Genomic DNA, 57345 nt, shown 5'->3' with positions numbered 1-57345 from the left:
TGGCCGGCGACGCGACCGCCGCGGCCGAACTCGGCACGGAGGGCGAGCGCCGCGCGACGGAGGCGGTCGAGGCGATCGTCGCGATCGGCGACCTCCTCGACGACCTCGACGGGCTCGTCGCGGGCCTCGACGACCGGATGGACGGGGTCGCGGAGACGACGGACGTGATCGCCGACATCGCCGAACAGACGAACATCCTCGCGCTCAACGCCTCGATCGAGGCGTCCCGCGCCGGGGGCGACGGCGACGGGTTCGCCGTCGTCGCCGACGAGGTGAAGGGGCTCGCCGAGGAGACGCGCGAGTCGACGACCGAGATCGAGGCGACGGTCGGCGAGGTCACGGACGACGTGTCGGCGGTGGCGGGTGAGATGGACCGAACGATGACCGAGTTAGACGAGACGACCGCCGCGGTCCGGGCCGCGGGCGACGCGATAGAGGAACTGACGGGCACGGTCGAGGACGTCGACGTGGCGATGGCGGACATCGCCCGCGCGACCGACGAGGGCGCCGAGGGGATCGAGTCGGTCGCCGCGCGCGTCGAGGCCGTACACACCTCCGCCACCGACGCCGCGAGCCGCGCTCGGTCGCTCGCCGAGACCGCGGACGCGACCGCCGAGACCGTCGGCGACATGGCGACGACGGCGACCTCCCTCGCGGAGCGGACCGGGTCGCTCACCGACCGGCTCGACCAGTTCGAGACGCGGACCGACGCGGAGTCGGCGGCGAGGCAGACGGGGAGGCCGGCGGCGAGCGCCGACGCGCCAGCGGACCGCGTCGCCGGCGAGACGGAGGTGAGCGCCGATGATTGAGCCGTCGACGGTGCGGTTCGTCTCGGCGGGCGTCTACGCGCTCTCCGCCGTGGTGCTCTTCGCGCTCGCGGCGCGCAAGCCCGCGGAACTGCGTCGGTACTGCTACCCGTTCGTCGCGGTCGTCGCGGTGTCGGGTCTCGGCGTGGGGATGTGGGCGGCCGGCATCGGGACGATAGCCGTCGGCAGCGGCACGCTGGACGGCGGACAGTTGGTGACCGACTACGCGGCGTACCCGTTCTTGTTCGGCTTCGCGGCCCTCGTCGCCGGGGCGAGTCGGCGCTACATCGCGGGCGTGATGGGGCTCACCGTGGTGATGCGGCTCGGGTACGACTTCGCCGAGGTGTTCGAGGGGTCGCTCGCGCTGGCGGGCACCGGCGCCATCCTCGTCGGGTACGTGGTCCTGCTCGGGCTGTTCTTCGGCCCCATCGCGGGCGCGGCGTCGCGCCAGCCGCCGGACAGGGCGCTGTTTTACGCGAAGACGCGGAATCTCTCGCTTTTCGCGTTCGGCGTGTTGATCGCGTGGGCGATGATACAGATTGCCGGGCTGCTCGATCAGTTCACCGCGACGGTGACGCTGGAGTACCTCGATCTCCTCCTTCGGGTCGGCTTCGCGGGCTTCGTCTTCGCGAACGTCGAGACGCTGCTCGTCGACGGCGACTCCTCGACCGGATCGGCCGGGGACGAAGCGGGGGAAGAAACGAGACAGGGAGCGGCCGAGCCGGGAGCCGAGCCGACGGCGGCCGACTGACGGGGGGTTCGCGGCGCGGGGCGACTGACGGCGCAGTTCGCGGTGCGGGCCGGCCGCATCGCGAGCCGAGATGCGCGTGCAGTTTTTCCGGCACGTTTCGATCGTCCGTGTCCGATTTTCCAGATCGATAGCATCGTAACAAGGTATATATACTCGCGTGGCATTAACTAGCATGCATGTCTAGTAGTGCACCCAGCGCGGACGACGACGTGTTTGACGAGTTCCTGTCCGACCGCGGCCACGAAACAGAGATCGTACGCTGGGACCGATCCTATAACAAACTTCAGTGTCCCGAGTGTGGTGCGCTACACCCGGAGGGAACCGCGCAGTGTGGCGTCTGCGACTGGCGCCCGACCTGACGCCAACGGCGTCTCGCAGGCGGTGAGCGGTTTTCTTTCGATAGCGTTCGGCGGCAGTATTATGTGGAATCAATCGATAGTACGAACCATGCCGACCTGTCAGAACTGCGGTTCGTTCGTCACGACCGACTACGTTCGGGTGTTCACCCCGAACGAGGTGGACCGACCGCGGGTCTGCCCCGCCTGTGAGGACCTCGTCCGTGACGGCGCCGACGTGCGGGAGGCGCGGGCGACGCGGAGCAACTGAGCGACCCCTCTCAGGCCCGTACAGAGCGTTCCCTCCGGAAAGCCCCGAGCCACGTCGTTTAAGGAGAACCGGGGTCAGTAACACACAATGACCGATCCCACGGTGACGCGACTGTTCGGCGGTCCCGGCAGCGGGAAGACCACGGCTCTGTTGGACCGCGTCGAGGGGATCCTCGACGACGAGAGCGCCGACGTTCGCGACGTACTCGTCGTCTCGTACACACGCGCGGCCGCAGCCGAGATCCGCGAGCGGCTCGCCGAGCGGCTCGACATCTCCCCGCGAAGCCTCCAGGGGAACGTCAGCACCATGCACGCGAAGGCGTACGAGCTGTTGGACCTTTCTCGCGGCGACGTGGTGGGCGAAGACGACAAGGAGGAATTCTGTGAGGAGTACGGCATCGAGTTCGAAGACCAACACGGCGGCGCCGGGCGGCGGACGGCTCGCTCGACGACGATCGGCAACAAGATAATCGCCACCTCGCAGTGGCTCCAGCGCACCGAGCGCGACGTGGCCGACTGGTACGACGTGCCCTTCCAGTGGAACGTCGAGGAGGTCCGGCTCCCGCCCGAGGAGGACCCGAACGCCCAGCAGGGGAACAAGTACACGCCGACGTGGCCCTCCGACGACGACCGCATCGACATCCCCGAGACGATTCGCGCGTGGCGGTCTTATAAAGGGGACCACGATCTGGTCGGCTTCGCGGACATGCTCGAACGGGTCGCCCAGCGCTCGCTGGTGCCGAACGTCGATTACCTGATCATCGACGAGTTCCAGGACATCACGACGCTGCAGTACAACGTCTTCGAGGAGTGGCGCCCGCACATGGAGAAGGTGCTCATCGCCGGCGACGACGACCAGGTCGTCTACGCGTGGCAGGGCGCCGACCCCGACCTCCTCCTCGACACCGACGTCGACGAGGACGTGGTCCTCCCGAACTCCTACCGGCTCCCCTCCGAGATCCTCAACGTCGTCAACGCCGAGATCCGTCACATCGACAAGCGACAGGAGAAGGACCTCCACCCCCGCAAGGAGGGCGGCACCGTCGAGGCGATAGAGTCGCCCTCGATGCTCGAACTCGTCCGGAACGTCCGGTACACGGTCGAAGACGACGAGGGCAGCGTGATGTGTCTGTTCCGCGCGCGCTACCAGATGTTCGACTTCATCGACGAGTTCATCGACCACGGCATCCCGTTCACGATGCTGACCGACGGGCGGATGTGGACCGACCGCGTCCAGGACTACGTCAGCGCGATCGAGAAGGCCGACGCGGGCGACCCCGTGAACGGGCTCGAAGCCCGGCGGCTCGCCGACATGCTACAGGACTCGGCGTTCGGCACCCACGAGCGCGACGAGTTCTACGACTTCCTCGACGACCGCGAGGAGGCCGCCGACAGCGACGACGTCACCCAGATTTCGGTGACGAGCGACGAGCTCGACGAGTACATCCCGTTCATGCCCGACGCGAGCAGCGCGGACGACATGGTCAGGAAGGTGACGAGCTTCCAGCGCAAGTCGATGGGCGCGTACTTCGGCGGCGACTACGAGGGGATGGACCCGACCCGCGTCCGCGTCGGCACCATCCACTCCGCGAAGGGCCGCGAGGCCGACCACGTGTTCGTGGCGACTGACTTGACGGAGAAGGTGGTCGAGCAGATGGCCGCCTCTATCGATGACCCGACCGACGTCGACGGCGTCGACGAGTTCACGAAGACCACCAGCCCGGTTCCCGTCCTCACCGACAACGAGCGCCGCGTGTTCTACGTCGGCATGTCTCGTGCCCGCGAGCGGCTCGTGATCATGGAGAGCCTCATCAGCGGGGCGCCGACGCTCCCGATCAGCGTGCTGCTCTTCAACGAGATCCGCGACGAGCCCGCACAGGATCTCGTCGAAGAAGTGCAGGCGGAGTTGGCGGTTCCCGAACCGGAGCCGTGAGCCGCGGGCGCGACGACGAGTCGCACGGGCGACCCCCGCTGCGCACCGACCTCACGCCGATCGTCGACGCCGTCGCGGCCGCGGACGCCGACGCCTTCGTCGCGGTCGGCGACCGGTTCGACGACGACCTCCGATATCTCACGCGGTTCGCCGGGTCGGACCGAGCGGCCGCGCTGGTGATAGCAGCGACCGACGACGCCGCGGGTCGCGCCGTGCTCTGTGTCGCGCCGTCGCTCCGTGCGCGAGCCGAACGAAAGTTCGTGAGCGGCGCGCGCGATGGGAACGACGGTGACGGCGAGTTCCACGACGGCGTCGCTCGCGAGCTCCGGACGGTACAGGCGAGCGAACACGCCGGCGAGCGCGCCGCGGCGGTCGTCGGCGACCACGCCGACCGAGAGGGAGGCGAAGGCGGCGATCGCCCGATTCTCGTCCCCGCGTCCATCCCGCACGACGCCGCGGTGTACCTCGAACGCGCCGGCAACGCGCTCGCGTCGACCGACGCGGTCGCGACCGCCCGATCCCGGAAGACCGACGCCGAGATCGACCGGCTCCGGCGGGTCCAGCGCGCGGCGGCCGCGGGGATGGCGCGCGCCGAGACGGTGTTGGCCGAGAGCGAGGTCACGGGGGAAGGGCCCGACGGAGGCGCAGGCGGGGAGCGCGGACCCGCCCTCACGTGGGAGAGCGGCCCCCTCACGACCGAGCGACTTCGCCGCGAGGTGAACGCAGTGCTCGGCGCTCACGGCGTCACGGACGCGGAAAACAGTGTGGTCACGGCGGGCAGCGCGCTCGCGGATCGCCGGCTGCCGGGCGACGAGGCGATTCGGGCCGGTGAGACGGTGGTCGTGAGCGTCTCGCCCCGCGGACCCGACGGCTACTACGGCGACCTGACGCGGACGTTCGTCGTCGACGGCGACGGCGGCTGGGAGCGACGGGCGTACGTCGCCGTCGAGTCGGCGCGCGAGGCGGCGATAGCGGAGATCGAACCGGACGTGCCGGGGAAGACCGTTCGCGGGGAGGCGACCGCCGAGCTCGCGGCCTACGGCTTCGATCCGAACGCGGACGCCGGCGGTCCGGCGTTCGGTCGCGGCACCGGCCGCGGCGTCGGCGTGAGCCGTCGCGAGTCGCCAGCGCTGTCGGGCGCGGGGACGCTGCGGTCGGGGACCGTCGTGACGGTCGGAGCCGAGGTCTCCGATCCGGGCGCGGGCGCGGTGCGACTGACCGACCTCGTCGTCGTCACCGACGAGGGGTGCGAGGTGCTGGCGACGTATCCGTTCGGCATCGTTCCGGAGAGCCGCGGGTGAGAGAAACCGCGTCGGTTACTTCTCGACCGAGTCGCCCTCGGAGCCGGCGTCGTCGTCGCCGCTCCGGAGTTGTCGCGGGAGCAGCCCCGAGAGCAACCCGCGGAGGATCCGGCCCGGATCGAGGAAGTACTGCGGCAGGACGACCATGGCGACGGCGACGACGAGGAGGCCGGCGCCGAGCGCGACCTCGCCGGCGGCCAGCCGGATGACCGCGTAGTTCGCGAGCGGCAGCGCGAACACGAGCGACGCCGCCAGTCCGATCATATCCATCACGCCGAGAGCCATTGTGCTGCGATTGGCGTCTGAGAATAAAAGGCGTGCGACGGCCGGTGAATCCGGCGCCTCAACACCGAACCGATATGTGTCGCGCGCGCTCAGATCCGGTATGTTCACCGGCATCGTCGAGGACACCGGAACCGTCCGCGAACGGACCGAGACCGAGGGCGGGATCCGGCTGCGGATCGCCGTCGACGGGTTCGACGACCTCCATCACGGGCAGTCGATAAGCGTGAGCGGCGTCTGTCTCACGGTCGAGGCGTACGTCGCCGAGGGCGACGCCAGCGACGGCGACTGGTTCGAAGTGTTCCTCGCGAGCGAGACGGTCGAGAAGACGTACCTCGGCGAGGTTGCCGAGGGCGACCCCGTCAACGTCGAGCGCGCGATGCCCGCGGACGGGCGGTTCGACGGCCACGTCGTGCAGGGCCACGTCGACACCGTCGCCGAGGTGACGGCGATAGAGCGCGTCGGCGAGGACTGGCGGTTCACCTTCTCGATCCCCGAGGGACACGGCGACTATCTCGTTGATAAGGGGTCGGTGACGCTCGACGGCATCTCGCTGACGGTCGCCGAGAAGCGCGAGGCCGCGTTCGACGTGGCGATCATTCCGACGACGTACGATCTGACGACGCTGTCGGCGAAGTCGGTCGGCGACCCGGTCCACCTCGAAGTGGACGTGATCGCGAAGTACGTCGAGAACATGGTCGACGGGTACTGAGAGCCGGGGACGACGGGGTGCTTTTAAGCGTCTTTCGCGCCCTGTACCGTCTCGCGGACCGCGTCGACGCCCTCTGCGTGGAGGAGGTCGCCGACGACGATCACGTCGCTGTGGCGGGCCATCTCGTTCGCCGACTCGTAGCCGTGGATGCCACCGCCGTAAAACAGCGTGGCCTCGTCGAGCGCGTCGTGCGCGGCGGCGACTTTCTCGGTGTCGCCGAAGGTGCCGGAGTACTCGACGTACACTATCTCCTGACCGAACATCCGTTCGGCGACCTTCGCGTAGGCCGCCACGTCGTCGGCGCTGAGGTCGCAGTCGGCCTCGGTCAGCTGCGCGACGGACGCCTCGGGGTTTAAGACGATGTACGCCTCGGTGTGCGTTCGGCTCCAGTCGAGATCGTCGATGCGGACCCACTCTTTGTGTGCGCCGGTGATCCAGAACGGGCCGCCGGCGTTGAACACGGTCGGGATCAGGTAGCCGTCGAGGGCGGGCGAGTCGATGACGACGCCGGGGTTCGACGGCTCTTGGTAGAGCGGCACGTCGTACTCGGCGGCGGCGTCGATGACGCGGGTCATCTTCTCCGCGGTGACATCGAGGGTCCCGCCGATCTCGATCGCGTCGGTCCCGGTCCGGCAGACGTCCTCGAAGGTGTCGTCCCCGTACAGATCTTTGTCCGGGTCTACCTTCAGCACGTGGTCCCAGTCGTCCCACGGGTTGTTCATCGGAATCGACTCCACCGGGCTAAAGTAAAAAGGTGCGGAACCTGTCTCGCCGGCGCTCGGCGTTGCGAGCCGAGGGTATCGACGGCGCTACGTCCTCGTGGGGCGCGGTACACGGCGGCTACATGAGGTCGTCGAGCGCGTCGTTCCGGAACGCCTCCGCGGGGTCCGTCCGCTCCGCCGGCTCGTCACGGACCGCCTGCCGCGCGCGTTCGAGGAACTCCTCGACGCGCCGCGAGCGCTCGATGCCGCCGAGGAGGACCAACGCCGCCACCCGGTCGGAGTCGAGGGGGAAATCGCCGCCGCGGACCTGCATCGAGCCGGTCTCCTCTTGGAGCCACTTTCGCGCCTTCTCCGCGCCCTTCCGGGAGATCCGGTCGGGGTCGCCCGCGATGGCGACGAGGCCGGCGTCGGCCTCGGTCGCGTTCGGCAGCGACAACCCGGTCATCACCGCGCTTCGGACGGCGCTCATCACGGTTGTGACGTTCGCTTCCGCCTCCTCGGCGGCGGGCGCAGACGCGAAGCCGACCGCGGCCATGCCGCCGGCGCGCAGCGTGTTTATCACCTCGCTGGTGTCGACGACCGACTCTGCGACCCCTTCGACCGACTCGCCGGCGGCGAGGAGCAGGCCGATCCGCTTGGCCATCGAGGCGTTGATCGACGCGAATCCGCCTTCGACTGATTCACCCGAGGAGCGCCACGCGTCGTTGTCGAGCAGGATCGTCGCGTCGGCCTCGCGGACGAGCGTCTTGAGGGAGCGTCCGGCGTTGACCTGGTACATCGCGCCCTCGTCGCGGCCGGGGAGGACGCCGAGCGCGTACACCGGCACGTCGTACACTCGGCTCAGTTCGCGGACGAGGACCGGCGCGCCGCCGGATCCGGTGCCGCCGCCAAGCCCCGCGACAACGAACAGCGCCTCCGCGTCGGCGTTCACCTTCGGCGCGAGCGCGTCCATCACCTCGACAACGTCTTCGTCCATCACTTCGGCGCCGAGTTCGTTATCGCCGCCGACGCCGTGGCCGTTCACTCGCGACTGGCCGACGAGGACGGTGTCGAGCGGGAGGGGGTCAAGATCCGCCGACGCCGTGTTCACCGCGAGCGCGTCGATCACCGCTCCGTAGCCGGCGTCGGCGTCGAATTCGGCGAGGGCCGTCGTAAGCTTCCCGCCCGCCTGGCCGACGCCGAGGAGGACCGCTTTCATGATCGTAAGGTAACTAATCCCGTGCTAATACGTTTTCCCCCGGAGGTTTAACCGGAGAGCCGCGGCCACTCGGCCGCGTGACCAACGAGACCCGCGAACGGGAAGGGCTGTTCAGAGCCGACACCGAGGCGGCGGAGTCGGCGGGAAGCGAGAGACACCGAGCCGAAGCCACAGAGATGTCCGACCGCGCGCCGGTCGGAACGGCGACCGCCACGGGGGCGACGGCGGACCTGTCGGCTACGGACCGGACGGAGCGGGCCGACCACGCAGGGCAGGATACGCCGGCGACAGACCGAAACGCCGAGAGAGCGGAGCGAGAGGGAGACGAGGCCGCACTCCGGAGCGACGGGGCTGATAACACCCGAACGCCGAATTGCGACGAGCGTCGAGCGCTCGGTGCCGACCCGGAGGACGCGCGCAGTGGCGACTCGGCCGCCGAGCCCACCGACGGCCGCCTCGCGGAGCGGCTGCGGGCGGTCGAGCGCGCGATCACGGGAACCGACGACGCGGTCGCCGACCTCGGCGACGAGGCGGCCGCGGCCGCGGAGCGAGACGCGCTGTCGGAGCGGCTCGACGATCTCGAATCGCGCGTCACGGAGCTGGAGGCGGCGACGCAGGCCATCAGGGGGTACGTCGGCTCGATCCGGTCGGTGAACCAGGCGGTCGAACGCCGCGCCGACCTCGCGCTCGCTGAGGCGCGAAAGGGCAGAGACGACGCGGCTGACGGGCGGGCGGCTGACAGAGAGACGGAGCGCCACGACGCACGGACACGCAGCGCGGCGGCCGGAGACGAGGCGAGCGACGGGACGCTGCCCGACGAGGATGCGCTGGACGCCGCCCTCCCTGCAGGTCGGAGCGGCGAGGGGGAGTCGGGCGTGCCGGCCGCTTCGACCCCCGCAACCGGCAACGCCGACGACGCGGGCGACGGGACGACCGACGACTCGTGGCGCCCGGCCGCCTTGGAGCGCCTCCGTGAGTCGTTTTGACGGCAGCGCCGCGAAGGGAGGGGAGCCGTGATCCGCGTCGTCCTCACCGTCCTCGTCGCCGTCGCGCTCCTCGCGACGGCGATGCCGGCCTTAGAGGACGCGCAGACCGCCACGGCCACAGCGCGGCTCGATACCGAGACGGACCGCATCGAGCGCGCCGTTGGCGGGCTCGTCTCCGGATCGACGAGCGTCTCGGACCCCTCGCTCGCGGCGCGAACGACGGTTACCGTCCGCGCGCCGGCCGGCATCGCGGCCCCGCAGATCGACCGGCTCGCGCTCGTCGAGCCGGCGCGGTCGGACGCCGACGCCGGCGCCGCGCTCCGCTACCGAATCGACGGTGGAAGGCGCCGAACCCTGTCGATCGCACCCGAGTCGGCCGTCGCGACCGTTGAGGTCGTCGACGGACCGATCGCGCTCCGAACGCGGGGAGAGAGCCGGCTCGAACTCCGCCTCGTCGACGACGGCGAGCCGACGGTCCGGGTCACGCGAATCGGGTGAGGGTTTATCAGCGATACCGCAGCCACGCCCGCCATGAGCTTCGATCTCTCATCGCTGTCAGGGCTCGACGGCGGCGGGACGCCGCTCTCCTCGCTCCCGTGGGTCGACGGCGAGACGGGCGACTGTCGGTGCGAACTGTCGTTCGACGAGCCGGTGGGAACGGGCGTGGGCGACCGAGTCGTCCTGACGGTCGACGCCGACGGCTGCCCCGGCCACGGCGACTTGGCCGCGAGTCCGGAGTGTCTCGCGACGGTCGTGGAGGCGTTAACAGAGCGGGACGCCGACGTGATCCGGACGCACCACGCCGGCCGCGAGCGGTCGTACACGGGCCGTGCGGCGGCCTGTCTGCTCGCCGCAGGACGGTTCCGGGAGCGGGTCGCGTTCCACGAGACGCGGCTGGCGGAGCGGGTCGCTCGGGAGCCCCTCGCGGCCGCACGAGAGGCCAGCGGTCGCGAGGGGCCGCCGAAGCGGATCGCAGCGGAGACCGGACTCGAAGCGGTTGTCGCGGACGCAGACGGCGTCGAAGCGTTGCTCCGTGCACACACCGGGCCGGCGATGGCGGCAACGCGCGTCGCGACAGCACCGCCGCCGAACGCGACGCTCGTCGATCGGTGGGATCTCGAAACGGGGGCCACCGTGCGGCTCTACGACGGGACTGAGACGCTCCGAACGTACCACCTCACGCCGCCGTCGGCGCGGCTCGACGACGCGGCCATCGAACGGCTGGCCGCCGCGAAGGACCGCCTCCTCAACGACCCGGCTGGCGGCGACAGGGCACCGGGACGGGCGGTCCGAGCGGTCGCGACGACCGACGACCCGGTTTCGATGCTCGTCGACGTGCTCAGGCGACACACTCGCGGATACGGGGTATTCGAGCACGTGTTCGCCGACGAGCGCGTGAGCGACGCGATCGTCTCCGCGCCCGTCGCGGAGAACCCGCTCCGGGTGGTCGCCGACGGGGAGCGGTGTCGAACCAACGTCAGGCTGCCGCCCGAGGGCGCCGCGACGTTGGCGTCTCGGCTCCGGCGAACGAGCGGCCGCGGGTTCTCCCGAGCGAGTCCGACGCTCGATGCGACGATCGAGACCGATTCCGGGCGGGTCCGGGTCGCCGCGACGACGGACCCCGCCAGCGACGGGCTGTCCTTCACCTTCCGTCGCGGCGACCCGGACGCGTGGACGTTAGCGCGGCTCGTCGACGTCGAAACGATCACGCCGGCGGCCGCAGGCCTCCTCTCTGTGGCGGTCGAACGGGGCGTGACCGGGCTCGTCGCCGGCGGGCGTGGCGCGGGAAAGACGACCGCGCTCGGGGCGCTCCTCTGGGAGCTGCCGCCCGAGGCGCGGTCGATCCTGATCGAAGACACCCCCGAACTCCCGGCTGACGCGGTGACTGCGGCCGGGAGAGACACGCAGCGGCTTCGGGTCGGAGACGGGGCCGAGCCGTCTCCGAGCGAGGCGGTCCGAACCGCGCTCCGGCTCGGCGGCGGAGCGATCGTCGTCGGTGAGGTACGCGGCGAGGAGGCAGCCGCGTTGTACGAAGCGATGCGCGTCGGCGCGGCCGGCGAGTCGGTGCTCGGGACGATCCACGGCGAGAGTCCCGAGGCTGTCCGTGAGCGGGTCGTCACCGACCTCGGGGTCTCCGCGTCGTCGTTTGCCGCGACCGACTTGGTGGTCGTTCTCGACGACCACCGCATTGAGGTGATCGCCGAGGTCGTGGACCACGACGGCGACCTATCGTTCGAACCGCTGTTCGAGCGGACGGACGCGGGACTGGCCCCGACCGGCCGGATCGACCGCGGCGAGAGTCGGCTCGTGGAGTCGCTCGCCGAAACCGAGGAAACGTACGCGACCGTCAGAGCGTGTATCGGTCAGCGCAGCGATCGCATCGCGAAGGCGGCACGAACTGGGCGCATCGAACCGGAACGCTACGTCGACTGGGCGGGTCGACATCGGGGCGACGGCTCTGGCGGTGGTGACCGATGACGGGAACGCCTGCCGAGAGAGGTGAGCGTGAGCGACGAACAGACGCCGGCGGCGAAACGGGCTCGGCGGAGCTCCGTCGAGCGATCGGCTTCCTCGGATGGGACGTGACGAGCGCGCAGGTGATAGACGGTGGGTATCGGGTCGGAGTGGGCGTGGGGCTCTTCTGCGCCGTCGTCGTCGCCTTCGTCTTCGGACCCGTTTCCGGAGGGGTGTCCGGGCTCGCAGGCGGCCTCGGGGCGACGCACGCCGTTCACCGAGCGCCGATATGGGTGGCCGCGCTCAGACGGACCAGAGCGCTCGGGGCCACGCCCGGTCTCGTCGGCCGACTCGTGTTGCGGATGCGGTTGGATCCCTCGACAGAGCGCGCTGTGCAGTTCGCCGCGCGGACCGGTGAGGGACCGCTCGCCGAGGACCTCGCTCGGCGTGAGCGAGCGAACGCCGACACGCCGACGAGCGGGCTTCGGGCGTTTGCTCGCGAGTGGCAGCCGTGGTTCCCGGCTATCGACCGGGCAGCGGCGCTCGTGAGGACCGCGGCCTCGGCGCCGCCGGAGCGCAGAGGTCGATGCCTCGACCGGGCGCTCGACGCGACGATTGCCGGCACGACCGATCGGCTCGCCGAGTTCGTCGGAGAGGTTCGGGGACCGGTTTCGGCGCTGTACGCCTTCGGGGTGTTGCTCCCGCTCGCGCTCATCGCCCTCCTTCCGGCGGCCGCTGCGACCGGCGTCCCGATCGGCCCCGGCGTGGTCGCGACGCTCTACTTAGGCGTACTCCCGGCTGGACTGCTCGCGGCGTCGGCGTGGCTGCTCTCGCGCCGTCCCGTGGCGTTCGCCCCGCCACGTATCGACGACGGCCACCCGGACGTACCGGAGCGGAGCGGTCACGCCGCGGTCGTCGGAGTCGCGACCGGTGTCCTCGCAGCGGTCGTTGCAGCGAAATTCGTCGTCGGGTGGGCCGCGCCGGTCGCGGGGGTCGGCGTCGGGACGGGTGCCGCACTGTTCGTCGGTGTCCGGCACAGGAGGTCGGTGCTGTCGAACGTCAGGGTCGTCGAGCGGACGCTTCCGGACGCCATGACGGTCATCGGTGGCGACGTGGCCGAAGGCGTCGCCGTCGAGACCGCGATAGCAAACGCCGGCGAGCGGCTCGACGGCCCGACGGGAGAACTCTTCCAGTCTGCAGGAACGCGGAGCGACACGCTCCGGGTCGGCGTCCGCGAAGCGTTCCTCGGCCGCGGCGGGCCGGCCGTCCCGGTGCCATCGCCACGAGTTCGCGGGGCCGTCGCGCTGCTCTCCGTCGCCGCGCGGGAGGGACGACCGGCGGGCGACGTCCTCCTCGAACTCGCCGACCAACTCGAATCGCTCCGCGAACTCGAGACCGACGCGCGGCGACAGTTGGCGACCGTAACTGGGACCCTGACGAACACTGCCGCGGTGTTCGCGCCGCTCGTCGGCGGGGCGACCGTGGCGCTCGCGACCGGCATCGACGCCGTCGACGCCGGCGGGCTGAGCGCGGGAGCGACGGCTGGCGTAGATGCCCTCGGCGGCGGGACGCCACCCGCGGTCGGCTCCGAACCGAGTAGGGCGGGCACAAGCGCCGGCGGTCGCTCGCTTGCGGTGCCGGTCCTCGGACGGATCGTCGGCGCGTACGTGTTGATACTCGCTGCGCTCCTCACCGCGCTCGCAACCGGACTGGAGCGGGGGTTCGACCGGACGCTCGTCGCCTACCGAGTCGGGATCGCGCTCCCGACCGCGGCAACGACGTACCTCATCGCCTTCCTCGGAGCCGGGATGCTGCTGTGAAAGGGCGGTGGTACGCCGACGCGGTGATTTAAATACGAGAAGGCGGCCAGGCGCTCCGTGTTCGAGACCCATTTCGACGCCACGTACGCTTGGCTCGGGGTAGCGCTGGTAAGCGTCGCGACCGCGGGTGTTGCCGCCACGCTGCCGGCTTCCCCGCCGCCGGACGCGAGCGGCGTCGCACACACGATCGATTCGGTCGCCGACGGCGCTCACCCGGCGACGGCCGAACACGGACTCGCAGCGAACCGTATTCGGCTCACCGACGGCTCAGTTACGCTCGGCGGAGCGGGCGGAACCACGCGGTCGGCGCTGCACGCACCGCGGATAACACCGGTGTTGGAAGCGCGACACGGAACGTCCGAACGCAGCGACCTCCGTCGAGTGCTCGAAGGAGTTCCGCCGGATGCGGTGTTCAACACGCCCAGAGACCTCGCCGCCGCTGCTGAACGGGCCAGATCGGCCGACCACGAGTGGCGCCCGGCGCCGGATCGGATAACGGTGAGACGGGTTCACTACGGAGGGGTCCATGTCACGCTCGTCGGATAGTTCGCGCCTGTTCGGGCGTGAGAGCGAGAGCCGCGCCGCCGTCGAACCGACCGCCGCGCTCGTCGCCGTTCTCGCGGTAAGCGCGGCGCTCGGACTGTACGTCGGCGCCCTCGAGGACGCGACACCGGAGCGGGCGCGCCCGACGGCCGAGGAGACGCTGGATCGGGTCGAGCCGGCGGTGACGGCGGGCGGCGTCGTCGACCCGCATCGGATGGCCGACATCGACAAGTTTCGGTTCGCGACGACGATCACGCTCGAAGCCGACGGGGAGACCTGGCGAGTGCAGTCCGGCGACGAGGCGCCGACGGTGGCGACCGGGCGGCGGAGCGACGGAGTCGCCGTCGCCGAGCGCCCGGTAACGGTCGCGGTCGGGCCGGGCCGGAACGTTCGCGGAACGCTACGGGCGGTGGTGGACCGGTGACGAGCACCGTCCTCGACGTAACGGTCATGCTCCTCTGTGTCTCCGCGAGCGTCGTCGCGCTCGGTGCGGTGGCCGATGGATCGCCCGCGTCGACACCAGAGGCCGCCGAGACGGCCGATCTGATCGCGACGGAGACGGTGACGGTGACGTACGCGTCAGCCGGCGGGCCGAACGGGACCCAGACGGTCCACGCGACCCGCGCCGAACTGCTTGCCCTGCTGGCGGCCAGTGATCGAAGAAGCGACGAGGCGGCCGCGTCGACGAAGGCCTTCGAGTCAGCGGCCAAGCGAGCGGTTCGGCACGGAGTCGGGCGGCGAGTGCGGATCGACGCGAAGGTGGCAGCAGAGACACGGGAGGAGCCTGCGACGGAACCCGCAGAGACGTCGAAAGGGTCGTCAGAGCGCGGTGTCGTCGAGGCGCCCGGGCTGGGCCCTGAGCGATTCGGGAACGAGACCGAAGTGGCGGACGGGACGGGAGTCCCGTGGCGCATCTATCGGGAACCACGCGGCCAGAACCAGGAGAACAACGAGGCCGCGGCCGGGTCCAACCGTTCGGAACCGGTCACCGTCGGCAGCGAACCGCCGAGCGGTGCCGCCGTCTCCGCCGCGGTGGTCACGCATCCGTTACCGAACGCGAGTGACGGGGAGAAACGGGTCGAGATCGTCGTCAGGAGGTGGTGAGTGTGCGAAACATCACCGGAGAGGAGAAGCCGAAACCGCCTGCGCCGCGGAGGAAGTCGTTCACTGTCGACGAGCGCGCACGAGTTCCGTTCGCGCTGATCGGAGTGCTTCTGTTGGTGACGAGTTCGACGTACGCCGCCGGGATCGCGGATCAGGGACTGATAAGCGAGGACAGGAGCGTGGAACGCGCCGTCGAGCGCGTCGACACGGATTCGACCGCCGCTCTCAGGGCGGCCGCGCGGCAGGCGGCACACGAGGCGGCCGCTGAACCGGTGACACGGGCGCCGGCCGGAGCGAACGCTGGATCTGGGGGCGCGGAGGCGACGCGTGCGGTGCGGAACGGGTCGGCGTTTGAAGACGCGTTTCGGATCCGACTCGCGATCGCCGGCGCGGACGCGCTCGCGGCCGTCGATGCCGAAATCGGCGGTGTGACTGCGAGGGCGTCGCTACCGGTCGTTGACGACCCAGACGATCTATTCGCGGCCCGCGACCGAGTGAAGGTGGAGACCGTCGCGAACGGGACGGCGACGCGGGTGATGTTCGACGACGTGCGAACGACCGCGACGCGCGAGGGGCGCACGCTCGTCAATAAGACGGAGGACCGGACCGTGGTGGTTGCGGTGCCGACGCTCGCCGCACACGAGCGGACCGAAGCGTTCGAAGAGCGACTCGACCGCGGCCCGGTTGAAGGGCCGGGATTGGGCCGCCAACTCACGGCGAGTCTCTACCCGATGGCGTGGGCGCGCGGATACGGTCAGTACGCTGGCGCACCGGTCGAGAACGTCGTCGCGAACCGCCACGTGGAGCTGTCGGCGAACGCTGGGATCGTCCGAACCCAGCGCGACGTGTTCGGCACGAGCGACCCCGACGCGCGCGGCGGAGTCGCGCGTGCGACGGCGCGGACCGGCGTGACCGACCTCCTCAAACCGACCGGGGTCGACGAAGGGTCGTGGACGCAAGCCGTGCTCGATGCGCCGACACCCGGATCGGAGGGGAAGACTCGACACAGCGACACGGACGCCGAACCGAGCGAGGACGCCGCGTTCGAGACGGGAACGGAGATGGACACCGAAGCGAGCGTCTCGATCGGTCACGCGGCCGACGAGGGGGCGACCCGCGTGTTCGACGAGTTAGAGACGCTCATACGGGAGGCGTACCGAGTGGAAGCGAGCGTCGAGACAGCGACGACGCAGACGGTCGACGGCGGAGCCCCGACGCCACCCACTCCCCCGACACGTGGCTCGGACGGGGGGTGGAGCCGCGTCGACCTGACGCGCACGGAGCGGTCACCGGTGATTTCGGGATCCGGTGTCCCGACGGGGACGCCCGCAGGCGTGGTCGAGTCCGGCGAGCGCGTGTCGTTCGGGCTCGCGACCCGCGAGGCGACCGTCGAGCGCGTCGCGGTCGCGGAGTGGCGCCGGGTGGAGATCGAGCGAGGTCCGAACGGAACGGTCGTCGGGAGGACGGTACATCGAGCGACCACCCGCGACAGCGTCACCGACAGATACCGCGTGCGAGTGTCGGTCTCGGGAGCGTACGCGCCGAGCGGGGAAGCGCCCGAACGGGCCACCGCGACGTTCGGCGCGGGCGACGCCGACGACGGTCCGGACCTTCGCGACGTACCGTCGGCGGCACGGTCGGACCTCGGCGTCGATACCGAGCACGGAGTCGATCGGATAGCCGAAGACGCGGTCGAGGATGGAGCAGTGACGCGGGCGACGACCGTGTTCGGGTCCCACTCGGCAACCGATCGGGACGACGTCGCCGCCGCCGTGGCCACGCTCGCGAGCGACGTGCGAGACATCGAGACGGAGGCGTCGATGGCGGACGCCGCGGTCGGCAGAGCGGAGCCGTACGCCGCGCTCGCCGAGACGCTTCGCGAGCGACGTGCAGAACTCGTCGACGCACCGAGGGTGTACGACGGGGCGGTCGACCGGGCCGGAACTGCCGCGAGAGCGGCGTACCTCGACGCCGTGATACGCGAGTTAGTGGCCGCCGCTGACGACCGCGAACGCGCGACTGACGGGTTCCTCGAACGGGTCAACGAGGCGTTCGGCGGCCCCAGCGTCGGCGAGGTGATAGCGAGCCGCGAGGCGGCCCGCGACCCCGGAACGTACGCGGTCGGCAGTGACGGCCCCGGCGGAGCGGTGACGTTCGCCCCGAGCGGTTCGCCCGGATACCTCCCGCGAACGAGTGTAGACGGCGAGACCGTCGACGCCGTGAACGGAACGACGACCCGACCGCTCGCGGTGCGGAACGTGAACTACGTCACCGTCCCGTACGGCGACGTGTCGAGCGGAATCGTCGACCGGATTCTCGGTGCCGGAGACACCGTCCGGGTCAGGACCGCCGGTCGGGCGCTGCTCTTGGCAAACGAGGCCCTGACCGCCGGCGACGACGCCGACTTGCGGGCGGACCGGGACACGCTCGCCCGGCAGTTGACTGGAAAACTGGAGAAGGTGGACGACGACCTCGACACGACGCTCCGCGTTCGGACCGATCTGTCAGGCGACGAGCGGCGGAGAGCGCTCGATCGAGCCGCCGAACGCTACGAGTTGACGGGTGAACGCGCCGTCGCCGTCGGGAACGGGTCCTATCCGGAGCGCGTCGCTGTCGAGGCCGCGAGAGTCGGGTCGCTGTCGCGAGCGTCGGAGGCCGCACTCGCCGCTGACCTGCGAGTCACGGCTCGGGACGCCGCCGGGAGAGACGCTGTTCGGATCCCGACCCGGTTCGTCGACGAGACGGTGAGTGGTGCGCGGACGGTTCTCAGCCACCGGATGAAAAAGCGGCTCGAAGGCGAGATGGCGAAGGCCGGCGCGACGGCCACGGAGAAGGCGAGCGAGAAGGCGGTCGAGGAGTTCGGCGAGAAGTGGTCGCTCAAGCCCGTCAAAGCCGTCGGTGCCGGGTTGCCGGTCGCGCCCGTGCCGGGATACTGGGTGACGACGGTCAACGCGTGGCGCGTGCAGGTCCGCGGGGAGTATCCCCGGTTCGAGCTGCGCGCCGACGTGGGGCCGCCCGGCGAGCGATTCACGTACGTTCGGGAGGCGGGCGACGTGACCGTCGACGTCGGCGGAGAGGCGGTGCGGCTCGGCGAGACGGAGCCGGTCGCGTTCGAGACGCAGACGGTCATAACGATGGCGGTCCCGGCCGGTCCGCCCGGCGTCGGCGACATCGACGGGGTTCGCGACGAGCGCTCTTCGGGGTGGCCGTGTCCCGGTCCGCTCGGGGCGTCGGACGAGGGGCGGGCGTGTGCGGGCTCGTGACCCGACCGCAGTCGTTTTGAAACGCGACGACCGACGTGTTGTATGTTTCACGAAATCGTCATCGAGGCCGCAGAAGACGCGGACGACGTGAACCCCGAGGCGCTGTTGGCGTCGTTCGAGCGACTGGTGAGCGGGGCGATAGCGGAGGCCGGACCCGATCAGATCGTCGAAGAGGCCGGCGTCGAGAGCGCGGCGGTCGGAGCCGCGGCCGCCGGCGACGTGGCAGCGCTCCGACTCGAAGACGCGGCCGCGATCGCGACCGTACCGACCGATCGCGACGCCGACGCGGTCGTCGCCGAACTCCGCGACCACCTGCTGATGGGAATGGCGACGGCGGTGCTGGACGTGGACACGATCGCCGCCGCGATCGACGCGGACCTCACGGGACAGGAGGTCCAACAGACCCTCGAAGGACGCGCCGCGATGACGCTGGGTCAGTTGGCAGCGATCGCGGCGGTCATCGAGCAGCGGAAACCATGAGAGTTGTCGTCGTCGGCTGCGGCTACGTCGGCCTCGAACTCGCCCGACAGCTCGCAGAGCGCGGCCACACAGTGACGGGGGTCAGACGGTCCGACGCCGGGTTAGCCGCGATCAGATCGGTCGGTGCAACGGTCGCCGAAGCGGGAGGCGAGGGCCAAGTCGACGCCGTCCGCGCGGACGCGACCGACCGGGCGTCGCTCGACGCGCTCCCGGACGCGGACGCGATCGTGTTCGCGGCCAGTTCCGGCGGCCGCGGCGCCGAGGCCGCCCGCGACGTGTACGTCGAGGGGCTCGAGAACGTGGTCGATGCGTACGGCTCGCGGGCCGAACCGCCGAACCGGCTCGTCTACACCTCGTCGACTGGCGTCTACGGCGATCACGGCGGCGCGTGGGTGGACGAGGCGACCCCGATCGAACCGACGACCGAGAAGACCCGCGTGCTCGCGGAAGCGGAGCGAGTGGCGCTCGGGGCGACCGCAGCGGTCGGGATCGACGGGACCGTCGCCCGGTTCGCCGGACTGTACGGCCCGGACCGGTATCGGCTCGAGCGCTACCTCGACGGCCCCGTGACGGCCGGGTACCTCAACATGGTCCACCGCGACGACGCCGCCGGAGCGGTTCGACACCTCCTCGAAGCCGACCGCGCACGCGGCGAGGCCGTCTTGGTCGTCGACAGCGAGCCGGTCGACAAACACGCGTTCGCCGACTGGCTGGCCGACGCGTGCGGGGTGGAACGCCCCGAAAAGCGGTCGAAGGAAGCGCGGATCGCTGACGGCGACCTCTCCGAGGCGGCCGAGCGTCGGATCCGCACCAGCAAGCGCTGCTCGAACGAGGGGATCGTCGCACACGGCTACGAGTTCGCGTACCCAACCTTCCGGCAGGGGTATCGCGACGCGGTACGGGCGTTCCGGGCGACGGGTCGGTGATCGGTCTCCGGGGGTGATCTCCGCAGTCGGCCGCGCGCACACGAACTGCGCCCGGCGGCAAGTCGGTGTTATACGCGGCTCGAAACGGTAACGAACCTTGATGTACAGGGAGCGAGTCGACCGGCACGTATGTGGTCTCTGAGCACGGTCGGCGACGGGCTCTCGCAGGCGGAGGCGGTCGCCCGCGAGAACCCGGAGATCGTCGCAGTTGCCGCCGTTGTGGCGGTCGTGGTGATCATCGGCGGCGCGTACGCACTGTTGCGCGCTCGCCGGACGGCCGGCGTGCGGTTTCGTCGGCTGCTCGCCGAGCGCGACGAGATCGCGGTGTTGATGCACCCGAACCCGGACCCGGACGCGATGTCCGCGGCGCTCGGCGTCGCCTCGCTCGCGGAGCAGCTCGGCGTCGACGCGACGGTGCAGTATCCCGGACAGATCCGACATCAAGAGAATCGCGCGTTCAGGACGGTGCTCGACTTAGATTTGGACCCGATCGCCCACGTGAGCGACCTGGCCGCCGAGTCCGTCGTCCTCGTCGACCATAACGAGCCGCGAGGGTTCGCCGGGGCCGACGGCGTCCTCCCGTTTGCGGTCGTCGACCACCACCCCGGCGACGGGGCCGGCGAGTCGTTCACCGACGTGCGGACCGACTACGGCGCGACCGCGTCGGTCATCGCCGAGTACTTCAAAGAGAACGACGCGACGCCGGTGCCGCCGGACAAACACGAAAGCGAGACGGACAGCGACCTCACGCTCCCCACCGACACGGCGACCGGGCTGCTGTACGGGATTCTCACCGACACGAAACACCTCACGGTCGGCGCGAGCGAACCGGACTTCGCGGCGGCGGCGTACGTGTATCCGGGGGTCGACCAGGACCGACTCGACCGGATCGCGAATCCGGCGGTCGACGCGGAAGTGCTGGAGGTGAAAGCGCGGGCGATCGCGGGACGCCGGGTCGAGGGGTCGTTCGCGGTCGCCGACGTCGGGGGCGTGAACAACATCGATGCGATCCCGCAGGCGGCCGACGAACTGATCCAACTCGAGGGAGTGACCGCCGTCATCGTCATCGGCGAACGCGACGGGACGGTCCATCTCTCCGGGCGGTCGCGAGACGACCGCGTCCACATGGGCAACGCGATCGATACCGTCGTGTCCGAGCGCGAGAACGGCGACGGCGGCGGTCACTCGCGGATGGGTGGTGGTGCGATCGCCCCGACGATCGATCCGACGAGCGACGAGGAGCCGGAGACCGTGGACCGCGACGCGCTCGCCGACGACCTGTTCCGTGCGATGGCAGGCGACGTGTGAGGCGACGGTCGAGGAGATCCGAATCGACAGGGACACCGAGAGTTAAGTCGGCGGCGGCGAAGCCTCTAGTATGCGCACAGATTCCTCGATCCGGACGCTCGTCGCCGACGACGGGTGGCTCGCGCTCGTCGGCGTCGGCGTCGGATATGCGATCGCGACTGGACTGATATTTGCGCTGCTCTTCGTCGCGCCGTACCTCGTGCTGCGAGCCGTATAAGAGTCGAAGTCGGGAGCGCGTGGAAACGAACCGAGAGGGGCGTCGCCTCAGGCGAACGCCAGCGAGTCGTCCGCGCCGGTCTCGTCGTCCTGCTGGAGTTTCTCGTGTGCCCCGAGGAAGTCGTTGAGGGTGACCTCGGTGCGGTCGTCGCGGATCGCGAACATCCCGGCCTCGGTACAGATGGCTTTCACGTCGGCGCCCGACGCCTCCGGCGTCATCTCTGCGAGTTCGGTGAAGTCGATGTCGCTCGCGAGGTTCATCTTCCGCGTGTGGATCTGGAAGATGATCTCGCGGCCCTCGGTGCCCGGCTTCGGGACCTCGATGAGGCGGTCGAAGCGCCCCGGCCGTAAGATGGCGGGGTCGAGCATATCGAAGCGGTTGGTGGCCGCGATGATTCGGACATCGCCGCGCTCGTCGAAGCCGTCCATCTCGGAGAGCAGCTGCATCATCGTGCGCTGGACCTCGGCGTCGCCGGAGGTCTTCGAGTCGGTCCGCTTCGAGGCGATCGCGTCGATCTCGTCGATGAAGAGGACGGCCGGCTGGTTCTCGCGGGCGACCTCGAAGAGGTCGCGGACCAGCTTCGCGCCCTCGCCGATGAACTTGTGGACGAGTTCGGAGCCGGCCATCTTGATGAACGTCGCGTCCGTCTCGTTGGCGACCGCCTTCGCCAGCATCGTCTTCCCGGTGCCCGGCGGACCGTACAGCAGCACGCCGCTCGGGGGCGTGATGCCGACATCCGCGAACATGTCGGGGTGTTCGAGGGGCATCTCGACGGTCTCGCGGACCTCCTGCATCTGCTCTTCGAGCCCGCCGATGTCGGCGTAGGTGACGTCGGGCGAGTGCTCGACCTGCATCACGCGAGCGCGAACGTCCGTCTCCTTCTCTAATTTCTTGACGACGGACAGCGAGTTGTTCACCGCGACGCGGTCGTCCGGGTTGAGGCTCTCGCGCATCTCGGCGGTGATCTCGGTGAGCGCCTCCTGATTGTTCCCGTGCTGTTTGATCACGGCGCCGTCGGGCGTGATCTCCTGGACCGTCGCCACGAACAGCGGGGACTGTTTCAGCTTCTTGTTCTCGTGGGTGAGCCGTTCGAGCTTCTGCTGGTACTTGTTGTTCTCGGCGTTCGCGTCGAGAAGCTTGTCGCGCATCTCTTCGTTCTGCGACTCGAGCACGTCGAGCCGCTCTTGGAGTAACTCGATCTTCTCCTGTCTCGACGCCGACCCCTCGTCGTAGGGGAGTTCGACGTCGTCGACGGTGTCAGTCATTGTCCGTAATAAAGCGTCTCGCGCGTAAGAGGTTTCGGGTGGGGGAGAAAGACCGGAGCCGATAGGTGGCATAAATGCTCTAGAGTAATAAAACAGGATAGTAAATATTATTTAACGGCATTGCATAGCAGCGGGTAAGGATGAGCGCCACCGACGCCGCCACCGCGGACGACGACCCCGCAGACCGCTGGAGCGACGTTCGAGACCTGCCGCCGAGCGCGAAGCTCGTCGCGAAAGTTCTCGACTACAACGACACGCTGACACAGAGCGAGCTCGCCGAGGAGACCCTGCTTCCGCCCCGAACGGTCAGGTACGCGCTCTCGCGGCTGGAAGAGGAGAACGCGGTCGACGCCCGGTTCTCTTTCGCCGACGCTCGGAAGCGACTGTACACGCTCTCCGTGTGAGCGAGGCGGTCCGGTCGCGTCTCGGAGCCCCCGCTTTTCACCGATAGCGCCACAGCCGGCGTATGGTCTCGACCGCCGCCGTCAAGCGAGCGCTCTCCGCGCTGGCGACCCGCACAGACACCGCGACGCACCCGTCCGTCGGCGTGATCGACGAGGCCGACGCCGCGCGCTCCGACCTGCGACGCGCCGCGGCGTTCGTCGACGCCGGCGGCCGCGCTCGGCTGGACGAGGCGATTGCGGCCGCCGAGCGCGCTGGCAACGAGGCGGCCGCCGACCGGGGCCGAGAGGCGCGGGCGGCGTTTCGGCGCTTCCGAGAGGCTGCGGCCGGGAGCCGTGAGGTCGGCGACGGCGACGAGCGGCGAACGGGACGCTGAGAACCTCGACAGCGGACCGCGCCCGAGACCACTTTCACTCCGCCCCCGGAACCACTAAACCCGATACCGGCCAAGACCGGGGCAGATGACACGGGTGATTCACACCGGCGACACCCACGTGGGGTACGCGCAGTATCACTCGCCGGTCCGCCGGCAAGATTTCCTCGACGCCTTCGCAGCCGTGATCGACGACGCGATCGACGACGAGGTCGACGCCGTCGTCCACGCGGGCGACCTCTTCCACGATCGCCGCCCCGAACTCGCCGACCTGATGGGGACGATCTCGGTGCTGCGGCGGCTCGACGACGCCGAGATTCCCTTTCTCGCCGTGGTCGGAAACCACGAGGCGACGCGCGGCGGCCAGTGGCTCGATCTGTTCGAGCGCCTCGGGCTCGCGACGCGACTCGGCGACGAACCGACCGTCGTCGGCGACACCGCCTTCTACGGGCTCGACCACGTCCCGGTCTCCCGGCGCGACGACCTCGACTACGCGTTCGCGAGCCACGACGCCGACTACGCCGCCCTCGTCGCCCACGGTCTCTTCGAGCCGTTCGGCTACGCCGACTGGGACACGGAGACGGTGCTGACGGAGAGCACGGTCGAGTTCGACGCGATGTTGCTCGGCGACAACCACACGCCCGACGTCGCCGAGGTCGCCGGCACGTGGGTCACGTATCCGGGGTCGACCGAGCGCGCGAGCGCGAGCGAACGCGAGGGGCGCGGGTACAACATCGCCACGTTCGACGCCGACGCCGCCGGCGGCGACGACCGCGTGGAGATCCGCCGGCGCGCGCTCGACACCCGCCCGTTCGTCTTCGTGGAGGCCACTCTCCACGAGGGGGAGGGAGCGGGTCAGGTGCGCGAGGCGGTTCGCCAGCACGACCTCGACGACGCGGTGGTCCTCGTGGACGTGACGGGCGCGGGTGACCCGGTCACCCCGGCGGCCATCGAGGAGTTCGCGACGGACGAAGGCGCCCTGATCGCTCGTGTGAACGACCGCCGCGAGGTCGAGACGGACACCGAAATCGACGTGAGCTTCGCGGACCCGGAAGACGCCGTCCGGGAGCGGGTTGAGGAGATGGGGCTGTCCGAGGCCGCGCTCGACATCGAGGAGGCGGTCCGCGCCGACACGGTCAGCGACACGAACGTCCGGGAGACGGTGAAACGACGGGTCGAAGAGCGGGTCGAGGACCTCGACTCGTTCGACCGGGCCGCAGAAGAGTCTGGCGACGAAACCGAGGTGACCGATCCCGACACCGAGGAAGGCGAGACGGCCGATCCCGACGCTAACGAAACCGAGGTGACCGATCCCGACACCGAGGGAGGTGAGACGGCCGATCCCGACGCCGGCGACACCGACGGGCAGGTATCGATGGAGGACTACCTGTGAACTTCGACCGCGTCCGCCTCGCGAACTTCAAGCCGTACGGCGACGCCGACCTCCGGCTGACCGAGGGCGTCACCGTCATCCACGGGCTCAACGGCAGCGGCAAGTCCTCGCTTCTTGAGGCCTGCTTTTTCGCCCTCTACGGCGCAAAAGCGCTCGACGGCACCCTCGGCGACGTGATCACGAACGGCGAGGAGGAGACGGAAGTCGACCTGTGGTTCACCCACGACGGCGCCTCCTACCACGTCGAGCGGCGACTCAAACGGTACGACGGCCGGATCGACCACCAGTGTACGCTCGAGGCGACGGGCGGGAGCGACGTGACCCGCGACGGCGCGCGGGCGGTGCGGGAGTTCGTCACCGAACTCCTTCGGATGGACGCGGAGGCGTTCGTCAACTGTGCGTACGTCAGGCAAGGCGAGGTGAACAAGCTGATCAACGCGACTCCCCGCGAGCGACAGGACACGATCGACGACCTGCTCCAGCTCGGGAAACTGGAGACGTACCGCGAGCGCGCCGGCGACGCGCGACTCGGCGTCGAAGACGTACTGGAGAACCGCCGCGGGCGCCTCGATCAGCTCGACGATCAGATCGCAGCGAAAGAGGAGAAGGGACTCCACGAGCGGTTAAACGGGTTAGAAAGCGATCTCTCGGAGGTCACGGCCGAGATCGAACGCTACGAGGCGCAGCGCGAGCAGGCGACGGAGACCCGCGAAGCCGCCGTCGAGACGCTGTCGACCCACGCGGAGAAACGCGAGAAGCTGGAGGCGGTCGAAGCGGAGGTCGACGAGATCGAAGCGGCGATCCGGACGGCCGAACGCGAGCGCGACGAGCACCGCGACGCGATCGGCGAGGCCCGCGAGCGGATCGAATCGATCGAGGACGCGATCGACGACCGACTCGACGAGGCCGGGGTCGACGCGGCGAGCGAGGAGGCCGTCGCGGCTCGCCGTGCCGACCTCGACGAGCGAGAGAACGAGATCCGCGAGGAGCTCGACGACGAGCGGGTGAGCGCCGAGGCGTTCCGCAATCAGGCGACGAACCTCGCGGAGAAGGCAGAGGAGCGCGCCGAGCGCGCCGACACGCTGGAGGCCGAGGCCGACGACCTCGACGAGCAAGCCGAGGCGACGACGGCCGAGGCCGACGAGCGCGAGGCGTCGATCGAGGACCTCCGCGAGGAGGCCGAACGCCTCCGCGAGCGGTTCGCCGACGCGGACGCAGACGTCGGTCGCGACGAGGTCGCGGAGGAGCGCGACCGGCTCCAACAGCGCCGCGGCGAGGTTCGCACGCGGGTCACGGAGATGACGACGGAGCTGAAAAATGCCCGTCAGCGAGTCGCCGAGGCGGAGGAGCTGCTCGCGGCCGGAAAGTGCCCCGAGTGCGGTCAGCCGGTCGAAGACTCGCCGCACGCGAGCCAGATCGACGAGGACCGCGAGCGGGTCGCCGAGTTGGAGAGCGAACTCGAAGGCGCCCGCGAACGCGAGAGCGACCTCGACGATCGGATCGCCGAGTTGGACGACCTCGCGGACGCGGCGGATCGGTTAGACGCGATCGACGAGCAGGTGGACACGCTCGACGAGCGAGTCGAAACGAAGCGGACGGAAGCGGCCGAAACGAGAGAGGCGGCGACGGAGAAGCGCGAACGCGCGGCGACCCTCCGCGAGGAGGCCGACGACGCCCGCGAGGTCGCCGCACAGAAGCGCGAAGAGGCCGAGGAGGCCGAAGCGCGGGTGAGCGAGCACGAGGCGGCGCTCGCGACGATCGACGACACCCGCGAGGCGGTGGACGCGGTCGACGAGCGGATCGAGGCGATAGCCGACGCGGAAGACGAAATCGAGCGGCGGCGCGAGAAGCGGGCGAGCATCGAGGAGGTGAACGACGAGCGGCGGAGTCGGCTCGCCGACAAGCGCGACCGGCGCGACGAACTGGCGGCGGCGGTCGACGAGGAGGCCGTCACAGACGCACGAGACAAAAAGCAGCGGGCCGAAGAGTACCTTGAGAAGGTCGCCGACGAACTCGAACGGCTCGCAGAGCGGCGGACCGAGCTGGAAAACGCGATCGGCGGGGTCAACGGCGAGATTCAGGAGTTGGAGAATCTCCGGGCCGAACACGAGTCGCTCGCCGAGCGGGTGGCCGCGCTCGAGAGCCTCCACGAGGAGACGAGCGAACTGGAGGCGATGTACGGCGACCTCCGGGCCGAACTCCGACAGCGCAACGTCGCCGAGTTGGAGCGCACCCTCAACGAGACGTTCGAGTTGGTGTACGGCAACGACGCCTACTCGCACATCGAACTCGACGGCGAGTACGTCCTCACGGTGTATCAGAAGGACGGCGAAGCGCTCGACCCCGAACAGCTCTCGGGCGGCGAGCGCGCCCTGTTTAACCTCTCGCTGCGCTGTGCGATCTACCGGCTGCTCTCGGAGGGGATCGAGGGCGCCGCGCCGACGCCGCCGCTCATCCTCGACGAGCCAACCGTCTTCCTCGACTCCGGTCACGTCTCCCGGCTCGTGCGTCTCGTCGAGGAGATGCGCGGCTTCGGCGTGCGACAGATCCTGATCGTCAGCCACGACGACGAGCTGGTCGGCGCCGCAGACGAGCTGGTGACCGTCGAGAAGGACCCGCGCTCGAACCGGTCGACGGTACACCGCGAAGACGCCGCCGAACTGGACGTGGCGTCGCTCGCCGACGACTGAACCTACCGCTCGCCTGCCGCGAGTATTTATAAATAGCTCACGCGGGGTCGTCCGTACCGGCCCGCAGCAGCCCCAGCGCTTCGACGGCGACCGGGGTCGCCTCGTAGCCGCGTTGTCCGGCGACTGTGGCCTGGTCTATCAGGCCGGCCGCACGGAACTCCGTGAGCGTCCCGTGAAGGTCCGACTCGCACATGTCGGTCGCGTCGAGGAGGTCGACAGCGGCGATCGGTCCCTCGTCGACGACCACCGCGAGGAGGCCGAGCGATCGGTCGTCGCGGACCGCGCCGACCGTCTGCCGAACCGAGGCCGGCACGCCCGAGGCGGCGGTCGCGAGCGGGGACTCGCCGTCGACGACGCGGAGGTCCTCGTTGTCGACGTACCGCTCCTCGCCGGTGGCCGGGTCTCGGACGCGGCTCGACTCGCTGGACCGTTTCACGAGGAGGTACGTCCGGCCGGTCGCGTCACGAACCGTTTGCATGGATTGGCAAAAGCGGGTGGGCGGTCATGACGCTTCCGGGGGGGTGGCGTCCGTATCGGAGTCGTCGGGAGCGGTCGGGTCGCTGTCTGCATCGGCGTCGGCCGACTCCTGCCTTCCGTCTTCCTGTTTTCCGTCTTCTTCCTCCTTCTCGTCCCGCGAACGCTTCCACGAGCGATACGTCTGATAAGTGCGAACGCCGGCGAGAAGGCCGACGAGAAACAGCGCCGGACCGATCCGCGACCGCCCCTGAAAGAACCACAGCATGGGGCCAAGCGAAACGAAGAGGACGGCAGCGTTGGCGTAGATGACGGCGACGACGAACGCGCGGAGGGTCTTCGAATCGACGTCGCTTGCGCCCTCGAAGTCGCCGCCGTCGTCGAACGTCTTCACCGAGGGTGCCTTCGGGATATCGGGCGTCATCTTCCGTTCGGCGTCGGAGCTCTCGCCGACGGATATCTCGCCCTCGTTGTCCTCGTCGAGGCTAAACACGGGTTACTGTACGCGGGGACGGGCAAAAGGGGTTCCGTCGTTACGTCGCGTCGGCGAGGCGGACCGTTTGACTCGCCTCGACCCAGGCGAGGGGGTTCGCCGCGTCGAAGATCACCACGTTCCCGTCGTCCTCGTACGCCTCCACCTCGGCGTCGACCGCGTCGCTGCCGGTCGGGCGAGCCACCTCAGCGTCGGAACGTGGATCCGATGACATAGCGTGTGGTATGATTTCACACATTAAAGCCCTTTCTGTGGCGGGAGTCCTCGCCGCACCCGAAAGCCGAGTTTTTTTGCTCGGTACGCCGAACGAGGGGTATGACTCAGTCGGGGCTGTCTGACTTCTCGTCGGCCGGATCGGCGGGCGACGGCACAGCGGACAGCGCAGAGGCCGAACGGAAGGACCTGGCCGCACAGGAGGCGGCCGCCGTCGCCGGCGGCGGACGCGGACACGTCAGCGACGTGGTCGACGTCGACGAGGCGAAGTTCCCGGAGTCGACGGGGACCGTCGAGTTGATGATCACTCAGATCGACTACGCCGTGGAGGGGTACGGCAGCGACGAGTACCCGGTCGTTCACGTGTTCGGCCGCCGGCCGGTCGAGGGCGGCGACGACGCCGTCGAGCACGTCCGCGTGATCGGCGTCGAGCCCTACTTTTACGTGCCGACGGCCGACCTCGACCGCGATCCGACCGAAGCGTACGACGTGGTGATCGGCACGCGAGAGGAGAACGTCGCGGGCGAACCGTACGAGAGCATCCGCGGCGAACCGCTCACGCGGATCGTCACGCGCACGCCCCGAGACGTCGGGAGCATCCGCGACGACTTCGAGACCAGTTTCGAGGCAGATATTCTCTTCCCGAACCGCTTTTTAATCGACAACGGACTCAACGGCGGCCTCCGCGTCGAAGAGCGGCGGCTCGACGACGAGGACGGGACGATACAGGTCCACGAGGGGCACCTCGAACCCGCCGCGGTCGAGGCCGACATGCGGGTGAACACCTTCGACATCGAGGTCGACGACCGACGCGGGTTCCCCGAGGACGGCGAGGAGCCGATCATCTGTCTCACCAGCCACGACTCCTACGACGACGAGTACGTCGTCTGGCTGTACGACGCCCCGGAAGCCGAGGTCCCGGCGCCGGAGGATCTGCCAGAGTATAAGGGAATCGTAGGCGACGAAAACGAGAGGCTCAACTTCGAGGTCCGGACGTTCGAGGAGGAAGCCGCGATGCTCGACGCGTTCGTCGACTACCTCCAAGACACCGACCCGGATCTCATGACCGGGTGGAACTTCGAGGATTTCGACGCGCCGTACGTTCTCGACCGATTGGAACTGCTGGATGAGACCTGCGAGTACGACCTCGACATCGACCGCCTCTCCCGGATCGGCGAGGTGTGGCGGTCCGGCTGGGGCGGCCCGGATATTAAAGGCCGAGTCGTCTTCGACCTCCTCTACGCCTACAAGCGCACGATGTTCACCGAGTTGGAGTCGTACCGACTCGACGCGGTCGGCGAGCGCGAACTCGGGGTCGGCAAGGAGCGCTACACGGGCGACATCGGCGACCTCTGGGAGCAGGACCCAGAGCGCTTACTGGAGTACAGCATCCGCGACGTGGAGCTGTGCGTCGAGATAGACCGGAAACAGGACGTGATCGCCTTCTGGGACGAGGTGCGCACCTTCGTCGGCTGTAAGATCGAGGACGCGCCGACGCCCGGCGACACCGTCGACATGTACGTCCTTCACAAGGCGTTCGGGAAGTTCGCGCTCCCGACGAAGGGCCAACAGGAGTCGGAAGATTTCGAGGGCGGCGCCGTCTTCGACCCGATCACGGGCGTCAAGGAGATGGTGACGGTCCAGGACCTGAAGAGCCTCTACCCGATGTGCATGGTGACGATAAACGCCGGCCCGGAGACGAAGGTCGACCCCGCGGCGTACGACGGCGAGACGTACGTCGCGCCCAACGGGACCCACTTCCGGAAGGAGCCGGACGGGATCATGCGCGAGATGGTCGACGAGCTCCTCACCGAGCGCGAAGAGAAGAAGTCGCTCCGGAACGACCACGACCCCGGCACCGAGCCCTACGAGCAGTTCGACCGACAGCAGGGTGCTGTGAAGGTTATTATGAACTGCTTCACGCCGGACACCGAGGTCGTGACCCCCGACGGCGTGCGACCGATCACGGATTTGGAGGTCGGTGACGCCGTCTACTCGCTCGATCCCGACACGGAAGAGATGACAGTCAAGACCGTCGAGGAGACCCACGCGTACCCCGACTACCGGGGAGAACTCGTCGACATGGAGACCTCGAAAATCGACTTCCGCGTGACGCCGAACCACCGGATGGTGGTCCGGAAAAACGAGACGAACGGGGTGACGGAAGACGGATACAGCTTCGTCGAGGCCGGCAATCTCGACCGCGCGACCAACTACGAACTGCCTCACGACTGGGACGGCCCCGACGGCGAACGGGTCGACGAAGTCGATCTGACCGAGGCCATCGACGGCGAGTACGAGGTGTGGGTTCGACCGAGCGTCCACGGCCATACGTTCACCGCCGAACTCGGCTGGACGCCGCGGCGCGTTCCGAAGGCGGATGTCGGACAGACCGGCTACGTGTTCACCGCCTCGGAGTTCGAGGAACACCGCGAGTACGTCGAGTCGGTGTGCGAGACGAGTTTCGTCCACCGCGAGTCAGGTCGGAAGTGGATCCCGAGAACGTTCGACGGGGACGAGTTCCTCGAACTGCTCGCGTGGTACGTTACGGAGGGGAACGTGTACACGTCCGAAGAGAAGGAGTTTGGCGACAACCGTCGGGGCTCGGCGACGACGGTGACGATCGCACAGGACGCTGTGGCGGACGGCGGCGACTCCGACCACGAGACGATCGGGGATCTCCTCGATCGGATGGGGCTCGACTACTACGTCGACGACCAGAGCTATCAGTTCACCTCGGAGTTGCTCGGAGACTTCCTCCGAGACCGCTGCGGCGATGGGAGCTTCGCCAAGCGGATCCCGGACCGCGTCTTCGAGGCGACGAGGGCGCAGAAACGCGCGTTCCTGGAGACGCTGATCGACGGCGACGGTGATCGACAGACCGGCTCATGGCGGTACACGACGTCGAACGAGCGGTTACGGGACGACGTGCTCCGCCTCTGTGCTCACCTCGGGATCACCGCGAGCTACAACCGAGACAGCGGGAGCTGGCGAGTTTACGTCACGGAAGGCGGGAAAAACACGCTTCGGATGCACCGGAGCGGGTCCCGGAGCGAGGCCGAAGACGGCGTCTACTGCGTGACTGTCGAAGACAACCACACGCTCCTCGCGGGGCGGAACGGGAAGTTCCAGTTCGTCGGGCAGTCGTTGTACGGCGTGACGGGGTGGGACCGGTTCCGACTCTACGACAAAGAGGGCGCGGCGGCCGTCACGGCGACCGGTCGCGAGGTCATCGACTTCACCGAGGAGGCCGCAAACGAGCTCGACTACGAGGTTGCGTACGGTGACACGGACAGCGTCATGCTTTCGTTGTCAGACATGTCGAAGGAGGAGGCGATCGAGACCTCCTTCGAGATAGAAGACCACATCAACGAGCGCTACGACGACTTCGCCCGCGACGAGTTGAACGCCGAGTTCCACCGGTTCCAGATCGAGTTCGAGAAACTCTACCGGCGGTTCTTCCAGGCGGGCAAAAAGAAGCGATACGCCGGCCACATCATCTGGAAGGAGGGGAAAGACGTCGACGACATCGACATCACCGGCTTCGAATACAAGCGCTCGGACATCGCACAGATCACGAAGGAGGTCCAGCAGAACGTCATCGAGACGATCGTGACGGGCGACGATATCGACGCGGACTTAGAGGAGGTGAAATCGTACCTCGTCGACGTCATCGCGCGGGTTCTCGACGGCGAGATGGACCTCGACGAGATCGGGATTCCGGGCGGGATCGGCAAGAAGCTCGACGCCTACGACACCCCGACCGCGCAGGTGCGAGGCGCAAAGTACGCGAACCGGATGCTCGGGACCAACTTCGGCAGCGGGTCGAAGCCGAAGCGGCTCTATCTGAAGAAGGTCCACCCCGACTTTTGGCAGCGGATGGAAAAAGAGGAGGGATTCGACCCACAGCGAGACCACCTGTACGGGGAGTTCAAACGCGATCCGGACGTGATCTGTTTCGAGTACGCCGACCAGGTCCCCGAGGAGTTCGAGGTCGACTGGGAGAAGATGCTGGACAAGACGTTGAAAGGGCCGATCGAGCGCGTGATAGAGGCGCTGGGGATGTCGTGGGAGGAGGTCAAGACGGGCCAAGAACAGACCGGGCTCGGCTCGTTCATGTAGCCGAGTCGTGTTGGACAAAACTGTTTTCGATCGTCGAAAAAATTCTTATCCTATTTTGGATATTCTACGGGTGGATTCGTAACCATTAACCTCCTCAACCCACTCTATTGATCCACGAGGCACGAGAATACATATGGCAACTCTCGAAATCAACGATCTTCACGCACGAGTGGCGGAAGAGGGCGGCGAACGTATTCTTCGCGGGGTCGACTTGACCGTCGAGTCCGGAGAGATCCACGCGCTGATGGGTCCCAACGGCTCCGGGAAGTCGACGCTTGCGAAGGTAATCGCCGGACACCCGGCCTACGAGGTCACGGGCGGCGAGGTCCTGCTCCACCTCGACGAAGAGGACGTCGCTGACATCGACGGCGACCTCGACGACGAAGATTACCACTGGGAGCTGCTCGAACTCGAACCCAACGAGCGCGCCGCGCTCGGCATCTTCCTCGGGTTCCAGTACCCGGCGGAGATCGAGGGTGTCACGATGACGAACTTCCTCCGTCAGTCCCTCAACGCCAAGGCGGACGAGCGTGAGGAGCTGTTCGAAGACGAGGACGCCGAAGCGGCCGACGACGACGACGGGGACGCCGGCTACGAGACCTCCCCGATGGAGGGTCCCGCCGACGACGGCGAGATCGGTGTCGCGGAGTTCCAGGAGATTCTCTCGGAGAAGATGGAACTGCTCGACATGGACGAGAGGTTCATGCAGCGGTACCTCAACGCCGGCTTCTCCGGCGGCGAGAAGAAACAGAACGAGGTCCTGCAGGCCGCAATGTTAGAGCCCGCGGTCGCCGTCCTCGACGAGATCGACTCGGGGCTGGACATCGACCGACTGCAAGACGTCTCGAAGGGGATCAACGCGCTCCGCGACGAGCAGGGCACGGGCGTCCTCCAGATCACTCACTACCAGCGGATCCTCGACTACGTCGAACCCGACCACGTCCACGTCATGCTTGACGGCGAGGTCGTCAAGAGCGGCGGCCCGGAGCTCGCCGAGAAGCTCGAGGACAAGGGGTACGACTGGGTCCGCGAGGACGCGTTCGAGGCCGCGTAACCGATTATGGTCACTCAACAGGAATAAACGGGGCAACACGTAACATACTATCATGAGTTCACAACAAGACGACCTCAAAGAGACAGACACCGAGGCCCGCTTCGAGTTTAAAAAGGAGGAGAAGTCCGCCTTCAAGACCGACAAGGGTCTCACCGAGGAGACGGTCCGCGTCATCTCGGAGGACAAAGACGAACCGGAGTGGATGTTAGAGCGGCGCCTGCGCGCGCTCAAGCAGTACCAAGAGATGCCGATGCCGACCGACTGGCCCGGCCAGCCGGACCTGAGCGAAGTCGACATCGACGAGATCGTTCCGTACATCCGGCCCGACGTCGACGTTCGGGCGGGCGTCGACGACTGGACGGAACTGCCGGACGAGATCAAAGACACCTTCGACAAACTGGGCATCCCGGAGGCCGAGAAGAACGCGCTCTCCGGCGTCGGCGCCCAGTACGAGTCGGAGGTCGTCTACCAGAACATGCAGGAGCGGTGGGAAGAGAAGGGCGTCATCTTCTGTAACATGGACGAGGCCGTCCAGGAGCACGAAGAGCTCGTCCGCGAGCACTTCATGACGAAGTGCGTCCCCCCGAGCGACAACAAGTTCGCCGCGCTGCACGGCGCCATCTGGTCCGGCGGCTCGTTCGTCTACGTGCCGGAGAACACCACGGTAGACATGCCGGTCCAAGCGTACTTCCGGATGAACTCCGAGGGGATGGGCCAGTTCGAGCACACGCTCATCATCGCCGAGGAGGGCTCCGAGGTCCACTACATCGAGGGCTGTTCCGCGCCGAAGTACTCGGCGTTTAACCTCCACTCCGGCGGCGTCGAGGTCTTCGTCGGCGAGGACGCACACGTCCAGTACTCGACCGTGCAAAACTGGTCGAAGAACACCTACAACCTGAACACGAAGCGCGCCATCGCCGAGAAGGGCGGGCGCATGGAGTGGATTTCCGGGTCGATGGGGTCGAAGGCGACGATGCTGTACCCGTCGACGATCCTGAAGGGTCGCGGCGCCTCCGACAACCACATCACCATCGCCTTCGCGGGCGAGGGCCAGAACATCGACACCGGCGCGAAGGTGTACCACAACGCGCCCGAGACCAAATCGACCATCGAGTCGAAATCGATCTCGAAGGACGGCGGCCGCACGAACTACCGGGGTCTCGTCCACATCGCCGACGGCGCCGAGAACTCCTCGACCGCCGTGGAGTGCGACGCGCTGATGTTCGACAACGAGTCGACCTCCGACACCATGCCGTACATGGAGATCAACGAGTCGAAGGTCGACGTCGCCCACGAGGCGACCGTCGGGAAGATCGGCGACGAGGACATCTTCTACCTGCAGTCGCGCGGTCTCGACGACGACGACGCCAAACAGATGATCGTTTCGGGCTTCATCGAGCCCATCACGGAAGAGTTGCCCATCGAGTACGCGGTCGAACTCAACCGGCTCGTCGAACTCGAGATGGAGGGCTCGCTCGGATAATATGAGTACGCAAGCAATCGAGAGCCTCTCTGAGGACACGGTACGACGCATCGCCGACGAACGCGACGAGCCCGAGTGGCTCTTAGAGACCCGTCTGAACGCGCTTTCGGCGCTTGAGACGGCCGACCTCCCCGACGTTATCCAGACGCCGGGGCGCCGCTGGACGGACTTAGAGGCCCTCGACTTCGAGTCGCTGGTCGATCCGCTCAACCAGTCGGACACCACGGAGCGATCGGCCGGAGACGACGAGGTCGTCGTCCTCCCCTTCACCGAGGCGTTCGACGAGTACGGCGACGTCATCGAGGCGAACTTCGGGTCCGTACTCGACCCCGAACACAACTACTTCACCGCGCTGTCGGTCGCGCTCTTCACCACCGGCACCTTCGTCTACGTCCCCGAGGGCGTCGATGTCGAGGACGTGACGGTGCGCGCGGAGATGAACTCCCGCTCGCTTTTCAGCCAGACGCTCGTCGTCGCCGAGGAGTCGTCGTCGGTGACGATTCTCGAATCGATCGAGTCCGGTGAGGGTAGCGTCGACGGCGACCGGTACTTCTCGAACCTCGTCGAAATCGCCGCGGGCGAGAACGCGAGCGTGCAGTTCGGCTCGCTACAGAACCTCGACGACGAGACGTACACCTACTCGCTGAAACGCGCCGTAACCGACGCGTACTCGACGGTCGACTGGATCGAGAGCAACTTCGGTTCGAAGCTCACCCGCTCCGACGTCGAGACCGAACTGAACGGCGACGGCTCCGAGAGCCAGATCGTCGGGACGTTCTTCGGGACCGACGACCAGCACTTCGACATCAACGCCCGCGTCTGGCACCAGGCCGAGCACACGACGGCCGACCTGGTCACGCGCGGCGTGCTCGACGACGTGGCCCGCTCGGTCTACGAGGGCGTCCAAGACGTCGGCAACGACGCGTGGAACACCTCGAGCTACCAGCGCGAGAACACGCTGATGCTGTCGGACGACGCCGAGGCGGACGCGTCGCCGAAGCTGATCATCCACAACCACGACACCGAGGCGTCGCACTCGGCGACGGTCGGACAGGTCGACGCGGAGGACCTGTTCTACTTGGAGAGTCGGACGATCGACTCGCGCACGGCGCGGAACATGCTCGTCGAGGGCTTCTTCGTTCCCGTGTTAGAGGAGATCGCGGTCGACGAGTTCCGCGACGACGTCAAGGAACTCGTCTTCGAGCGACTGCAGTAGTCGCGCACGGCGACCGACGCTCCAATTTTTCGCGTGCAACGACGGCGAGCCGCCGCCATCGCGCTCGTGCGCCGAACCAAGGGAACTTCTTAAGTTGGCCTGCCCCCGACTGCCGTGTATGCGAACGGTTGTATCGGAATGTGAAAGGTGGGACCCGTGAGCGTGAGCCAACGGATCGACTCAGACGATCAGCTCGCCCGGCTGTTACAGATCGGGATCGTGTTAGAGGAGGTCGTCGAAGCGCGGTCGCACCACCACTACCAGAGCCTCGACGACGAACTCGACGACACGATAGAGACCCTGCTCGCCGACGCGGCCGAGGAGTCGGCCGAGCACCGCCAGCGATTGGAGTCGCTCATCGAGGGGCTCGGCGTCGACAGCGTCCCGTTCGACGAGATCGAATCGCTCGTGGACGCGCGATACGGGCGGACGCGCCCCGAGGACTTCGACGGCGTCCTCTACGATCAGCTGTGTAACGAGGAGACCGCCTACAAGTTCTACGACGACCTCATCGAGGCGCTCGAAGAATCGGACGCCGAGTTCGCGATCGACCGAGACGAGCTGCTCACGGAGTTACGGGCGATCCGCGAAGACGAGGCCGATGGGGTCAGAGACGTGACAGCGGTCATGGAGCAGCGATGAACCGGGGGATCGAACCGACGACGAGTGCCGATGGAGGGAAGCAGTGAACACCGCAGACCAGTACCTCAAGACGATATACGTCGTACAGAAGCAGGAAGACGGTCCCGCGTCGACCGGGTCGATAGCCGACGCCTTGGACGTGAGTCCGGCGAGCGCAAACGAGATGATCGGCAAACTAGAGGAGCGCGACCTCGCCGAACACGAGAAGTACAAGGGAGTCCGGCTCACCGACGACGGCATCGTGCGCGCCCGCGACGCGCTGCAGACGTACTGTATCATCGAGCGCTTCCTCGCGAACGTCCTCGGCGTCGAGGAGTTCCGCGAGGAGGCACACGAACTCGAGGCGGTCATCGACGACACCGTCGCCGACCGGCTCGACACGATCATCGATCGACAGCCGGAGTGTCCGGACTGCTTCGACCCCGAAACCGACGCCTGTGCGTGTCTGGACATCGCGACAGCCCCCGTCGAATCGGAGTAGTCGCGCGGTACGACACCTCGGGACGGCTGGCCGTTGGCGTCCGCGCCGCTTAGACGCCCGTCGAGTACCGCAGAATACCCGCGATGCCGCCGAACGCGTCGAGGAGCTGTTCGCCCTTTTCGAAGTCTGTGGAGATGAACTTAGTGTCGGTGCCGCGCTGTTCGGCGATGGCCATCAGGTGTTCGATCACGTCTTCGCGCTCGTCGACTTCGGCGTCTTCGCCGCACTCGGAACACTCGTGTGCGGGCGTCGAGTGTCGCGAGTCGACGACCTCGTACTCCTCGTGACCGTTCGGACACTCGTAGACGACCACGTCGGAGCGGAGGTCCTCGGAGATGAGCAGGCGGTCGACCGACCCCATGATGAGGTTGCGCCGGGTCTGGTCGAACCCGTAGGTGGCCTCCTCGCCGGTGTTGAGGTTCTCAAAGAACTCCTCCATGTTGCGTTTGTCCTCGACGATCTCCTGGTCGGCGAGCGCTTCGCTCGCATTGTCGACGAGGTCTTTCAGGCCGGACTCGTCGGTGTACGCCACGTCGAACTTGCCGAGGACCTTGTCCTGCAGTTCGTGGTGGAGGTAGTCGCCGTCGAGGAACTCGTCTTTCGTCGGCGAGGGGCCGCCGACAAGGATGCCGTCGATCTCGTGGCGCTTGTCGACGAACAGGTCGTCGGCCATCCCCGCGACCTCCTGGTAGAAGTTGTCGATCGCTTCGAGCCGGAGCCGGGCGAACCGCTGGGCGGACTGTCCCCCCTTCCGCTGTTTGCCGGGGACGAGCGAGGAGGCGGACTTGACCGCCTCGACGCGCTTGCCTTTCAGCCAGCCGACGTTGGCCTCACGCCGGTCTAAGACGATGAGCCCGAAGAGGCCGGTGTCTTCGAGCATGTGCTCTAGCGGCTCGGTGAGGAACTCCGAGTCGCAGTGGTACCGGAACGACTCGACGGGCTGGGGCGGCGATTCGAGGGTCCGGGTGACCATGTCGGTCTGGCCGCCGCCGGCGTCGATGGCGCCGGAGAAGATCACCATCCCGTTTTCCGGTGGGTAGGTGTCGTAGTAGCGGAGCCGGTCTTTGATCGAGGTCAGCGCGTCTTGAACCGCCGTCCGCGTCTGCTTGGACTTGATGTTGGACGCCTCGCTGTGTTCCTGGGTGACGTGCGCGACCACGTCGGAGACCTGCCGATCCTCGGGGATGTAGATGGTGACGAGCTGCGTCCCGGAGCCCTCGAAGTCTCGGAGCTCCTCGATGACCTTGCGGAACTCGTACTTCCGCCGGTCCTCGCTCGCCGCTTGGGCGTCGCTACTCATTACCCGAACTACGGCGGCGTGCGTGTAAGTAAGCTTTGACCTCCCGACCGACGCGAAGAGATCGGGAGACCCCGACCGTCTCTCGGAGAGTGTTTTATAAGTAGACGCGGCGGTGCGCGCTGCGAACTGCCAGTTGGAACCGCTACCGTTCGACGGGAGCGTCGCTCCCGTGTTACATCGACTCGGGCGCTTCGACCCCGAGCACGTCGAGTGCGTTCGCCATCGTGTGTTTCGCGGCCGCGACGAGCGCGACGCGGGCGGCCCGCAGGTCCTCGTCTTCCGCCGTGACCACCGGGCACTCGCGGTAGAAGGCGTTGTACGCGTCGGCGAACTCGCGGGTGAACGTCGCGATGGTGTGCGGTTCGAGATCCGTCGCCGCCGACTCGATGACGGCCGGGAAGCGCGCCACCTCGCGAAGGAGTTCGCGGGCCGCGTCGGTCTCGAAGACCGTAGCGTCGACGGCGAGCGCGTCCGCGTCGACGCGTTCGCCCGTCACGCCCGGCACCTCGACGCCCGCGGCGGCGGCCTCCTGTAAGATGCCACAACACCTCGCGTGGACGTACTGGACGAACGGGGCGGACTGGCCCTCGAAGTCGAGCGCGTCGTCCCATTTAAACGTGATCGCCTTCGCGGGCTGTTTCGAGACGATGTCGTACCGGACCGCCCCGATCCCGACCTGCGAGGCGATGCGTTCGACGTCGGCCTCGGACAGGTCGTCGTCGCGGATCCGGTCGTCCATCCGGGTCTCGACCGCCTCGCGGGCCCGGTCGACCGCCTCGTCGATCAGGTCGTCGAGCATCACGCCGGTGCCCTCTCGCGTGGACATCTTCCCCTCGGGGAGGTTCACGTACGAGAAGATGAGGTGGTCAAGCTGGTCGGTGTCGTTGCCGAGCAGTTCGAGCGCCGCGTCGAGCTGGTCGGCCTGCAGTTTGTGGTCCTCGCCGAGGACCGTGACGGCGCGGTCGTAGTTTTCGAACTTCCACTCGTGGTGCGCCAGGTCGCGGGTCGTGTACAGCGAGGTGTCGTCCGAGCGAAGGAAGACGAGATTCTTCTCGATCCCCCAGTCGTCGAGCGCGAGCTGCCACGCGTCCTCCTCGTAAACCGCGTGATCGGTCTCCTTGAGCCGCGCCGCCACCTCGTCGGTCGACCCGTCGCGCATGAACCGCGTCTCCTTGACGAACTCGTCGAACTCCGCGGGGAGCCGCGCGAGACACGCCTTCATCCCGCCGAGAACCGCGTCGACGACCTCGCCGACGCGCTCGAAGGTCGCCTCGTCGCCGGCTTCGAGCCCCTGGAGGATCTCGGCGATCTCCGCCTCGGCGGCCTCGACCGCGTCCTCGTCGGCCTCATTTAAGTACGCGTTCCCCTTGCGGTAGTACCGGACCAGGTCGTACTCGGCGCGGTCGCGGGCCGGCTCCTCGTCGAGGTCGGCTTCGTCGAACCGCTCGTACGCCCAGGTGAACACGGCCATCTGCCGGCCCGCGTCGTTGACGTAGTAGTGGCGGTCGACGTCGTAGCCGGCGTAGTCGAGGAGGTTCGCCACCGCGTCGCCGACGATGGGGTTGCGGGCGCGGCCGACGTGGACCGGCCCGGTCGGGTTCGCGCTGGTGTGTTCGACGACCACCGAGGTGTCGCGGTCGGGGAGCGAGCCGTACGCCGCGTCTGCGGCGGCCGCGTCGAGCGTGTCGACGAGGTACTGCTCGCCGGCGTGGAAGTTGATGTAGGGGCCGGCGGTGTCGACCGCGGCGACGTAGTCGGCGCCCTCGATGTCGACCGCGTCGGCGACGGTCGCCGCCACGTTCGGCGGCGCGTCGCCGACCACGCCCGCGAGTCGGAAGGCGATGCTGGAGGCGAGCGTCGCGTCCATGTCGTCGGGCGGGCGTTCGATACCGAGGTCGTCGGTCGGGAGATCCAACGCGTCGAGCGCGTCGCCGAGCGCGTCGGCCACCTCCGACCGGAACTGCCGGAACATACCGTCTGTTCGTGGGTCGGCATAAAAGGCCCTTCCGAAGCGACGGCGAGAAGCCGGGTCGGCGGATCGGTCGAGACCGAAAGCGGTCGGAGCCGCGTCAGAGCCCGTCTTCCCCGCCCTCCTGAGCGAGCATCACGATCATCGAGAGCCCGGAGATGAGCAAAAGCAGGAGGGTCGGGACGACGGCGTACTGGTAGAGCCCGGACTCCTGTGCCCGCCAGATCTGCGAGACGATGGTCTCGAAGCCGGTGGGCCGGAGGATGAGCGTGACCGGCAGCTCCTTCATCGTCGTGAGGAACACGAGCGCGGCGCCGGCGACGATGCCGGACCGGACGAGCGGGAACGTCACTCGGCGGAACGAGCCGAGAGAGGACTCGCCGAGCGCGCGGCTCGCCTCGACGAGCCGGGGGTCGACACCGAGGATCGCGGTCCGACTCGACCCGACGACCTGCGGGAGAAAGCGGATGACGTACGCGAACACCAACAGTGGGAGCGTCTGGTAGAGCCACGGGAGGTACCCCGACCCGAAGTAGACTAAGGCGAGCGCCAACACGATTCCGGGGACCGCGAAGCCGACGTACGTCACCCGCTCGAACAGCGTCGACAGCGGCGAGTCGTGGGTGGCGGCGAAGTACGCGATGGGGATGGCCGCGATCGCGGCGACGAGGGCGGCCGCCGCGGCGACGGACACCGAGTTGAGCGCCTGAACCCACTCGAACGCCAGCGAGGGGCGACGCCCGGCGTCGGTTCGGAGGAACCACAGAAAGAGGATCCAGAGCGGGACGAGGAGCGCGACGGCGGCCACCGACGCGGGAAACAGCGTCGCCGGCCAGCGCCACCGCCCCAGGCTGACGAGCCGGTCGGTGCGGCCGGCGTCGTCGCCGTGAGCCGTGCGATCGGAGCGAACGAACCACTCCAAGGCGAGGACGACGAGGACGACGGCGAGGAGTTGCAGGGAGAGCAGCGCGGCGTAGTCGCTCCCGAAGGAGTTGTACTCGACGTATATCTGGCGGGTGAACACGGGGAGCCGCATGATCGTCGGCGTCCCGAAGTCGGAGACGGCGTACAGCGCCGCGAGGAGCGACCCGGCGGCGATCGACGGGCGGATGACGGGGAGCGTCACCCGGCGGAACGCCTCCAGCCGCCCGTGGTTCAGCGTGCGCGCCGCCTCGATCAGCGTCGTGTCGAGCGTGAGGAGGGACGCGCGGGTCGTGAGGTAGACGTACGGGTAGGTGTACAGCGTGATGACGAGGATCGTCCCCGGAAGCCCGTAGATCTCGGGGAGCCGCTCGACGCCGAGGGGCACGAGCAGGTCGCGGAACTCGCCGCGCGGACCGAACGCGGAGACGAACGAGAACGCGCCGACGTAGCTCGGTACGACGAGCGGGAGCGCGACCGCGATCGACCAGAACCGTCGGAAGGGGAGGTCGGTCCGCGCTGTCAGGTACGCGAGCGGGACGCCGAGCAGGATCGAAAAGCCGGTGACCCCGCCCATGAGCAGGAGGCTGTTCACGAGCACGTCGGCGGTTTGGACGCTGAAGAGCAGCTCGACGGCTCGCGAGCGCTCCACCGTGACGGCGCGGATAACCAGCCACGCCAGCGGGAGCACGAGCGTCGCGGCGATGGCGGCCGAGAGGAGGGTGAGACCCACCGGTAGTCGACCGTCGCCGTCTGTCATGGCGTCGCGGATCCGGCGTGTCCAGCTCATAATCCGGAGAGGGGTTCGTAGCGGTGGAAGGCCGCACCGACCGTTACCAGTTGCGATTCACTCGTCGCTTAGGTCCGACGGATATAATACTTTAGGGCTACCTAAACCGACCATGGAACTGACGCGGCGCGACGCGGTGGCCGCGCTGGGCGCCCTCGGGGCGGCGGGAGGCGCCGCGCTGGCCACCGCGAAGGCGGGCGACTCCCGAGCCGAGGGTCCCGACCTCGCCGACGAGACGACCACCCGCGCGTCGATGGCCGCCGTCGCGGCGGTCCTCTACCCGACGGCCGTCGACGGCGTGGACTCGTTCGTCGACGAGTTCCTCGACGGGCGGCTCGACGGGTCGGCACACGCCGAGGGGCTCCGGGCGGCCGTCGCCGAACTCGACGAGGCGGCGCGCGCGTGGCACGGGGCGCCCGTCGCCGACCTCTCCGAGGCCGACCGAGACAGGCTCCTCCGCGAGATCGGCGCCGACGTGGCCGACGAGGACCCGGAGGGAACGACCGCAGAGCGGGTCCGGTACTACGTCGTCAACGAGTTGCTGCTCGCGCTGTACGCCTCGCCGACGGGCGGCGAGTTGGTCGGCATCGAGAACCCGCAGGGTCACCCCGGCGGGGCCCAGAGCTATCAGCGAGGGCCGCGATGAGCGGAGGTCCGATCGACCGAACCCCGGTTTCGGACGCCGACGTCTGCGTGGTGGGCGCGGGACCGGCGGGCGCGCTCGTCGCGGACCGACTGGCCGCCGACCGCGACGTGGTCGTGCTCGACGCCGGGCCGCGGTTCGACCCCGCGGACCGACTCGCGCGACAGGAGCGGGCGATCCGGCCGAGCTACGGACGGCCCGACGTGTGGGACGTCGGCGGCGAGCGCGACGCGCACGCCAACTCGGGCGAGCGCGTCTACCCGCTGAACCACGCCCGCGTGAAGGGTATCGGCGGGTCGACGCTCCACTGGCAGGGGATGGTGATGCGGCTCCACGAGGCCGATTTCAACTCCGAGACAGAGCGCGGCGTCGGCGAGGACTGGCCGATCGAGTACGCCGACCTCCGCCCGTACTACGCGGCGGCCGAGCGCGAACTCGGCGTCGCGGGCGCGTCTGATAACCCCTACGCGCCGCCCCGCGAGGAGCCGCACCCCATGCCGGCGTTCGAGCCCTCCTACAGCGACTCGCTGTTCGCCGAGGCCTGCGAAGAGCTCGAAATCGACATGCACTCCGTGCCGAACGCGCGGAACTCGGAGGCGTACGACGGTCGGTCCGCCTGCGTCGGCTACGGCACCTGCCAGCCCGTCTGCCCGGCAGGCGCAAAGTACGACGCGACGGTCCACGTCGAGCGCGCGGAGACGGCCGGCGCGACGGTGATCGACCGCGCACCGGTCCAGCGACTCGAACACGCGGGCGACCGCGTCACGGCCGCGGTGTACGCGACGCCCGACGGCGAGACGCACCGACAGACGGCCGACGCCTTCGTCGTCGCCTGCGGCGGGGTGGAGACGCCCCGGCTCCTGCTGCTCTCGGCGTCCGACGCGTACCCGGACGGGCTCGCCAACTCCAGCGGGACGGTCGGGAAGTTCTTCATGGACCACCTGTTCGCGGGCGCCGGCGGCACCCTCGACGAGCCGACCCGACAGAACCACGTCGGCTTTTACACCAGCGCGTGCGACCAGTTTTACGACGAGGCGGACGAGTCGCTCGCGCCCTTTAAGTTGGAGTTTTTCAACTACGCCGGCCCCTCGCCCGTCGAGCAGGCGCTCACGGGCGAAGACTGGGGCGACGCGCTCCTCGACCGGCTCCGCGACGGCTACGGGACCCACATCGCGATGGGCGGGCTGGTCGAACAGCTCCCGCGGTCGGACAGCTACGTGACGCTCGATCCGGACCGCACCGACGACCACGGTAACCCCGTCCCCGAGATCCACTGGAGCGTCGACGACCGCGCGCTCCGGACCGTCGAGCGCGCGACGGAGATCCAACGCGAGATACTGGAGACGCTCGGCGCGGACGTCGAGTGGGTCGCCGGCCCGGACGCGACCGGCCCGGCGTACCACCACATGGGAACGACGCGGATGAGCGCGGACCCCGACGACGGCGTCGTCGACGCCGACTGCCGCACCCACGACCTGGACAACTGCTGGATCGCCTCCAGCAGCGTCTTCCCGACGGGCGGCGCGATGAACCCCACGCTGACTATCGCCGCGCTCGCGTTGCGCGTCGCCGACGACCTCGACGACTGGCTGGCCGCCGCGTAATGACGGCTGGATTCCACTATTTTAGGTAAACCTAAAAACTCAAGTGCGTGCGACCGGAGTTGTGGGTAATGAGCGACTCAGCGCAGGTGACGAACGGCTCCGCGACGGCCGTCACCGACGATTCGACCGAAAGCGACGACAGCGAGACGAGTGACACGAGCGCGACCGCCGACGGGCCGTACACCTTCGACGACCTGAGCGTCGTGATGGGGACCTACAACGAGGAGGCGGCTATCGGCACCGTCCTCGACGACATCGAGCGCGTCACGGACGGCCGCGCCGAGGTCGTCTGCGTCGACGGCTCCTCGGACGACACGCCCGAGATCGCCCGCGAGCACGGCGCGACGGTGATCGAACAGGAGCCCCAGGGGTACGGCGTCGCGGTCAAAGAAGCGATCGAGACCCCCGACCGCCCGGTCGTCGTCACCACCGACTGCGACGACACCTACCCGATGGACGCGCTGCCGGCGTTTCTCGACGAGATCAACGACGGCGCGGACGTGGTCAGCGGCGACCGGCTCTACCACGGCGCGGCGGCGATGCCGGCGTTCAACCGCTTCGGGAACCAGTCGTTCGCGGCGGTCGCGTCGCTGCTCATGGGCGAGCGCGTCCACGACACCACGACCGGCATGCGCGCGTACCGGCGCGAGGTCATCCAGGACATCAGTTGGACCGAGAACACCGGCCTCTCCGCCGAACTGCTGATCCGACCGCTGATGCGCGGCTACGACGTGCGCGAGCGACCGATCGAGTACGCCGAGCGACTCGGCGAGACGAAGCTCGACCCGATAGAGGGCGGCGCCGCCATCGCGAAGTCGATCGTCACCGTCTGTCTCGAAGAGCGCCTCCGGCGGTTCTAAGCGCGAAGCAGGGTTTCGGCGGCCAGAGAACTCTTTTAAATACCGCAGACCGCCTGCGTCGGTTACTTATAAACGAACGCGGTCAGTTGGCAGTCATTTATAAACGACGGCCACACCGCCGGAGGCCGTGACCGCGGAACTGCGGGGAGCCGCTGCTCCCCGACCAGCGACGCCTCAGCGAGCGTCGCTCGCTTCCGCGGCCGTCTCGAAGCGCACCCACTCCGCGTGCGCGTCCGGGTCGTCCGGGAGGTACGTCCCTTCGGTCCCGCAGGCGGTGACCAGCCGACACACCGAGCGCTCGGGCGGCCAGACGACCTCGACGCGGTCGCCCTGGACTCTCGCCGTCGCCTCCTGTCGGTACGTGAACGTCGCGCCGGTCGGGTCGACGAGCGTCACCGTGACGAGGACCTCGTCGCCCGCGGCGGCGACGGGGACGGTCGTGTTCGGCGCGCCGGCCAGCCGCGCCCCCTCCGGGCGCACCGACCAGTCGACGGTGAGCGAGTCGCCGGGGTCGCTCACGGCGTACTGCGCGACCGCGTCGCCGTCGGCGCGGACCGTCTCCACCCGAACCTGCGCGGTCGCGACGCGCTCGGGGACGCCGACCGTCGTCGTCGCGTCGACCCGAGCCCCCTCGCGGACCGCGAGCGATTCGAGTTTCGGGTCGACCTGCCGGGACGGGTCCGGCGTCCACTCGCCCTGATACGCGTATCGGCGGAGGTCGCGGTCGGGGTACGCGTCGATCACCGCGAAATCCTCGACCGGGTCGCGGTCGAGCGCGTACACCACCGGCCCGTCGAGCCCCGGCTCGTTCCGGAGCGTCTGGAACGGGTGGCTGAGCCACTCGCCGTACGGCGTGGGGACGAAGACGAGGTCGTCGTCGAACGACGCCGACTCGACCGGCTCGTAGGCCGTCTCGTACTTGTCCGCGTGGGCCGCGTGCCGGTCGAGCGGCGCCTCGACGGCGGCGGCCGCCCCGAGCGTCCCGCCGACGAGCGCGAGCACCGCGATGGCGACGACGGCCGCCCGCGCCGACGCCGGAGTGAACCGCGCGGCGAGCGGGGCGCGCAGTCGCTGGAGCCGCTGGCCGGCGGCGACGACGGCGACGCCGCCGAAGACGGACAGCGGGACGAGGAGGTCGAAGTGGTAGAACGGCCCGAAGCCGGCGACCAGTCCGTCGGTCGGGTCCGAGAACGTCGCGAGGAGGTTGTTGGTCCCCCAGAAGAAGAGGTTCCCGACGACGACGCTCCCGACGACGCCGACGAGCAGGAGCCCGACGAGCCGCTCGAACCGGCGGGACGAGCGGTCCGCCGTACGCTCGGGCTCGGTGCCGAGCGCGCGCCGTCCGCTCAGCCACCGTCGCGCGGCCACCGCGCCGCCGCCGAGCGCGAGCAGCGTGCCGAGCGGTCCGGCGACGACCCATCGCGTGACGAGGTACCACAGCCCGTACCCGTTCGAGCGAAGCGCGAGCGCCGGGGTGTACTCCTCGGCGTGGCCGAGGATGCGACGCTCGCCGAACCCCGGCCCGTCCATCGGCGCGAACGCCTCGTAGGGGAACGTCAGGGGGGCGCCGGTCATCCGGTAGTTGTACGCGAGCGTGACGCCGACGAAGAGCGTCCCGAAGAGCGCCGTGAGCCCGTGGCGGCGAACCGGGCCGGGAAGCGAGGCGGGAGAGACCCCCGCCGCGCGAACCGATCGAGCGACCTGGACGAGCGCGTGGAGGATGAACGGCGCCGCGAAAAGCACCGCGGTGAACGGCCGGGCGAAGAAGGCGATACCGATGGCGACGCCCGCGAGCCCCGCGAGGGGGAGGGACCGGTCGCGGACCCCGCGGAGGTACGCCACGGCGAAGAGCAGGTTGAAGAACGTCGTCGGCGCGTACGGGAGAAACACCGACCCGGTGACGAGCGCCAGCGGTGAGAGGGCGAAGAGGACGGCGGCCGCAAGCCCGACGCGGCGGTCGAAGGCCGTCCCGCCGAGGAGGTACACGAGGGCGGCGTTCCCGGCAGCGACGACCGCGAGCGTCACCCGCGGCTCGTCGAACAGCCACATCGAGACCGCGTACATCGCGGCGGGCACGGGGTTGTACTTCGGGTAGAGCCGCCCGCCGTCGTCGACGAAGAACCACGGGTGGACGGCGTCGGCCAGTTCGCCGGCGTGGAGCTCCAGCTGTCCGGAGAGCAACAGCGCGGCCTGCATGAGGTACACCCCCTCGTCGTGGTTGACGGAGTGGCGGGCGAAGACGGTCGCGGCGACGGTGAAGGTGAGCGCGCCGGCGGCCGCGGCGACGATGGCGGCCCCGAGCGTGAGGCTGTCGGCGCCGGCGATCTGAGCGCGTCCCCACCGCACGAGGCGTCGTGTGAGTCGGCGCGGCGCGGCGGAGTCCGAACGGGAAGGCACGGAAGGCAGTCAGCGAGAGCCTAGACCTCGGCGCCGGCGTCGCGCATGAGGTCGATGGTCGCTTCTAGATCCGACAGCTCGGTCAGATCGATGTCGGGGACGTCGAGCTCGTCGATGGTCGGCAGGTTGCCGACGGGTTCGACATCGGGGATGAGCGGGTACTCGAAGGTCGAGCGGGCGAAGTAGTCCTGCGCTTCGGCCGACAGCAGGTGCCGAACGAAGTTCTCCGCGAGCGTCGCGTCGCTGGCGGTGTCGACGACCGCGGCGCCGGCGACGTTGAACACCGCGCCGGCGTCGCCGCTCGTGAACGCGGTGTCGATCGACGCCTCGGGGTTGCCGTCGAGGACGCGCTGGATGTAGTAGTGGTTAGTGAAGGCGGCGTCTATCTCGCCGTCGGCGATCCCCTGACACGCGGCGAACTCGTTGTTGTAGGGCGTGATGCCGGACTCGACGACCGATTCGACCCACTCGCGAGTGGCCTCCTCGCCCTCGATGATCCGCATCGCGGTGACGAACGCCTGACAGGAGCCGTACGACGGCGCCCAGCCGAGGTCGCCGTCGAACTCGTCCGGGAACGCCATGATGTCGTCGGGAATCCCCGACTCGGAGAGCGAGTCGGTGTTGAACGGGACGGTGCGCGCGCGGCCGGAGGTCCCGATCCACTGCTCGGTGGTGAACTCCGAGCGAACCATGCCGGTGACGTCCTCGGAGAGCGACTGCGTGCGCCCCGCATCGGCCAAGGCGCCGAGCGAGCCGGCGTTGACCGAGTAGAACACGTCGGCTCTCGATCCCTCGCCCTCGTTGGTGATGGTGTTTACCAGGTCCGTGGCGCCGCCGTACCGGACGTTCAGTTCGAAGTCGTCGTACAGCTCCTCGATGTACGTGACGAGTTCGCCGACGAGGAACTCGCCGCGTCCGGAGTAGACCGTGAGTTCGCCCGAGAGGTCCGGCATCTCGCTCATCGACGTGCCGCCCGGCGCGTCGCGGCCCGCGCGTCCGGAGCCGATCTGCCCGATCGACGAGCCGCCGTCCGCGTCGTCGTCTTCGTCGTCGCTCTCCGTGCCCATACAGCCGGCGAGGCCGGCGACGCCGAGGCCGCCCGTGGCAGCCAGGAACCGTCGTCGGTCAACGCCGTCGCCGTCGGATGTGAGTCTCGTCATGTGTTTTAGGGTGACCTAAATACTCTTAGTGGTGTCGATTCAGTCGTCCGCGGCCGCCGGCGCTCGGCGGATCGCGTCGAGGCAGTCGAGCCAGTCGCGCATGTACTCGCCGCAGTGGTTGAGGAACGCGCCGTTGTTCCACTCGGAGAAGTCGCCGTCCGCGAGGGCGTCGGCCATCGCGTCGAAGACGGCCGCGTACGAGTCGGCGTCCGCGCCCGCCTCGTCAACGACTTCCCAGACGTGTTCGTTCAGCTCCAGCCCGGCGACCTCGTTCGCGAGGTCGTCGAACGTCGACCGCGCGGCCTTGTTGTGTTCACAGAGCGGGTCGCCGTTGTAGATGCGCTTGCCGAGCACGTCGCAGGCGCGCTTTAAGAAGAGGCCCGACCAGATATCGTCGAACCGCCCGACGTCCCACTCGTTGTCGTCCATCGGCAGCTGGTAGAACGCGGGGATCACCTCGCGGCGGAACGCGAGGTTCATCGAGCAGACCGTGAGGTAGTTGCCGCGGGCGGCGACGAAGTCCTCGCCGAAGTCGGCGGCGCTCGTGCGCGTCTGCGCCTGTCCCTCCAAGTCGCCGTCCATCAGGATGCGGACCGCGTCGAGGTCCGGGACGTTCGTCCACAGCCCCTGCGAGGCGACGACCTCGCCGGCCTCGACGTCGACCGCGTCGGTCTCGACCGTCTCGTCCATCGCCGAGTAGGGGTACCCACGGGGGTAGAGCCCGTGCTCGTCCGCGTCGTCGTAGAGGACGTTCACCCAGTCCTCGTCCGAGCGCACGCGCTCGATTTCGCCCTCGAACGCGAGGTTCTCCATGTGACGGCCGAAGTAGTCCACGTCGTCGTGGGGGAGCGTGTCGTCGTCGATGAAAACGCCGTAGTCGAAGGCGCTGTCGGCCCACATATAAAGGAGGCCGAAGCTCGTCTCGGCGTGGCTCGCGGCCGGAACGACGTGCCCGTACTCCGCGACGCCCTGGGACTCGTACCACTCCTCGCGGCGACTCCCGTCGAACACTTCGCCGGAGACGTCGAGGTCGTCGAGCATGGCTCGCATCTCCTCGACGTCACAGAAGTCCTCGGTGACGAGCACGAAGTGCAGTCGGGACACGTCGAACCCGTGAGTGCGGGCGTTGGCGACGTACTCACGGAGACACTCGTACTCGCGGATCGTGGGGACGATGACACAGATGTCCCCGCTCGCAGCGGTTGAACGGCTGTCTTCCATATCCCCTTGTTTTTAGGCTAGCCTAAAAGTCTGATGATCCGAGGTTCGACGACTCGCGCTCGCCGTCCGTCGTCGGCCCGGCGGTCGGCGACAGCCCGAGCGAGAGCGCCGCGACTCCGCCGCCGACGAGCGTCACCGCGTTTTTCAGCGCGTGGTCCAGTATCGCGGCCGCGAGCGCCGTCTCGACGGGCAGTCCGGTCGCGCCGACGACGAGGCCGGTGAACGCCGCCTCGTACAGCCCGATGCCCCCCTGCGAGAGCGGGAGCACCTTCGCGAGGTTGCCGACGCTGACGGCGAGGGTCCCGACGACGATCAGCGTCGCCGGCGGGACGCCCCCGCCAGCGCCGCCCGTGAGCGCCGCCAACACGAACACCGCCGTCAGCACGTCGAGCGCCCAGACGACGGCGCTCCAGCAGAACACCGCGCCGAGCAGCCGCGGCGCGGCGGCGACGACCCGAACCGAGGCGCCGAAGCGGACGGCGGCGTCAACGACCCGTTCGACCTTGGGACGCGAGACCCGAGCGCGGAGCGCGGGTCCGAACCGGCGGTCGCTCCGCGCGACGGCGACGACGACGACGGAGAACGCCGCGGCGACGGCGGCGATGCCGCCCGCGGCGGCGAGGGCGGTGGAGGGGGCGACCGACCCGACCGATTCGCCGCCGCCGGGCGACCGGCCCGTCAAGAGCAGGACGGCGAGCGCGGCCGCCCCGAGAGAGCCGATGGCCACGAGGTCGAACGCGCGCTCGACCGCGAGCGAGGCGACGCCGGTCGGGTACGGCACGTCTCGGCGCTCGTTGAGGAGGTACGCGCGGACGCCGTCGCCGGCCCGCGCGGGGATGGCAAGGTTCGCGGTCTGGCTCGCAAACACGGTTGCGGTGAGGAATCCGGTCCGGCAGCGCCGCCCCATCGCCGCGAGGATGTCGGCGTACCGTCGACCGCGGATCGGCCACGAGAGGAGGTAGACGGCGAGGCCCGCACCGAGGAGCGCGGGGTCGGCCGTGACCGCGGCCGTCGCGAGCGCGTCGGTGTCGAGGGTCCGGACCACGACGGCGACGCCCACCGCGAGGACGGCGACCGTGCCGACGAGGGTGAGTCGCTCCCGCGAGAGACTCCCGCGGAGCCGGTCTCGAACGCGGTCGTCGGTCATCGGATCGCGACCGTTCGACGGCGTTCAGCGGGTCGTTCGGCGTGCATACGTTAATTTAGGCTAACCTAAAACACTTAACGCTAACGGTCCGGGGCGTGTCGGGCGGGCGAACCGCCGGAACCCGTTTGTGCAGAGCGGTCGAACGGGAACACATGACGGTCTCAGACGCGTCGGCGGTCCGAATGTGGCTCGTCGAGCGAACGTACTCCGACGACGAACAGAACATGGTGATCCTCACGTACGCAACCGTGGACGGCGAGCGCTACTTCCGTAAAGAGCGGGCGCTCACGTCGTTCAGCGACGTGCGAGACACGACGGCCGGCCTCGATGCGGACCCGGAGAACGTCGGAGCGGTCACGGACGCGGCCGACCGCGAGCGCTACGCGACGGAAGCAGCGCGGATGGCCGAAACACACGACCCGGACGACGTCATCTGAATCGCCAGCGACGCCACGCACGGACTGACACAGCGAGCCGCCCAGAGAGACGTATCGTTTTACTCCTGCGGACCCAACGTGAGACGATGCGTGCGACCCTCGAAACGCTCGGAATCGCCCTCCTCCTCGCGTCGATACAGGCGGCGCTCGGCCTCGTCGGCCTCGCCGGCCTGTTTGCGCTGTCGACGCCGCTGTCCGTCGCGCCGTGGACCCTCGTCACCAGCGTGTACGCGCACGGGTCGATCGGCCACCTGCTCGCGAACGCGCTCGCGCTGCTCCTCGTCGGGCCGCTCGTCGAGCGTCGGACGACCCGCGGTCGGTTCCACGCGTTCGTCGTCGCCACTGGTGCGCTCGCCGGCGCGACGCAGGTGACGCTCGGCGGACTGCTCGGCCCGTCCGTCGCCGTCGTCGGACTGAGCGGGGCCATCTTCGCGCTCGGCGGCTACCTCCTCGCGGGCAACGTCGTGAGCGCGACCCTGTTCGACCGACTGCGGCTCTCCGCCAGAGCGCAGTTCGGGCTCTTCGGACTCGCCGCGGTCGGCCTCACGGCGATGACCGCTGCGCCCGGCGTCGCCCTGATCGCCCACGCCGTCGGCGCGTTTAGCGGCCTCGTGGCGGGGCGGGTCGGTCTCCTGGACGCTCGGTGAGCGGCAGACGGACGACGAGGGACGCGAACGGCGGCGCCGGCGCTAGCGGGTGTAAAGAAAACGAAGAGAGCGGAATACGCCCTAGCGCTTAGTCTTCGAGGACGATCTCGATGCTGACGTCGTTCGGCACTTGGACGCGCATCAGCTGGCGGAGCGCGCGTTCGTCGGCGTCGATGTCGATCAGACGCTTGTGGACGCGCATCTCCCAGTGCTCCCACGTCGCCGTCCCCTCACCGTCCGGGGACTTTCGCGACGGGATCTCGAGCGTCTTCGTCGGCAGCGGGATCGGGCCCGACAGGGCGACTCCCGTCGAGTCCGCGATCTCGCGGACGTCGTCGCAGATGTCGTCGAGGTCCTCGGGGCTCGTGCCGGCGAGGCGGACGCGTGCCTGCTGCATCGATTATCGCTCGTTGACTTCGAGCACCTTGCCGGCCGCGATGGTCTGACCCATGTCGCGGATGGCGAAGCTGCCGAGTTCCGGAATCTCGCCGGACGGCTCGATGCTGAGCGGCTTTTGCGGGCGCACGGTGACGACCGCGGCGTCGCCGGACTTGATGAAGTCCGGGTTCTCCTCGGCGACCTCACCGGACGAGGGGTCGATCTTCTGGTCGATCGACTCGATCGTACAGGCGACCTGCGCCGTGTGGGCGTGGAAGACCGGCGTGTATCCGGCCGTGATGACCGACGGGTGCTGCATGACGACGATCTGCGCCTGGAACGTCTCGGCGACGCTCGGCGGGTCGTCGGCGGGACCACAGACGTCGCCGCGACGGATGTCGTCCTTGCCGATGCCGCGGACGTTGAACCCGACGTTGTCACCGGGCTCGGCCTTGGGCACTTCCTCGTGGTGCATCTCGACCGTCTTCACTTCGCCGCCAACGTCGGACGGCTGGAAGGAGACGTTGTCGCCGGTGTTGAGGATCCCGGTCTCGACGCGTCCTACGGGGACGGTCCCGATACCGGAGATGGTGTACACGTCCTGGATGGGGAGACGGAGCGGCGCGTCCGTCGGCGGCTCGGCCTCCGGCAGGTCGTTAAGCGACTCCAGCAGAGTCGGGCCATCGTACCAGCCAGTGTTGTCGGACTCCTCGGAGATGTTGTCGCCTTCGAACGCCGAAATCGGCACGAAGGTCGTGTCGTCGGTCGCGAAGCGGACCTGGTTGAGCAGGTTGTTGACCTCCTCGCGGACGTCGTCGTACGCGGACTCCTTGTAGTCGACGAGGTCCATCTTGTTGACGCCGATGATGAGCTCGTTGATACCCAGCGTGCGGGCCAGGAACACGTGCTCTCGGGTCTGCGGCGCGACGCCGTCGTCTGCCGCGACGACGAGGACCGCGTTGTCGGCCTGCGAGGCGCCCGTGATCATGTTTTTCACGAAGTCACGGTGGCCCGGACAGTCGACGATGGTGAAGTAGTACTGGTCGGTGTCGAACTCCTGGTGGGCGATGTCGATCGTGACGCCACGCTCGCGCTCCTCGGCGAGGTTGTCCATCACGTAGGCGAACTCGAAGCCGCCTTTGCCCTTCTCTTCGGCTTCTTCGCGGTGCTGCTCGATTACGTGCTCGGGGACGCTCCCCGTCTCGAAGAGGAGGCGACCCACGAGCGTACTCTTGCCGTGGTCGACGTGGCCGATAATGGCCAGGTTCTGATGCGGTTTGTCACTCATGGGGTAATCACGCGCTAAGGCGCTCTGTGAGTAGGTTTCGGTAGAATCCACTAAAACGGTTTCGATACGGCCCACAGACGATCGCGACGCGGTCGGGCGATTCTAGACAACGCGAGCCACGCCAGCCCGGCACACGGACCCGGCCGGATCAAAACTGCGAGACCGGAGACCCGGAGGCGACGAACCCCGGCGACCTACTCCAGTCGGCCGACATCGCCGAGCACCGCGCTCGCCGTCTCCGGACCGCCCGCGCCCCGCCCGGAGATGTTGAGCCGACCGGCGTGACTGGTCTCGATCTGGACGATGTTCTGCGTCCCCGAGACCGCGAGCGTTCCGTTTTCGGGGACCAACCGGGGAGCGACCCTGACCGTTTCGTCGGTCGCTTCGCCGATCAGTCGGACGGTCTGGCCGTCTTCGGCCGCGAGGCGAAGCGCGGAGCCCGGCACGTCGCGGATGCCTTTCACGTCCGCGTCGTCGAGGGAGAACTCGCGCGCGTCGTCCGGCGCGTCGGCCGCGCCGAACGAGAGGACGTTGGCGAGGATCACGCATTTAAGTGCCGCGTCGGTCCCGTCGACGTCGAACGAGGGGTCGGCCTCCGCGACGCCGAGGTCCTGCGCCTCCGCGAGCACGTGGTCGTAGTCGAGCCCCTCCGCGGCCATCCGGGTGAGAATGAAGTTCGCGGTCCCGTTGAGCACGCCCCGGACCGCGGTGACGTGGCCGGGTTCGAGGTCCTCCACCGTCGACACCGCGGGGATGGCGCCGCCGACCGTCGCCTCAAACCGGATGTCGCCCGCGCTCTCGGCCACGAGCGCGCGGAGGTCGCCGAACCGCTCCGCGACGGGACCCTTGTTCGCGAGGACCGCGTGGCGGTCGCGCTCCAGCGCGGTTCGGACGTGCGAGAAGCCCGGCTCGGCGTCGTCCAGCGTCGTCGGGGTCGCCTCGACGAGGGCGTCGTAGTCGGCCGCCAACACGTCGTCGGGGTCGTCGTCGCCGACGATGCCGCGCTCGGCTTTGCGGGCCACCACGGCGTCGGTGTCGACGCCCGCCCCGCGGCCCTCGGTCCCGTCGGCGACGACCGCGCTCGACGAGTCCGCGACCGCGACGACCTCGTGGCCGTACTCGCTCGCTAACTCGACCACGGAACGACCGACCGCACCGGCGCCGACGACGGCGATCCTCATGCGTCCACCCCCGTGAGCGGCTCGACGAGCCGCAAGTCCTTTTCGTCGGCCAGTTCTCGGACCGCCGCGAGGGCCGTCTCCGTCTCGCCGGCCCGCGCCTCGAGTCGAAGCCGCGCGCTCGACGCCTCCTCGGTTCCCTGCGGTGCCGCCAGCGACACGTCGGCGACCGACGCCGACTCGCAGGCCTCGATGCGCGAGAGCGTGTTGGAGAGGTCGGTGTCGATGAGGTGACCGAAGAGCAGGAGCGTCACTTCCTCGGCGTACCGCTCCGTTCCGGCCTGCATCACGTTTACCCCCTCGCTTCGGAGCGCCTCGACGATGCCCTCGAAGCGCTCCGGGGTCGCCTCGAAGTCGACCTCGACCGGAATCCGACCGCGGGGCGTCTTGTTCCCGCGCTCGTGGTAAATCGAGAGGAGGTTCCCGCCGTTGTCCGCGATCGGGTGGAGCGCGGCGAGCAGCTGCCCCGGCTCGTCGACGAGTTCGAGTCGCACCGTGTGCGTCGAGGGCGTCGCCGAGGCGTGGCCGCCGTCTGGCGACGGGCCGCTCGCGTCGGCTGCGCTGCCCTCCGGCGCCCCGTCGCGTCGGTCGCTCACGCCGCCACCCCCGACCGGGCGCACCCGCGAGAGCGCGGCGCGTGCTGACACGGTCCTGTGCCCGACGTGGAGCGGTCGCTCGGTGGCTCCGTCGCGGTGCGCCGGGGTGGATTCGTGCCCGTTTGCATACCTCTACGGAGTCGGACGATCGGGTATAAGCCTTCGGCGATGGCAGGCGTTGCCTCGCCCTCCGGAGTGCCAACGCGGCGCACAGTCGCGTCGCTACCCCGACAGAAACAGAGAGAAACCGCAGGAAGACCGCAGACCGCGTCGTCGACTCAGATTAGATGTAGTCGATCGACTGCGGCAGTTCGAGCTTCATACCCTTGCGCTCGCGGATCTCCATGATCTTCTCGCGCTGGAGGTTGTCGACGAGCACGCGGAAGCCCGCGTTCTCCGTGTTCCACGAGGCGCGGCCCTCGGTGGCCGAGCGGATGTCGGAGGAGAAGCCGATCATCTCCTCGACGGGCGCGATGCCCTCGACGACCATCAGGTCGCCCTCTTGGTACATGTCGTCGACGCGGCCGCGACGACCCTGGATCTCACCGGACGCGGCGCCCATGTGCTCCGAGGGCACGTCGATCCGGACGTCCTGGATCGGTTCGAGCAGGCGGACCTCGCCGTCGATCAGCGAGCGGTGGACCGCGTCGCGAACGGCGGGGATAACCTGCGCGGGCCCGCGGTGGATGGTGTCCTCGTGGAGCTTCGCGTCGTGCAGGCGGAACAGCGACCCCTGGACCGGCTCGGCGGCGAGCGGCCCGTCGTCGAGCGCCTCCTGAAGCCCCTCCAAGACGAGCTCCATCGTCTCGTTGAGGTGCTGGATCCCCTTCGTGTCGTCGATGAGGATGTTCGTCCGGTGGATGTCCTCGACGTTCTGGGAGGTGTCTTTGTCCATGCCGGCGTCCTGTAGCGCCTCGCGGCGCTCCAGTTCGGGCATGTCCATCGAGACCTCGCCGAGCTGGATGGCGTCGACGATCTCCTGGTCCATCGGCTCGACGGTGATGTAGAACTTGTTGTGGCGGTTCGGCGACTGCCCCTCGACCTCGCGGGAGGTCTCCTGGGGCTGCTCGCGGAAGACGACGATCGGTTCGCCGGTG

53 protein-coding genes (2 of these 53 running past the window's edge) are annotated in these 57345 nt (G+C 68.5%); 34 read left to right on the top strand and 19 right to left on the bottom strand.

The features are described from left to right. From DOS48_RS14815 to DOS48_RS14790, 6 genes are all read left to right on the top strand, one after another. A protein-coding gene (locus DOS48_RS14815; RefSeq protein ID WP_127116496.1) for a methyl-accepting chemotaxis protein crosses the window boundary here: on the top strand, positions 1-809 show its 3' portion. 796 nt of this gene lie to the left of the window's left edge; 809 of the gene's 1605 nt are visible here — the last part of the coding sequence; the start codon falls outside the window, past its left edge; its stop codon occupies positions 807-809. Then, entirely contained in the window at positions 802-1557 is a 756-nt protein-coding gene (locus tag DOS48_RS14810) for a bacteriorhodopsin (RefSeq protein WP_127116495.1), read from the top strand. The genes DOS48_RS14815 and DOS48_RS14810 overlap by 8 nt, the downstream gene beginning before the upstream one ends. 176 nt (positions 1558-1733) lie before the next feature. Next, a complete protein-coding gene (locus DOS48_RS29305) occupies positions 1734-1916 on the top strand; it encodes an HVO_0416 family zinc finger protein (protein ID WP_127116494.1) in 183 nt (60 codons plus the stop codon). Between the two features lie 88 nt (positions 1917-2004). Continuing rightward, a complete protein-coding gene (locus tag DOS48_RS14800) occupies positions 2005-2163 on the top strand; it encodes a hypothetical protein (protein WP_008002314.1) in 159 nt (52 codons plus the stop codon). Between the two features lie 87 nt (positions 2164-2250). Then, complete coding sequence (locus DOS48_RS14795; RefSeq protein ID WP_127116493.1) at positions 2251-4095, top strand: UvrD-helicase domain-containing protein; 1845 nt, start codon at positions 2251-2253, stop codon at positions 4093-4095. Beyond that, a complete protein-coding gene (locus DOS48_RS14790) occupies positions 4092-5396 on the top strand; it encodes a Xaa-Pro peptidase family protein (RefSeq protein WP_127116492.1) in 1305 nt (434 codons plus the stop codon). The genes DOS48_RS14795 and DOS48_RS14790 overlap by 4 nt, the downstream gene beginning before the upstream one ends. 15 nt (positions 5397-5411) lie before the next feature. On the opposite strand, the gene DOS48_RS14785 is transcribed toward DOS48_RS14790, so the two are convergent. Then, entirely contained in the window at positions 5412-5681 is a 270-nt protein-coding gene (locus DOS48_RS14785) for a hypothetical protein (protein WP_127116491.1), read from the bottom strand. 100 nt (positions 5682-5781) lie between these two features. Here DOS48_RS14785 and DOS48_RS14780 point away from each other — a divergent pair, with 100 nt between their 5' ends. Further along, positions 5782-6390, top strand: a complete 609-nt coding sequence (locus tag DOS48_RS14780; RefSeq protein ID WP_127116490.1) for a riboflavin synthase — start codon at positions 5782-5784, stop codon at positions 6388-6390. Positions 6391-6413: 23 nt separating this feature from the next. Here the strand turns inward: DOS48_RS14780 and DOS48_RS14775 are convergent, their stop codons facing one another. Together DOS48_RS14775 and DOS48_RS14770 are read right to left on the bottom strand one after the other, a co-directional pair. Beyond that, positions 6414-7112 (bottom strand): phosphoglycerol geranylgeranyltransferase, encoded by a 699-nt coding sequence (locus DOS48_RS14775; protein WP_127116489.1) that lies wholly within the window; start codon positions 7110-7112, stop codon positions 6414-6416. Between the two features lie 118 nt (positions 7113-7230). Then, positions 7231-8310, bottom strand: a complete 1080-nt coding sequence (locus DOS48_RS14770; protein WP_127116488.1) for a tubulin/FtsZ family protein — start codon at positions 8308-8310, stop codon at positions 7231-7233. A gap of 77 nt (positions 8311-8387) precedes the next feature. On the opposite strand from DOS48_RS14770, the gene DOS48_RS14765 reads away from it, so the two are divergent. From DOS48_RS14765 to DOS48_RS14710, 12 genes are all read left to right on the top strand, one after another. After that, positions 8388-9296 (top strand): hypothetical protein, encoded by a 909-nt coding sequence (locus DOS48_RS14765; protein ID WP_127116487.1) that lies wholly within the window; start codon positions 8388-8390, stop codon positions 9294-9296. A 27-nt stretch (positions 9297-9323) separates the two neighbouring features. After that, a complete protein-coding gene (locus DOS48_RS14760) occupies positions 9324-9794 on the top strand; it encodes a hypothetical protein (protein ID WP_127116486.1) in 471 nt (156 codons plus the stop codon). Positions 9795-9827: 33 nt separating this feature from the next. Further along, positions 9828-11774, top strand: coding sequence for an ATPase, T2SS/T4P/T4SS family (locus tag DOS48_RS14755; RefSeq protein ID WP_127116485.1), 1947 nt, complete (start codon positions 9828-9830; stop codon positions 11772-11774). Next, a complete protein-coding gene (locus tag DOS48_RS14750; protein WP_127116484.1) occupies positions 11771-13570 on the top strand; it encodes a type II secretion system protein in 1800 nt (599 codons plus the stop codon). Before DOS48_RS14755 ends, DOS48_RS14750 begins: the two co-directional genes overlap by 4 nt. Positions 13571-13627: 57 nt before the next feature. Continuing rightward, positions 13628-14116, top strand: a complete 489-nt coding sequence (locus DOS48_RS14745; protein ID WP_127116483.1) for a hypothetical protein — start codon at positions 13628-13630, stop codon at positions 14114-14116. Next, on the top strand, positions 14097-14537 hold the full coding sequence (locus tag DOS48_RS14740; RefSeq protein WP_127116482.1) for a hypothetical protein: 441 nt from the start codon (positions 14097-14099) through the stop codon (positions 14535-14537). The genes DOS48_RS14745 and DOS48_RS14740 overlap by 20 nt, the downstream gene beginning before the upstream one ends. Then, a complete protein-coding gene (locus tag DOS48_RS14735; RefSeq protein WP_127116481.1) occupies positions 14534-15217 on the top strand; it encodes a hypothetical protein in 684 nt (227 codons plus the stop codon). Before DOS48_RS14740 ends, DOS48_RS14735 begins: the two co-directional genes overlap by 4 nt. After that, positions 15211-18480, top strand: a complete 3270-nt coding sequence (locus DOS48_RS14730; RefSeq protein ID WP_210755390.1) for a hypothetical protein — start codon at positions 15211-15213, stop codon at positions 18478-18480. Before DOS48_RS14735 ends, DOS48_RS14730 begins: the two co-directional genes overlap by 7 nt. A gap of 42 nt (positions 18481-18522) precedes the next feature. Continuing rightward, complete coding sequence (locus tag DOS48_RS14725; RefSeq protein WP_127116479.1) at positions 18523-18960, top strand: DUF5791 family protein; 438 nt, start codon at positions 18523-18525, stop codon at positions 18958-18960. After that, the gene (locus tag DOS48_RS14720) at positions 18957-19886 is read left to right on the top strand and encodes an NAD-dependent epimerase/dehydratase family protein (protein WP_127116478.1); all 930 of its coding nucleotides are present in this window, start codon (positions 18957-18959) and stop codon (positions 19884-19886) included. Before DOS48_RS14725 ends, DOS48_RS14720 begins: the two co-directional genes overlap by 4 nt. Before the next feature lie 129 nt (positions 19887-20015). Then, the gene (locus DOS48_RS14715) at positions 20016-21194 is read left to right on the top strand and encodes a bifunctional oligoribonuclease/PAP phosphatase NrnA (protein WP_127116477.1); all 1179 of its coding nucleotides are present in this window, start codon (positions 20016-20018) and stop codon (positions 21192-21194) included. 70 nt (positions 21195-21264) lie between these two features. Beyond that, positions 21265-21411: a hypothetical protein gene (locus tag DOS48_RS14710; RefSeq protein ID WP_168654235.1), complete on the top strand. Its 147-nt coding sequence runs from the start codon at positions 21265-21267 to the stop codon at positions 21409-21411. Between the two features lie 47 nt (positions 21412-21458). Here DOS48_RS14710 and DOS48_RS14705 read toward each other — a convergent pair whose 3' ends face one another. Then, the gene (locus tag DOS48_RS14705) at positions 21459-22676 is read right to left on the bottom strand and encodes a proteasome-activating nucleotidase (protein ID WP_127116476.1); all 1218 of its coding nucleotides are present in this window, start codon (positions 22674-22676) and stop codon (positions 21459-21461) included. Positions 22677-22816: 140 nt separating this feature from the next. Here DOS48_RS14705 and DOS48_RS14700 point away from each other — a divergent pair, with 140 nt between their 5' ends. The 4 genes from DOS48_RS14700 (at position 22817) to rad50 (ending at position 27534) form a co-directional block, all read left to right on the top strand. Further along, positions 22817-23080: a helix-turn-helix domain-containing protein gene (locus DOS48_RS14700; RefSeq protein ID WP_127116475.1), complete on the top strand. Its 264-nt coding sequence runs from the start codon at positions 22817-22819 to the stop codon at positions 23078-23080. A 62-nt stretch (positions 23081-23142) separates the two neighbouring features. Then, positions 23143-23454, top strand: coding sequence for a hypothetical protein (locus DOS48_RS14695; RefSeq protein ID WP_127116474.1), 312 nt, complete (start codon positions 23143-23145; stop codon positions 23452-23454). 85 nt (positions 23455-23539) lie between these two features. Continuing rightward, positions 23540-24844, top strand: coding sequence for a DNA double-strand break repair protein Mre11 (mre11, locus tag DOS48_RS14690; RefSeq protein ID WP_127116473.1), 1305 nt, complete (start codon positions 23540-23542; stop codon positions 24842-24844). Then, positions 24841-27534, top strand: coding sequence for a DNA double-strand break repair ATPase Rad50 (gene rad50, locus DOS48_RS14685; protein ID WP_127116472.1), 2694 nt, complete (start codon positions 24841-24843; stop codon positions 27532-27534). Before mre11 ends, rad50 begins: the two co-directional genes overlap by 4 nt. 37 nt (positions 27535-27571) lie before the next feature. Here the strand turns inward: rad50 and DOS48_RS14680 are convergent, their stop codons facing one another. From DOS48_RS14680 to DOS48_RS14670, 3 genes are read right to left on the bottom strand one after another with little or no spacing between them, the layout of a single operon-like run. After that, positions 27572-28012 (bottom strand): hypothetical protein, encoded by a 441-nt coding sequence (locus DOS48_RS14680; protein WP_127116471.1) that lies wholly within the window; start codon positions 28010-28012, stop codon positions 27572-27574. 24 nt (positions 28013-28036) lie between these two features. Continuing rightward, on the bottom strand, positions 28037-28501 hold the full coding sequence (locus DOS48_RS14675) for a hypothetical protein (RefSeq protein WP_127116470.1): 465 nt from the start codon (positions 28499-28501) through the stop codon (positions 28037-28039). A 40-nt stretch (positions 28502-28541) separates the two neighbouring features. Beyond that, positions 28542-28715 (bottom strand): hypothetical protein, encoded by a 174-nt coding sequence (locus DOS48_RS14670; protein ID WP_168654234.1) that lies wholly within the window; start codon positions 28713-28715, stop codon positions 28542-28544. Between the two features lie 101 nt (positions 28716-28816). Here DOS48_RS14670 and DOS48_RS14665 point away from each other — a divergent pair, with 101 nt between their 5' ends. From DOS48_RS14665 to DOS48_RS14640, 6 genes are all read left to right on the top strand, one after another. Next, positions 28817-32836 (top strand): DNA polymerase domain-containing protein, encoded by a 4020-nt coding sequence (locus tag DOS48_RS14665; RefSeq protein WP_127116469.1) that lies wholly within the window; start codon positions 28817-28819, stop codon positions 32834-32836. Between the two features lie 133 nt (positions 32837-32969). After that, the gene (locus DOS48_RS14660; protein ID WP_127116468.1) at positions 32970-33890 is read left to right on the top strand and encodes an ABC transporter ATP-binding protein; all 921 of its coding nucleotides are present in this window, start codon (positions 32970-32972) and stop codon (positions 33888-33890) included. Positions 33891-33942: 52 nt separating this feature from the next. Then, positions 33943-35373, top strand: coding sequence for a Fe-S cluster assembly protein SufB (gene sufB, locus DOS48_RS14655; RefSeq protein WP_127116467.1), 1431 nt, complete (start codon positions 33943-33945; stop codon positions 35371-35373). A gap of 1 nt (position 35374) precedes the next feature. Then, entirely contained in the window at positions 35375-36589 is a 1215-nt protein-coding gene (gene sufD / locus DOS48_RS14650; protein ID WP_127116466.1) for a Fe-S cluster assembly protein SufD, read from the top strand. Between the two features lie 156 nt (positions 36590-36745). After that, positions 36746-37231: a ferritin-like domain-containing protein gene (locus DOS48_RS14645; protein WP_127116465.1), complete on the top strand. Its 486-nt coding sequence runs from the start codon at positions 36746-36748 to the stop codon at positions 37229-37231. Positions 37232-37274: 43 nt separating this feature from the next. Continuing rightward, the gene (locus DOS48_RS14640; RefSeq protein ID WP_127116464.1) at positions 37275-37712 is read left to right on the top strand and encodes a metal-dependent transcriptional regulator; all 438 of its coding nucleotides are present in this window, start codon (positions 37275-37277) and stop codon (positions 37710-37712) included. Between the two features lie 49 nt (positions 37713-37761). Here the strand turns inward: DOS48_RS14640 and prf1 are convergent, their stop codons facing one another. From prf1 to DOS48_RS14625, 3 genes are all read right to left on the bottom strand, one after another. After that, the gene (gene prf1 / locus DOS48_RS14635; RefSeq protein ID WP_127116463.1) at positions 37762-39012 is read right to left on the bottom strand and encodes a peptide chain release factor aRF-1; all 1251 of its coding nucleotides are present in this window, start codon (positions 39010-39012) and stop codon (positions 37762-37764) included. A 172-nt stretch (positions 39013-39184) separates the two neighbouring features. Next, positions 39185-40984 (bottom strand): arginine--tRNA ligase, encoded by a 1800-nt coding sequence (argS, locus tag DOS48_RS14630; protein ID WP_127116462.1) that lies wholly within the window; start codon positions 40982-40984, stop codon positions 39185-39187. A 97-nt stretch (positions 40985-41081) separates the two neighbouring features. Next, positions 41082-42692 carry an iron ABC transporter permease gene (locus tag DOS48_RS14625; protein WP_127116461.1) on the bottom strand — a complete coding sequence of 537 codons (1611 nt, stop codon included), beginning with the start codon at positions 42690-42692 and terminating at the stop codon, positions 41082-41084. 112 nt (positions 42693-42804) lie between these two features. Here DOS48_RS14625 and DOS48_RS14620 point away from each other — a divergent pair, with 112 nt between their 5' ends. The 3 genes from DOS48_RS14620 to DOS48_RS14610 all read left to right on the top strand — a co-directional run bounded on the left by DOS48_RS14620 (position 42805) and on the right by DOS48_RS14610 (position 45799). Beyond that, positions 42805-43338, top strand: a complete 534-nt coding sequence (locus DOS48_RS14620) for a gluconate 2-dehydrogenase subunit 3 family protein (protein WP_127116460.1) — start codon at positions 42805-42807, stop codon at positions 43336-43338. Then, positions 43335-44939, top strand: a complete 1605-nt coding sequence (locus DOS48_RS14615) for a GMC family oxidoreductase (RefSeq protein WP_127116459.1) — start codon at positions 43335-43337, stop codon at positions 44937-44939. The genes DOS48_RS14620 and DOS48_RS14615 overlap by 4 nt, the downstream gene beginning before the upstream one ends. Positions 44940-45145: 206 nt before the next feature. Next, positions 45146-45799: a dolichyl-phosphate hexose transferase gene (locus tag DOS48_RS14610; RefSeq protein WP_244629388.1), complete on the top strand. Its 654-nt coding sequence runs from the start codon at positions 45146-45148 to the stop codon at positions 45797-45799. 174 nt (positions 45800-45973) lie between these two features. Here DOS48_RS14610 and DOS48_RS14605 read toward each other — a convergent pair whose 3' ends face one another. The 4 genes from DOS48_RS14605 to DOS48_RS14590 form a co-directional block, all read right to left on the bottom strand. Beyond that, positions 45974-48145, bottom strand: a complete 2172-nt coding sequence (locus tag DOS48_RS14605; RefSeq protein WP_244629351.1) for a glycosyltransferase family 39 protein — start codon at positions 48143-48145, stop codon at positions 45974-45976. 71 nt (positions 48146-48216) lie between these two features. Next, positions 48217-49356, bottom strand: a complete 1140-nt coding sequence (locus DOS48_RS14600; protein WP_127116456.1) for an extracellular solute-binding protein — start codon at positions 49354-49356, stop codon at positions 48217-48219. Positions 49357-49395: 39 nt separating this feature from the next. Next, positions 49396-50577 (bottom strand): alpha-1 4-glucan-protein synthase, encoded by a 1182-nt coding sequence (locus DOS48_RS14595; protein WP_127116455.1) that lies wholly within the window; start codon positions 50575-50577, stop codon positions 49396-49398. A gap of 22 nt (positions 50578-50599) precedes the next feature. Continuing rightward, positions 50600-51724: a lysylphosphatidylglycerol synthase transmembrane domain-containing protein gene (locus DOS48_RS14590; protein WP_127116454.1), complete on the bottom strand. Its 1125-nt coding sequence runs from the start codon at positions 51722-51724 to the stop codon at positions 50600-50602. 152 nt (positions 51725-51876) lie between these two features. On the opposite strand from DOS48_RS14590, the gene DOS48_RS14585 reads away from it, so the two are divergent. Together DOS48_RS14585 and DOS48_RS14580 are read left to right on the top strand one after the other, a co-directional pair. After that, on the top strand, positions 51877-52161 hold the full coding sequence (locus DOS48_RS14585; RefSeq protein WP_127116453.1) for a hypothetical protein: 285 nt from the start codon (positions 51877-51879) through the stop codon (positions 52159-52161). 86 nt (positions 52162-52247) lie between these two features. Then, positions 52248-52808, top strand: coding sequence for a rhomboid family intramembrane serine protease (locus DOS48_RS14580; RefSeq protein ID WP_127116452.1), 561 nt, complete (start codon positions 52248-52250; stop codon positions 52806-52808). A gap of 88 nt (positions 52809-52896) precedes the next feature. Here the strand turns inward: DOS48_RS14580 and rpsJ are convergent, their stop codons facing one another. From rpsJ to DOS48_RS14555, 5 genes are all read right to left on the bottom strand, one after another. Then, positions 52897-53205, bottom strand: a complete 309-nt coding sequence (gene rpsJ / locus DOS48_RS14575; protein ID WP_004048854.1) for a 30S ribosomal protein S10 — start codon at positions 53203-53205, stop codon at positions 52897-52899. Positions 53206-53208: 3 nt separating this feature from the next. Beyond that, the gene (gene tuf, locus DOS48_RS14570) at positions 53209-54474 is read right to left on the bottom strand and encodes a translation elongation factor EF-1 subunit alpha (protein ID WP_127116451.1); all 1266 of its coding nucleotides are present in this window, start codon (positions 54472-54474) and stop codon (positions 53209-53211) included. A gap of 194 nt (positions 54475-54668) precedes the next feature. Continuing rightward, positions 54669-55655, bottom strand: a complete 987-nt coding sequence (locus DOS48_RS14565) for a homoserine dehydrogenase (protein WP_127116450.1) — start codon at positions 55653-55655, stop codon at positions 54669-54671. Then, on the bottom strand, positions 55652-56248 hold the full coding sequence (locus DOS48_RS14560; protein ID WP_127116449.1) for an amino acid-binding protein: 597 nt from the start codon (positions 56246-56248) through the stop codon (positions 55652-55654). The genes DOS48_RS14565 and DOS48_RS14560 overlap by 4 nt, the downstream gene beginning before the upstream one ends. 283 nt (positions 56249-56531) lie before the next feature. Next, positions 56532-57345 carry the 3' end of an elongation factor EF-2 gene (locus DOS48_RS14555; RefSeq protein ID WP_127116448.1) on the bottom strand. Its footprint extends 1376 nt past the window's final position, so only the last 814 of its 2190 coding nucleotides appear in the window; its start codon lies beyond the right edge, outside the window; its stop codon occupies positions 56532-56534.

It is taken from the genome of Halorubrum sp. PV6, from assembly GCF_003990725.2.
Lineage (GTDB): Archaea > Halobacteriota > Halobacteria > Halobacteriales > Haloferacaceae > Halorubrum.
The sequence above is the reverse complement of the archived record's forward strand: the minus strand, read 5'-3'. Positions and strand labels throughout refer to the sequence as shown.

Bases quoted from the DNA above. Each gene is read 5' to 3' on its own strand.
- DOS48_RS14810 (WP_127116495.1), top strand. From the start codon at position 802: ATGATTGAGCCGTCGACGGTGCGGTTCGTCTCGGCGGGCGTCTACGCG.
- DOS48_RS29305 (WP_127116494.1), top strand. From the start codon at position 1,734: ATGTCTAGTAGTGCACCCAGCGCGGACGACGACGTGTTTGACGAGTTC.
- DOS48_RS14800 (WP_008002314.1), top strand. From the start codon at position 2,005: ATGCCGACCTGTCAGAACTGCGGTTCGTTCGTCACGACCGACTACGTT.
- DOS48_RS14795 (WP_127116493.1), top strand. From the start codon at position 2,251: ATGACCGATCCCACGGTGACGCGACTGTTCGGCGGTCCCGGCAGCGGG.
- DOS48_RS14785 (WP_127116491.1), bottom strand. From the start codon at position 5,681: ATGGCTCTCGGCGTGATGGATATGATCGGACTGGCGGCGTCGCTCGTG.
- DOS48_RS14780 (WP_127116490.1), top strand. From the start codon at position 5,782: ATGTTCACCGGCATCGTCGAGGACACCGGAACCGTCCGCGAACGGACC.
- DOS48_RS14775 (WP_127116489.1), bottom strand. From the start codon at position 7,112: ATGAACAACCCGTGGGACGACTGGGACCACGTGCTGAAGGTAGACCCG.
- DOS48_RS14770 (WP_127116488.1), bottom strand. From the start codon at position 8,310: ATGAAAGCGGTCCTCCTCGGCGTCGGCCAGGCGGGCGGGAAGCTTACG.
- DOS48_RS14755 (WP_127116485.1), top strand. From the start codon at position 9,828: ATGAGCTTCGATCTCTCATCGCTGTCAGGGCTCGACGGCGGCGGGACG.
- DOS48_RS14750 (WP_127116484.1), top strand. From the start codon at position 11,771: ATGACGGGAACGCCTGCCGAGAGAGGTGAGCGTGAGCGACGAACAGAC.
- DOS48_RS14740 (WP_127116482.1), top strand. From the start codon at position 14,097: ATGTCACGCTCGTCGGATAGTTCGCGCCTGTTCGGGCGTGAGAGCGAG.
- DOS48_RS14725 (WP_127116479.1), top strand. From the start codon at position 18,523: ATGTTTCACGAAATCGTCATCGAGGCCGCAGAAGACGCGGACGACGTG.
- DOS48_RS14720 (WP_127116478.1), top strand. From the start codon at position 18,957: ATGAGAGTTGTCGTCGTCGGCTGCGGCTACGTCGGCCTCGAACTCGCC.
- DOS48_RS14715 (WP_127116477.1), top strand. From the start codon at position 20,016: ATGTGGTCTCTGAGCACGGTCGGCGACGGGCTCTCGCAGGCGGAGGCG.
- DOS48_RS14710 (WP_168654235.1), top strand. From the start codon at position 21,265: ATGCGCACAGATTCCTCGATCCGGACGCTCGTCGCCGACGACGGGTGG.
- DOS48_RS14705 (WP_127116476.1), bottom strand. From the start codon at position 22,676: ATGACTGACACCGTCGACGACGTCGAACTCCCCTACGACGAGGGGTCG.
- DOS48_RS14700 (WP_127116475.1), top strand. From the start codon at position 22,817: ATGAGCGCCACCGACGCCGCCACCGCGGACGACGACCCCGCAGACCGC.
- DOS48_RS14695 (WP_127116474.1), top strand. From the start codon at position 23,143: ATGGTCTCGACCGCCGCCGTCAAGCGAGCGCTCTCCGCGCTGGCGACC.
- mre11 (WP_127116473.1), top strand. From the start codon at position 23,540: ATGACACGGGTGATTCACACCGGCGACACCCACGTGGGGTACGCGCAG.
- DOS48_RS14680 (WP_127116471.1), bottom strand. From the start codon at position 28,012: ATGCAAACGGTTCGTGACGCGACCGGCCGGACGTACCTCCTCGTGAAA.
- DOS48_RS14670 (WP_168654234.1), bottom strand. From the start codon at position 28,715: ATGTCATCGGATCCACGTTCCGACGCTGAGGTGGCTCGCCCGACCGGC.
- DOS48_RS14665 (WP_127116469.1), top strand. From the start codon at position 28,817: ATGACTCAGTCGGGGCTGTCTGACTTCTCGTCGGCCGGATCGGCGGGC.
- DOS48_RS14660 (WP_127116468.1), top strand. From the start codon at position 32,970: ATGGCAACTCTCGAAATCAACGATCTTCACGCACGAGTGGCGGAAGAG.
- sufB (WP_127116467.1), top strand. From the start codon at position 33,943: ATGAGTTCACAACAAGACGACCTCAAAGAGACAGACACCGAGGCCCGC.
- sufD (WP_127116466.1), top strand. From the start codon at position 35,375: ATGAGTACGCAAGCAATCGAGAGCCTCTCTGAGGACACGGTACGACGC.
- prf1 (WP_127116463.1), bottom strand. From the start codon at position 39,012: ATGAGTAGCGACGCCCAAGCGGCGAGCGAGGACCGGCGGAAGTACGAG.
- argS (WP_127116462.1), bottom strand. From the start codon at position 40,984: ATGTTCCGGCAGTTCCGGTCGGAGGTGGCCGACGCGCTCGGCGACGCG.
- DOS48_RS14625 (WP_127116461.1), bottom strand. From the start codon at position 42,692: ATGAGCTGGACACGCCGGATCCGCGACGCCATGACAGACGGCGACGGT.
- DOS48_RS14620 (WP_127116460.1), top strand. From the start codon at position 42,805: ATGGAACTGACGCGGCGCGACGCGGTGGCCGCGCTGGGCGCCCTCGGG.
- DOS48_RS14615 (WP_127116459.1), top strand. From the start codon at position 43,335: ATGAGCGGAGGTCCGATCGACCGAACCCCGGTTTCGGACGCCGACGTC.
- DOS48_RS14610 (WP_244629388.1), top strand. From the start codon at position 45,146: ATGGGGACCTACAACGAGGAGGCGGCTATCGGCACCGTCCTCGACGAC.
- DOS48_RS14600 (WP_127116456.1), bottom strand. From the start codon at position 49,356: ATGACGAGACTCACATCCGACGGCGACGGCGTTGACCGACGACGGTTC.
- DOS48_RS14595 (WP_127116455.1), bottom strand. From the start codon at position 50,577: ATGGAAGACAGCCGTTCAACCGCTGCGAGCGGGGACATCTGTGTCATC.
- DOS48_RS14590 (WP_127116454.1), bottom strand. From the start codon at position 51,724: ATGACCGACGACCGCGTTCGAGACCGGCTCCGCGGGAGTCTCTCGCGG.
- DOS48_RS14585 (WP_127116453.1), top strand. From the start codon at position 51,877: ATGACGGTCTCAGACGCGTCGGCGGTCCGAATGTGGCTCGTCGAGCGA.
- DOS48_RS14580 (WP_127116452.1), top strand. From the start codon at position 52,248: ATGCGTGCGACCCTCGAAACGCTCGGAATCGCCCTCCTCCTCGCGTCG.
- rpsJ (WP_004048854.1), bottom strand. From the start codon at position 53,205: ATGCAGCAGGCACGCGTCCGCCTCGCCGGCACGAGCCCCGAGGACCTC.
- tuf (WP_127116451.1), bottom strand. From the start codon at position 54,474: ATGAGTGACAAACCGCATCAGAACCTGGCCATTATCGGCCACGTCGAC.
- DOS48_RS14565 (WP_127116450.1), bottom strand. From the start codon at position 55,655: ATGAGGATCGCCGTCGTCGGCGCCGGTGCGGTCGGTCGTTCCGTGGTC.